The following is a 57,671-nucleotide window of genomic DNA, read 5'->3' as shown; positions in this document are numbered from 1 at the left end:
CTAGGGACTCTTAATGAGATATAGGCCTAAAACATCCTGACCAAAGCCAAATAACCGTTAAAAGCAGTATGTTTGTCTGTTACGATTACTCCAACACATGGCCTCAACGAAGAGGATAGAAAATGGCCTGGAGTGGATCGGCTGTGCAGAAAGAAGAGAAGAAAACAGTTGTAATCGCTATCGCCAACCACAAAGGCGGAGTTGGCAAGACGACAACCTGTATCAATTTGGCAGATAACCTGGCACAAATGGGAAAACTGGTTTGTGTCGTAGACATGGATCCCCAGGCTAACGCAAGTCAACATATCGGGATGTCTCACCCTGCTGAGATAAATTATACAACAGCCGAATTACTTACGAATCCTGAACTACCACTCACCTACTTTGTTCATGACGAAACCAGGATCGATGGCGTTGCACTTATCTATGGAAGCATGGCTCTGGATAATGCAGACGATGCACTTCGCATGGAGCCTCGCCCTAATGAAGTATTACGGGACCGGCTTCAGCCTCTACTGGGTAAAGCGGATTACATCATCATTGACTGCCCGCCTAGCCTTAGGCTTCTGACTTCCAATGCATTGGCCGCGGCGACCCATTTATTGATTCCCGTAGAGTCAGGATCGCCTTATGGCTTGTACGGCCTCGCTGATCTGACCAAACGAGTTCAGCAGATCACGCGGATCAACCCGACATTGATCAACTTAGGCGCATTGCTGATTCGTCATGATGATCGTCAGCTGGTCTGTCAAAACATTGAACAAAAAGCGATGGGCCTATTTGGAAAGCTTGTTCCAGTAAAGATAGGAACAACAACGAAGATCAACCAGTCATCAACCGTTCAAACCTCCCTGCGGATGTTCGACTCAACGAACAAGGTGGCCAAGCAGTACAAGGAATTGGCCAAGTACATCGACAAAGAGACCGCAGCGTAAGAGCATATTATGGAAAAGAAATCGACCTCCTCACAAAACGCACCCAAGCAAAAGTTGGGCTCCATTCTTGCTCAAGGCTTGGTCAGCCAGATATCTCGCCATTCGGCTGTTCAGCAGGTAGAGAATTTAAAGTCCCATCGAGTACCGCGCTCGATTCCTGTCGATCTGGTTGACGCTAACCCCTATCAACCTCGCCTGGTTTTTGACGAGGAATATATTGAAGAACTGGCACTATCGATTGAAGAGGAAGGGCTGTTAAGTCCAATCAACGTTCGAATCGCTGGTGAGCGCTATGAGCTAATTGCCGGAGAGTGCCGACTACGTGCTCACAAAAAGCTTGGCAAGAAATATATCGATGCCCTGGTAGAAGTCGTCGATGATTTCGAAAGCGCACTGCGCAGTCTGTTCGAAAATATACACCGCAAGGACCTCTCGGACTTTGAGAAGTACCATGCTATTACCCGAATGCGCACCTCGTTCACTCAAGTCAATGATTTGCAGCGCAAACTGGATATCAGCAAATCTCAGCTCTACCGCATCATGGCTTTTGGCGCTCTGCCAGAGTCGAGCCTTAATATGCTCAAAGCCAACCCCAAAATGCTGGGCGCGAACGCAGTAGATGCGTTGAAACCTGTTATCAAGGAAGTTCAGGCAGCAGGTCTTGATTATGAGTCTGCCTTGAACAAGGCCCTTAGAGATCTGGCCAACGGAAAACTGGCACAAGCTGGGCTGGCCAAACGTATTCGTGAAGACTTGCTTACCAAATCAGTCTCTGCACCCAAGGCTTCGACGCCCAGTGAAGATATCGTTATTGGTGAGCGAAAGGTCGCACGCGTTTCCACCAAGAAGGACAGGGTGATATTTGAGCTGGACCGCAAAACATTTAGCGATGACCAACTCAAAGAGCTAAGAGCTCTGATCAGTAATCTGGCTGAACAGGGAGCAGAACCTCGTGAGTGATGAGAAAGAGCCAGCCGCTCCTGAAAAAACGGAGCGTAAAGGCAGGCCCCCCCGAGAGACAGCACTTACTCGCATACAACAGCGCGCTGAAAAGGTAATCGAGGAAAAGGTCAATCAACTGCCATTATGGGCAGATGATTTACGCAGTGCGCCCAACGAAATGCTGCGTAGTGCGCTGTTTACGGTTGGTAACCGAAACCAGGCCCGCGAGTTCATCAATGGGCGTGAATTGCACTGTTACGGTAACGCAAGAATCTACTACACCGGCCAGGAACTTCGTCAGGAAGACGATATGGATGTCTGGCTGCAGGTTGTCCATATGGCTCGTACAGAGAAGCTTGGCAACCGAGTGAGTTTCCGCCCTTCGGAAATGAAGAAGGAATTGCGCTGGCCGAGAGGGAAAGACTACACCCAAAAGCTCCTGAATGTATTGGAGCGCCTCAAAGCGACGTCTGTTCGTATCGAATCGACCCGCCTGGGTAAAGGGGTGGGCGTCTCTCTATTGCGGCGTTTTGAGTACACAACAGAAGAAGGTGATTTGAGCGATACGTGGCATGTCGAAATTGAGCCAGAAATGGCTATTCTCTTTGCAGCCGATGTGTATACAACACGTCTCGATTGGCAGTCACGCCTGGAACTACGTCCGCTGGCTAAGTGGTTACATGGCTTCTATGGTACCCATCGCGAGCCCTATGGCATTAAGGTAGAAACCATCCGGGAATCATGTGGATCTAAAGCCAAGACAGAGGCAAAGTTCAAACAGATGTTGCGGGACGCACTCGATGAGTTAAAGAACATCGATTTTCTCAAGGAATGGGATATAGGCAAAGACAATATTGTAAGGGTAGTCCGAAACAACAGGCCCTTACTAAAGAGCGAATAACGTAAAACTCTCGAAAAACGGAGCCTAGTGGCTCCGTTTTTTATTAAGTGTTTTATTCTGCATGCCTATTAACACCGATTCATGCCGCTAAATCATCTAATTCAGGGGTTTTATAGCGGTCGAGAACCCATTTTAGGATCTTGTAAGAGTAAAAGACGGCGAAAATGTCAGGATGAGGTAGTTTTTCTGCTGAAAACGAAGGTTTTCCAAGCTGCATGTCAGGATGAGGTAGCTTTTAAGCAGCGAAAGGGCATGGCTTGACAAGTATGAGTTGGAGATAATGGCGACATTTTAAGCAAATGACTACTTACTCTACGTCAATTCTATAAAAATTTCTTAAAAATCAATGACTTACGCAAAAATACCTCATTTTGACATTGCCTTTGTATTAGCTAAGTAAACGGAGCGAAGGTGCTGCAAGCCTAGGGAAAAGTTAAAAACCGCTTAAAAATTAGGGGGTTATCACCAAAAAAGGAGGGCTCACCCTTGTTTGATGGCCTCAAAATGGTCTGTCAGACCGATTGGGTAATGGAACAAAGTACTTAAATATCAGTAACTTATGGAAAACCATACCTCATAATGACATATGATACGTCATAATGACGTATCTATACCTCATAATGACTTAGGTATTGAATATTAAAAAAGTATTTAAAAATCAATGAGTTACATTGTTAAGAAGGGCTTTAGGGTACGCTATACGTCAACATGACGCATCTATACGTCATGTTGACAGGCGCATACCTCATGTTGACGTATATAAACGTCATGTTGACGTTTCCGCATACCCAATAAAACCCTTATATATCAATAAGTTAGTAGATATATCCACAGCCCTTAACCGTTCTTTAACCTTAAATAACCGTCTTTTAACCCATTAAAGTGTATTTTTATGGGTAAAGCGATTTGTTTACGGTGCTGAGCGAAGCTCATGAGTCTGTATAGAAGACAGAACGTGGGTGAAATGAGAGGGTAGAGCCTCCTATAGAGGTCGCGTTCTACTTCAAGCTGACAATATTAATAAACGGTACTGGGATTATTGATTACACAGGCCCATGTTTCGGCCTGCACAGTCGAGACAATCCATACTGTTTGAAAGAGCCGTGACTTCAGCACGTTTGTCTATCAGGAAGGGAATCACTTGCACCTATTACACTCGTAATAATACCACTCCATACAGAAATTTATACGATTAAGCTTGCAGATACCTCATATTGACTTTAAAAGCTTTTATTTTGGGGCATAGGTAAAGTAACCACGATAAACAGATGTTAATATGAGGTATATATGAGGAGTGGTATTAAAAGAAATGCCTGAAAGTATCGAAACTGCTTATATGCACCTTAAGCAGGCTGTCGCCGATTTGAATTCGCGATGGTCTACCTGTGTGGTTTCAGGTGAGGTGTGGTCATTGCCGACACTCACTGAGCAAGCTGCACCGAAAGCGATTACTCCCGTGTCCGTGCGAGGTAGGCAGGCCATTGAACTCAGCCAAGCAGTACTTCAACAGTTCGAACGGGAAGCCGATCAGGCTCCGGGAACAGTCAGGCGTTTGCCAGGCTGGTTTCTGCTGAGCGAATCAATGCTGGGGCCGATACGACAGGTCAATCAAATGAAAGGGGCTGTAGAGGCTGCTATTGAGCGTGTAAGGCTGAAGCAGGGACTGGCTGAGACGGCGCGTACCCGTTTGGTAAGAGAGGCCCTGGGAGCGAGTATCAGCCTTAAACAACTGACACGTCATATACAGGCCTTTGATGCGACACCGCGGCTGTTGAGCTTTACCTGGGCAGGCCATACCGGCAAGACCAAGCGAGTACCCGTGGGGGAGGTGAGACGTCGGCTGGAGAAGCTGGCTCAGCTACAGGCACAGCGTGAGGGGAGCGATATTGAAGGGACACCAGCAGGCGCGGCCTTGAGGGTGATCTTCAATCTGGCCGATCATGCCCGGCTGGTAAAGGTCGAGAAGGTAGCGCCTCACCCAAGAGTCAATGTGTTTTTCAGTCATCGCTCTCGCTACGACGCCATGTTGCACGCCAACCTACCCCTGTTCTTTTTGGCGGGTGAGCAGCCTACAGAGGTGGTGGGGTTAAAGAATTTCAATATCGAAAACCGCATTGCACTACGGCGCAGCAACAAGAGCAGCCAGCGAATTCCTGTACTTCCCGAATACGGTCTGTATATGGATGAGGACGAATTGTGGGGGAGGTCGCGTCCTGGCCTGGAGGTCAGTCCATTATTCGTTGAAAGCACCTACCGGGCCCGGACAGGGTGTAAGCCCTGAGAAATGAAAAAGGCCTGCTTCAAGCAGGCCTTTTGTTACCGCGTCGGACGTCTGTCAGTTCACAGCGTCTTTCAGGCCTTTGCCAGGCTTGAAGCCAGGCACTTTGGCAGCTGCGATTTTAATGGTCTTGCCAGTCTGAGGATTGCGGCCTTCACGGGCGGCGCGCTCTTTGACGGTAAAGGTACCAAAACCAACCAGAGCAACATCGTTACCCTTGGCCAATTCCTGGCTGATAGTGTCGGTGATGGCGGTCACAGTTGCTTGAGCTTGAGCCTTGGTTAGGCCTGCTGCTGCAGCCACTTGATCGATCAATTCCCCTTTATTCATGCAAATACTCCAGAGTAGTCAGTTGTCTTGATGGAATCGCGGCCTTGCTTTCCATTATGCGTTATCTCTCATCCCGGATGGTATAGGAAGCCTGCCAAAGAGATAAGGCTCTTCAACAGACAACCTGATGCCCAATAAGGTCTTTTTCTCATCCAACAGCGTGAACTCCTTTTCATTCTGTTCAATGGAACTGTCAGGATGAAGTGTATCCCGCTCAGCATACCGTATTCCGGCCTTATGGCTGGAGTTTCTCTGAGACAACGGGATAACGGTCCCACACACGCTGATCACTGAGCGAACGCACCAATTTGACATACTCGGCATGGGACCATGCCAGGGGCGTTGCGCTGTCAGTCCCCTTGCCCTTGGTATATTGATGACGTTCATTATTACCCACGCCGTCCCATACCTGTTCGGGAAGCATGAACCCCTGGTTGGCAAAAAGCTCCATGGCCTTGACGTAGGTGTCACGGATTCCCTTTAACTGATCCTCGGATAAGATTTTTTCTCCACCCGGCTGCTGCGCTTTTGCAAGTGCCAGAGCGTAATGGCCGCGCTCGCCTGTGAAAATAGGCCAGACACGGCCACGCAACTCTGAATTCATGACCGGCTCTTCAGTCGCGGGATAATTGATACCCGTGGTCTCACTTTCACCGTAGCCATCGTTTCCGTAGCGTCTCCAGCCGGGAAATTCCCCTGAAACGCCCGGGTAGGTAAAGGTGTACTTGACCCTGAGGTTTTCCGGAATGGCTTGATTGTCCAGTACGTTCAGGCTATTGACGATGTGGGTGTCTGTGGCTGGACGAACACCGTAACGGACAAGCTCCAGAAAGCCCGCGTCCAGTATCTGGTTTTCTGGAAGGCCTGGCCGGCTGTTGTTGTCCAGCAGCATCCCGCCGTCGTCAGGGTTATCGTTTTGTGTGATCCGCAGGTAATAGCGCTTGTCTCCAAAAACACCTTTTTGTGTAAACATGCTGGATTCGATACGACTGGAGTAGCGCCTGGCAGTATCCAGGTAGGATTTGGCTCCTTCCTGGTCACCTGCCTGGGTGGCCAGTTCCGATGCGGCTACAAGACCTGCAATGACGGCCGCGGTGGTAGAGGGGGAGTAGCCCCATTGTTCCTCCCAGCGATCCTGCTGTGTTTGTGGAGGTTTTACGGTCCAGTCATTCCAGCCCAGCCTGACCTGCCCACCTTGAGCCAGGAAGTCCGCGGCCGGTTTGAGCATCTCCCGATACCACCGGGTGATGTCGTTGTCAGAAAGCACGCCATTTTTCCAGAGCTTGTAGCCCAGCATGATCGGCATGGCGGTTTGATCGAGCTGAACACCTACCCATTCAATCGTGCCGTCGACATGGGTCTTCTGAAGAAACCAGCCGGTTGCTCCAGACTCAGCGCTTTTCTGGGCACTCTCTTGCTTTTGCTCATGGATATAGGCAGAGCCATCTGCCTGCAGGGGAGGTGTGTCTTTTGTGACCTGGACCTTTTTCAGGTATTCAAACGCTACCCTGGAGGTCTGTGTATCGCCCAGAGCCAGCAGAGCCATGGCACATTGGTAAAAGTCCCGTGGCCAGACGGCCTTGTAGCCGGTAGTGCCTTTGGTAGCGGGTACCGTTTCACCCCAGGGGTTGGACAGCGAGGCGATTAGAGCGCCTGCATGAGTCTTGTCTTCCTGGGCTTTCAGCACCATCGCACTGACATTGAGCAGCTTGCCGTTATCTGTCGTCTGTTGCCGCATCGTTGGCAGACTGGTCAGCGAGGCCAGATAGTCCTGCCAACCTATAGCATCTCCCTCACCGTTATAGTGCGCAAGCACATGTTCGTAGCCACGCTGCAAGGTGCTATCGGCTGCCTGGTCTGCAGCCTGTCGAGTACGACCGAATCCGACCACAACATCGATGGTGCTCAAGTCCCCCGTACGGGGTATCCGGGTCATCATGGCTACATTGCCGGGTATGCTGCCGGTAGTGGTATAGCGTGACTCAAGCGATCCTTTCTTGCGCAACTCCTCAAGCCCATCCGAGACTCCGGCAAAGCCCACGGTTGGTAGCTCCAGATCACGACTAGCCTTGACCACCAGAGTGGTTTCCTGTTCCTGGGCATACAGTGCGTTTCGCTCTGTAAAGGCATGATCACCGCTTCCGCTGTTATTTATGGCAGGGTCAATATGGAGATAAGCCTCGAGTGCAGGGTTGGCACTGCGAAAGATGACTCGCATGATCAATGCGTCGGAGTCTGGATCGGTAAATATATGCTTTTCGATTTCATACTGGCCGTTTTTGGCGCGATTGATCAGCCGGTAGGCCAGGGACGTAGGTCTGCCCTCGCTGTCGGTAGAGAGATAGTGCGTTTCGCTGGTCGTATCGGCTTCTTCAAGATCGACAAAGTCAGGTCCTTTTACCACTACCTGCATTGCACGCAGCTGTGCCTCATGAATCAGGCCGAACATGGTTTCTGTCACGATGCCGTTGGCTAAGGAAAACCACACCCTGGACACCTGTCCTGTCGCGGCATCGCTGGAATAAGCCCCGTTATGGTATTGCTCATAGGACGTTCCGATGCCGGTCTTGCCTGAATACGACCAAAAGGGCGGTTCACCCGGTGCCCCAGGTGCGACAGCCGAATCGGCAGCGACGGCAGTGGAAAGGCTTACGCACAGGGTAAGCAGGCTGTTTCGAAGCAACATGATGCGCATAGGACCTTCTTGCTTTTCTTATGAGGTAGGGGAGCACGCTGCGGCTATAGAGCGACGCCCCTGCTAGGATGTCGAACAAGCGCAGCGCCAGTCCTAGGCAACTATAGACAAGGATTATATGACTGCCCAGTCATCTTGAGAGTAAGGGGGAAAAGAGCAGCCAGCAGGCGTTTGCCTTGCAGGCCGTTTTTTATTTAACGTACGCGTCTTTAATGCGACCGCTACGGACGTAACGCCATGACTATCGAACCGGCTAGCCTTGCTCACTACATCGACCACACGTTACTGGCTGCCAATGCCTCGCGCGAACAGCTTCGGCAGTTGTGCCAAGAGGCGCAGCAGTATGGGTTTTATTCCATATGCGTAAATTCGGCGCATGTGCCCTATGTGGCTCAATGCCTGAAAGAAGCTCCGTCGCGTGTGTGCGCTGTAGTGGGGTTTCCGCTTGGAGCAGGGTTAAGCGAAACCAAGGCGTTCGAGGCCGAACGTGCCATTGCAAACGGTGCTCAGGAGATCGATATGGTGCTGAATATCGGTTGGTTGAAGGATGGTTTACTGGAAGAGGTCCGCAGCGACATTGCACAGGTACTTGCTGCCTGCGGTTCCGTTCCGCTCAAGGTCATTCTGGAAACCTGCCTGCTGGATGATCTGCAGAAGGAGCAGGCTTGTGTGATCTGTCGGGAGCTGGGCGTTGCGTTTGTAAAGACGTCTACCGGCTTCAGTCATCAGGGCGCAACCCTTGAAGATGTTCGCCTGATGCGCCGGGTCGTTGGGCCTGATATGGGAGTCAAGGCTTCGGGCGGTGTTCGGGATTACGCCACCGCCGTTGCCATGATTGAGGCGGGTGCTACCCGCCTTGGTACCAGCTCTGGTGTGGCGATCGTACAAGGGGCGGGATCAGACAAGCCCTACTAACCGCTGCGTATGAGCATGCATTCCAACAGATGGCCCTATATCACCCAGCCTAGCTGCTTTCCCGCACAACCAGCTCAAATCCCAGGTCGATCTGGGTTGGTCCGGTACGTTCTGCCATCAGGTCCAGAAGTAACGTGGCGGCTTGATGACCTACGGCTTCCCGGGGTGTCCGGATGGACGTAAGGCGTGGCACCATGTGGGCCGAGGCCGGCAGATCATTGAAGCCGACCAGGGCGACCTGATGGGGAATGGAAATACCCTGGCGCTGGGCCTGAAAGATCGCTCCGTGTGCCAGGTCATCGTTACAAAAGAAGATCCCATCCACGTCAGGATGCCGGTGCATGAGATCGGTGAACAAGGTAGCTCCCAATTCGATCGAGGAGGGCCGGACATCAAGTATCTCCAAAGCAGGATCATACATGCCGGCTTGCTGTAGGGTTTCCCGGAATCCATCGCCACGCCTTAGCGCGCGTGGATCGAGCTGGGCCGCAATATAGGCAATGCGTTGGCGGCCACGCTCAATCAGGTGCCGGGCCGCCGCTGCCCCCGCAGCATATTGAGAGAAACCAGCGCTGCACGTAGCCGTATCCGCATCCAGTTCCATCATATATACGCAAGGAACACGACTGCCAGCCAATAGCTGACGTGAATGCTCCGTTCTGTCAAAGCCTGTCAGTAGAATTCCCCTGGGCTGATACGCCAGATAATTGCGAATCAGGTTTTCTTCTTCTTCAGGCGAGTAGTGATAATTACCAATCAGTACCTCCAGCCCGTGAGGTCTTAAAACCTGATGGATAGCTTCCAGACTCTCAATGAATAGCTGGTTTGACAGCGAAGGGATCAGCACCACAACGGATTGACTTTGTGCGGAGGCCAGGGTGCGGGCGGCAGGGTTGGCAACGTAACCCAGGGCACGGGCGGCCTCGCGGACTTTTTCGACCAGCTCGGGCGCAACCGTGGCAACCCCTCGCAGGGCTCGTGATGCAGTAATGGGCGAAACAGCGGCCAGTCTGGCTACTTCGGCCAGCGTAGGGCGGCCAGTGGTACGGGAACCTGTTCTGGGCATAGGTTAATCAGTGCGTTGTTGTTATGAGTCGTACATCCGGGATATAGCCGTCTAAGGTAGCGCTGTCCAAGAGGGGCTTACAAGCAAATGATTCTATCTGGACGGATAAGGCGGCTCGGGAATGCAGAAGACGAGGCAATTCTTAGCACACCTATGGTTTTGCACTACCATCAAAGCTGAAAGGATTGCGTCTCGCTGAGACAACACTCTCCCTAGGAGCTGGCAGCAGGCTTCTGAATTTTAGATCGGGCCTACACTCCTTTATTAATAATACGTCATAACGTAACTGATTCAGTTGACTTACTGGATTGCTAATCCTCTCAATTTATACCGTGGACGTGTCCCATGAAGCGTGCTGCATGACATGGCAACGTTATCTTTTTATTTTTCAGTTATGGCTGCCGAGACACCGCCAACATTACTAGACGCGACGGGAGGCGCCTGGTTTTGGGTGCAACTCGGCGACAGGCTTAAAACCGAAAATGTAACAGCCCCTTGAGTAGTCTTACGCCTCCGGAGAGGCCTGCCAGCCTTTCGGTAATAGACGGGGAGGAAGCTCATCGGATGTAAATCTATCTATTAAGACGCTGTTTCACGGTCGCCCTTTTATTAGTCATATGGGGCGGTACGGCACTGCATGAACGTCGTAGTTTTATAGAGTAACATTTGGTCATTCAGCTCCATGACGGAGCGAGCCTTTATATCGATTACGGGACGGCTACGTTTCCAACGGACCTGTAATCAGCTGGGCTGATTGAGCTGCTATGGGGAGTCGCCTCTCTATTTCATGGCAAAGTCGCGGCTGGTGTAGTGGACAACGTCCTGTCAAAACAGTCCCTGCAAAAGCTGATCCAAAATCATCTACGTTTGGGCTACGGCAGCTATGACCTGTGGCAGATGGCCTTTGATGGCGAAGGATAGATGAAAGAGCAGTTCAGTTATCAGCTCAACCTTACTCAGTAAGCCAGTAATACCTGAGTAAACCAGGGTTCCCTTGCTAGCCTATATCTGTGCCTCTTTGCTTTCAGGCGTCATGGTGGTGGTTAGCAGCGCCATTGTATTTGTCAGACTGATGCTCCCACATCTGGCGAGGCGGTTTATCGTGGCCCAACAACGGCAACCTTTACTAGTGGCAGCACTACTAGGCGGGCTGTTTCTGCTATGGATTGACATGGCCGCGCATACCTTATTCACATCCGACGATCTTCCTATTGGTATCGCAACGGCTGTTCTGGGCGGCGGTTCTTTCTTATATTGAGGCAGAAACGGTGAATCCAGAAAACATGAAGCCTTTGCTCGAAAGGGAATACATGACACCTACATGTTACTCGATGAAACAGGACGTTTTTCCCGACTAGGGACAGTGAATTAGCTAATCAACCCCATCAAGCGCATATAGACGCTAGCTATTTGATTGGTTACGTCATCTCATAACATTTATGAGTGGGTGCTTTATGTCAGATCTACGCGTCCCTGTCACGGTGCTGACCGGCTTTCTGGGTTCAGGTAAAACGACGTTGCTCAATCACATCCTTAGCAAGCAGCATGGTATGCGTATTGCTGTGATTGAAAATGAGTTTGGCGAGATCGGCATTGATGACGCCTTGGTGGTGAATGCCGACGAAGAAGTCTTTGAGATGAATAACGGTTGTATCTGCTGCACGGTACGGGGTGACCTCATCCGGATCCTGGGCAACCTGATGAACCGGCGTGACAAGTTCGATCATATTCTGGTGGAGACCACGGGCATGGCCGATCCCGGCCCGGTGGCACAAACGTTCTTTGTCGATGACGAAATCCGAGCGCAGCTCCAGCTGGACGGCATTATTACCGTGGTCGATGCTCACCATGTCTGGTTGCACCTGGAGGACAGCAGTGAGGTACGAGAGCAGATTGCCTTTGCCGATGTCATCCTGCTGAACAAGACGGATCTGGTCGAGCCCGCCAGGCTGGACGAGCTGGAAACACGAATCCGCAAGATGAATTCGTTGGCTCGTATCCATCGGACCGTCAATGCCGAAGTCGACATTCCTACTGTCATGAACGTGGGCGGCTTTGATCTGGAACGGGTGTTGGACCAACGGCCAGACTTTCTACAGAAGGAATATCCGTTTGAGTGGGCTGGAATCTGGCATTTGCCGGCAGGCATTACCGAGCTCCGTTATGGGGCAGGCCCCGATCCGTTTATTGGCGCGCTGCTGATGCCTGTCAATGGCGACAGTGAGGGTGATCTGGACAGGGCTGTTGTTATCGCCGAAGGAGCCTTTGATCGAGAGGCCAAAAAGATCCGTGCAGGTACCAAGCTGATGCCTGGTCGTCAGGCCGTCAATTTGAAAGTGCCGGAAGACGATGCAGAGCAGACGGTTAATCTGCTGATTCCGGCGGCGGGATACTATGCTCTGGTAACTGAGCATGGGCCCGAAGAGTTTGGGCTGCGACTGGAGCAGTCAGGCGTTCGCCTTGAGCCGAGCAGTCAACGCGAGTTTGCCGCGTCCCATAGCCATGATGAAGAAATCAGCTCTGTTGGCATTACCTTGGAAGGGGCGCTGTTGGAGGCAAAGGTCAATCAATGGCTAGGTCCGCTACTGGCTCGGAAGGGGCAGGACATCCTGCGAACCAAAGGCATTCTAAACATTGCACAGGAGAATCGCCGATTCGTCTTCCAAGCCGTTCATATGTTGCTTGATGGCGGCCCGGATCGGTTGTGGCAGCCCAATGAGAAACGCCAGAGCGAAATCGTATTCATTGGCCGTAATCTGGACCGCGAAGAGCTGATAGCAGGACTGAAAGGTTGCCTGGCATGAGCGACTCCACAGCGGTACAACGCCTGCAGAGCCTCTGGCAAGTGGAGGGTGGCGAGCACATCAACACGCTGGTCTGGTCGCCAGACAATACCCGGCTGGCGACGGCCTATGCAGACGGTTCGGTTGCGGTGTATGACACGGCTAATGGTCGCGAAGTATGGCGTCATGCGGTGCATGGGCTGGCGACCAGTGCATTAGCGTGGTCACCTGACGGTAACCTTTTGGCCAGTGGTGGGCAGCAGGGCGGTATTATCCTGTGGGAACCCGATACGGGCAGTAAAGTACATCAGCTGGATAGCGGACGTAGTTGGGTTGAATTCTTATGCTGGTCAGCCGAGGGCGGATTGGCTTCAGCAGCTGGCCGGCAGATCCAGCTCTGGACCGCCGAAGGCCAGCTGAAGCAAAGCTTTGGACAGACCGCCAGTACGGTCACAGGGTTGTTATGGCTGGCTGATGCTACCCTGCTCAGCAGCTGCTATGGGCTGGTCAACCAATGGTCTGCGGAGCGTGAGCAGCCCCTGCGGCACTTCCCCTGGAAAGACTCTCTGCTGAGTCTCTCGGTCAGTCCAGATCAGCGGTTCATTGCCGCCGGATGCCAGGACAATGCTATTCACCTGTGGTATCTGAAAAGCGGCGAAGATTTTCGCATGAGTGGGTACCCATCCAAGGTCAGGCATTTTGATTGGAGTGCTGACAGCCGCTACTTCGCAACAGGCGGTGCAGCTTCTCTGATTATCTGGGATTGTTCAGGTAAAGGGCCACAAAGCAGCAAGCCGGTAGTACTGCCCGTACATACCAAACCCATCAGCTCTATTGTGTTCAGCCATGCAGACAGCCGCCTAGCCTCCGGTGGAGACGATGGTCTCACAGTTATTTTTGATCTGGCCCGTGGTCAACCATTGGCAGGCTTGCTGGATGAGGCGGGTGTAAGCTCCATGGCCTGGAGCGAAGATGATCAGGTCCTGGCGATTGGCTACAGTTCCGGCCGCTTGCGGTTGTGTCCGGTGCCTGTGAAGCCTTGAACTTAGCAGTGCGGTACGCCAGGGCGTGCCGCACTGCGTCGGCGGAATTACAGAATTGTCGGGTTCGGTATGTCTCCGTACACCTTTTGGGGATCAAACGTCTTAGTCGACTCGGTAAAGCCCAATGTATGAAGCAGTTATTTGTGAGAGTGGATAGGCAGAGTTGACCGTTATACCCAGAAAAGACAAAGCCGCCCCCTGGGTCAGGGGCGGCTTTGTTTGATCATCGAGCCGCTGTGTTTTCAGACTGAGCGTCTTGTCACGAGATGGAGATAAAAACAACCGGCGGGCTCTTCAGACAGGGGAGGCGTCCCCTGTAGTCAAGCAAGGCGTATCAGGCGACTACCGTCGTGCTTTCCCGCTTGTCCCACTCTTCTTCAACTTCACAGAAACAGACATCGGCTGCAGCATGCAGACGGTCCAGTTGGGCTTCGGTCAGATTATGCAGGGGAAGCGTTTCAAGCAGCTGGATAAGCGTATCAAATTGGGTAACGTCCATCATGTCCTCGTGGGATAATCAGATCGATATGGCGTATTACCTCCTGTCAGTACGCGCGAGGCCTTCTCACAGGAGATCTGTCAATTTCAATGAGTAATTCGACTTCACAGGGCCAAGACATATCGTGTGGACTGCCGGCCGCCGTGCGCACATGGACTGCCTGATAACGACTTTAGCCGCTACCGGTTCGAGTTCCATGGGTTAGGGGCGCGCATTCTAATGATGACCGCTCGTTCCCTCTAGGGGGTTCTGCCCAATGGCACGCAAATATTTCCGTAATATTGCATTGACGTGTAAAAAAATCTTTTGCTGGCATGGACTTAGCTGACCCAAAAAAAATTAAATTTTTTTGGGTTGCTTTTTACGTTATTGGACGAACTGTATACATTCAGCTCCAGACCAAGCTCCATAGAGCCTGGTACGGCCCAACACGCAGTCTGCAAACAGTCACCCGCAGAGCCCTTTTATGCGAGAAAACGCTGTGTGGCTTATGTTGTCAGCTGGTTGAACTGGCCCACTGCATCAACTACACGCTGGGCACCGTCCTGGATATCAACGATGACCACACCGGCTTCAGAGGCCAGCGCCAGACCCTGTTCTGCTTGGTTCTTGCCTTCAGACATGCGGGAGACGGCTTCCTGAGCCAGTGCCTGGTTCTCTTGGACGACGCCAACGATTTCTTCGGTTGCTTTGCTCGTTCGGGCTGCCAGCTGACGCACTTCATCGGCCACTACCGCGAATCCACGGCCCTGCTCACCTGCGCGGGCGGCTTCAATAGCCGCGTTGAGTGCCAGCAGGTTGGTCTGCTCGGCAATGCCACTGATGGTCTTGACGATTGAGCCGATTACGAGCGACTGCTTATCCAATGCCTCAATGCCTTCAGCAGCATGTTCCATCTGCCTGGACAGCTGCTGCATGATACCGATGGTCTGGTTGACTACGCCTGCGCCCTTCTTGGCTGCAGCATCGGTTTGTTGCGACGTACCGTAGGCGATACCGGCTGCCTCGATGACAGCGTTTTCACGATTGACCTGATCTGTGACGACCGTTGCGAACTTCACGATCTTGCACAACTTGTCTTCGGCATTGAGGATGGGGTTGTAGGAGGCCTCAAGCCAGACGACATGACCATATCGGTCCACGCGCTTGAAGCGACCGTTGACGAACTCGCTGCGATTGAGCTTGGCCCAGAAATCCTGATACTCAGACGAATTGTATTCGGCAGGCTCGCAGAACAGGCGGTGATGCTTGCCCTTGACCTGATCCAGCGTATAACCCATGGCACTGAGGAAGCGGTCGTTGGCGGTAATCACTTCGCCGTTCAGGTTGAACTCGATGACGGCGGTAGAGCGTAACAGTGCTTTTATCAGGCTTTCATGCTCGCGGGAGGTCTCGATCGTACGGGTCAGGTTGTTGGCATAGATGTAAAAGTGATCAACCTGACCCGAGGCGTTGCGTATCGGTTGCCATAGGCAGCGTAGCCAGGCCTCCTTACCGTCTGCCCTGAGCAGACGAACAACGCCACTGAAATGCTCACCTTTCTGTAGCGCAACCTTCATCCGGCGATAGATATCGGTTTGCTTGATATGCACCGGAACCAGCTCATCAATATTGCGGCCGACGATCTCATGGCTCTTGTAGAGCATTTCAAGCATGAATTGATCGTTGACCTGTTCAATCACGCCTCGTGAATTCAGGGTGAAGCCGATCATCGATGTGTCGAGGCTTTGTTTAACCTGTTGTACAACCGAGAGGCTTTCCCGCAGGGCGGCCAGTTCCTGTTTGAGGCGTTTGAAGAACATGATTGATCCTTGGATGAGTGGCCAGAAGTGGAGGCTTAGTTCATTTATCGGCGCCCACAGGATTTAATGAAAGGCAGACGATCATTAAATATTTATGGCAGACCAGCGGCAGGATTTGACTGCTGGTCTGCCACACCTGGCAATCACTCCCTTCAGGTGCTGGCCAGCTCCGCCGCACGGACTACGTCTCGAGCCGGCAAGGGTTTAGCGAACAGATAGCCCTGATAGGTGGTGCAACCATTTTCGGCCAGCAGCTGGCGCTGTGCTTCACTTTCCACACCCTCTGCTACGATATCGAGGCCAAAGGTCGTAGCCAGACCGGAAATGGCCTGGATGATGGCAACACTCTCCGACCCTGGCAGCCGTTGCACAAAGCTCTGGTCGATCTTGACCTGATCGATGGGCAGCTTCTGCAGATAGTTGAGTGATGAGTACCCGGTACCGAAGTCATCCAGGGCGAAGCGAACACCTTGTCCTCTGAGTGTTTCGATATGCGAACAGGCCTGGTCGAGGTCCAGTATCAGAGTTGCCTCAGTCAGCTCGATTTTGATCAGGGCAGGGTCGATATGCTTGTGTTTCAAGACGTCCATGACCTCAGTGGCAAAACTGGATTGCCGTAGATGGGACGCGCAGACATTGACCGAAACCGGTAGGTGGGCGAGAGAAGGCTCTTTTGACCAGGCAAGCAACTGCGAGCACACCTCATCGAGCAGCCAACGGTCCAGTTCGGTAAGTAATCCTGTGTTGCTTGCGACTTCCAGAAAGGCGGCAGGGCCTACCAGGCCCCAATCCGGATGCTGCCAGCGCAGAAGCGCTTCAAGGCCGATAAGCCCTTTCTGATCGCTCCACTGAAGCTGATAGTAAACGCGGAATTCATTGTCGAGCAGCCCTTGCCGGATCTGTTGCTCCAGTTGCAGGCGGGCAGCAATGCTGCTTTGCATGCTCGGATCATAAAAGCGAATGGCATTCTTGCCGTGGCTCTTGGCTGAATACATGGAGATGTCGGCCTGCTGAAGCAAGTCGTGGCTTGCACTTCTGCTGTCAAACAACACAATGCCTACGCTACCGCTAATGGTCTGATTACCTTGTTCGAATTCGAAAGGACGCTCTAGGGCCGCCAGCACCTGCTGGCCGATGTGACTTGCCTGGTGCGCGGCAGCTTGTTCGTCTTCCGACAAGCCTTCCAGCAGGATGACAAATTCGTCTCCTCCCAGACGAGCCACGGTATCGGTTGCCCGCACGATCTGTTTCAGACGGTGTGCTGCTTCCTTGAGGACGGTATCGCCGGCATCGTGGCCATACAGATCATTGATGTTTTTGAAGTTATCCAGATCGATGAATAGCAGGGCGCCGCTATGTCCGTGTCGCTGGCAGGCAAGTTGGGCCGTTTTGAGCCGCTCCAGGAAAAAGCGCCGATTGGGAAGTTCGGTCAGGGTGTCGTAAAACGCCAGCCGACGGATTTGCTCTTCGTACTCATGCCTGGCCGTGACATCACGAGTTACTATGACGATCGCCTGCTTATGTTCTGCATCCGAAGCGATCGCCTGGGCCTTGCCCTCGAAATAGCGCTCCCCCGCAGGAGAGCTGAGCTGGTATTCCACGGTGAGAGGTGTCGGGCTTTTCAGGACCTTTCTGACCCAGGTGGTCAGGTAGTTCGCCTGGGTATAAGGCAGCACATCCTGCAATCGCTGGCCCACCTTCGCCAAGTGCTCATTGATCTTCTTGGCATCATGGGAGGACGAGACGACCTCCTGAAAGCGACCGTCCTGATCGATAACCAGCAGGATGTCAGGAATCGCCTGGGTAATGGCGCTCAGCCGGGCTTCGCTTCGCGCCAGAGCCTGTTCAGCCTGGTTACGTTTCTCCTGGTCACGAAACAGAAGCCAGACGAGCAGGCCTGTAGGGGGCATCGTCAGCATCATGGCCAGCATGGTACGTTGAGCCGCTTGGCCGAAAGGGCCATATACGAGGGTAAGCGCGAGCAGGGCGAGGGCATGTACCGCACCGCCCAGCAACAGTACCTGAAGAGGGCCTTGTCTGATCCAGCCTCGGTGGTAGGCCATGCGATAAGCGAGACCTAACGCCACCGCCATGAAGGCATTCAATACGCCGGGGTAGGCCCCTACGCCGCCTAGCCAGAACCGATACAGTGCCGTCATTGCTGCTGCAATACTGGCAACCAGGGGGCCTGCCATCAGGGCGGTCACCGACAGTATGGCCAGCCGCGCATCTACAAAGATCCCGAGGCCAATCGGTACGGGATGTATCATGACGGCAATACAGATCAGGCCCGTTGCACATCCAACAATCAGTTCCGATGACAGTACCTTGTGTGGCCAGGTACGCCAGAGGTAGTCCCGTAGCCAGCAGAGCGCCAGAAGTAGAGCAGCATTAGAAAGAAAATCCACAAACATGGCGACCTTGGTCTCCTTCGCCTAGGCGCAATTCCGTACTGGCATTCAGATAGACGTCTGAGTCAAAATTGCTAGATAAATGCGGCCCAATCGTCGGATAACAGCGATCTGAGCCCGTTATTCGGGACGTTTGTCAATGGCAAGCGCTGAAATAGAACAGCGCAGCGGTTTGAGTACAGGTTTAACAGGAATGTTCATTGCAGCAGGGATGTTGATCGTAGCGCTTGTGCTAGGGCACATGGGGCGCAGCTATAAGGCGACACGTACTGTTCGCCTTGATCGGCCTCTGGCCTATATCGGACTGTTTGCCTTCGTTCTTGCAGGCGCTGTCGTGTTCTTTGGCTAATGTCCGCCAATTTCCTACCGACACCATCAGGCTCGACATGCCTATCGTCAAGCGGCTGGCAATGTCCCTTATTTGAGCAGCCTCGCATCTATCGTTTTGCCATGTCATGCCCAGGGCAAGTTGGTCCTGGCCGAGGATGTCGACACGGAGGAAAAGCTCAACGCTGTCATTCAGGGTTAACTTGTGTCACCGCCATTACTGTTAAATGAACTCGCCGCCTGGCATTACAGGCGCGATGTACTGCTCTATTACGTATAGGGCTCTTCCGTAGCGCCCTGTATCTGCTGGGCGCAGTATCTTCTCGCTTCCTCTCAGCCCTAAGTGTTAGCGACTTCTCCCTTTATGCATCGCCTTGATGGCTTTCATTGCGCCCTATTGAACTCTTTTAGATCCTGGAGTCCGACTGTTGGCGTAAAAAACCTGTCAAGTCAATTTAAGTTTTTTGTATGTACAAATGTAACCATTTGATGCTGTAAGTTGATCGGTTGCGTTCGCGCTTTTGAGCAGTGACTTCAGTAGCAAGTGTGTCCACACGGCGTGAGCGCGGCAGGTTATTGGTGTTTCAGAGTGGTGCAATCAAGGATTGCGTATTGGTTGTGTAGCCGCATCAGGCGGCACGTCATGTCCAGGTAATAGGACGGGTAGTCAATGAAGAAAGTAAGTACAAATACGTTGTACTGTGGTTTATTGGGGTTGGCGTTTGTGCTGCATTTCGGGCTGCTTGAGCAGAATCCCCAGAACCCTATTGGTATCAAATACCTGACAGAGCTTTATCTGGCCGCCTGTTTGGGTTTCAGCGCCATGTTTCTAGTAGGAACCGTTGGAGCTGAACGAAAAGATTACAGTGTTGCGTTCCTGTTCTGTCTGTTTTCGGCTTTTACCTTTACCTTCCTCCCGGCGTTGTTTGCCGAGCTCTTTTATGGTCAGCCGCTAGTCTATGGGGTAATCGAAGAACGCAGGGTGCTGCTCTGCTTTAGTGTCATTCCCTTGTTGTACCTGGCCAAACATGTATCGGCGGCACAGTTTGAAAATTGCATTCTGATCGTGGCGCTAGGGGCTGTTGTCCTGTCCTGGCTGTGCTATTTCGAGGTATTGCCAGATCTGCGAGATGGGATGGACCTGGACCTCAGCCGACCGGGCCGCGCCTCGACCGGGGCATTTGCCCTGATCATTGGCTACTGCCTGAGCATCTACTTCTGGGGCAAAGGAAAATCACCTATCGACGGCAGCCCTCGCTCCAGTCTTCGCTATGGACTGTTGGCGCTCGTTTACCTTGCGACACTGGTGTTCGTCACACAGACCCGGCAGGTCATTCTCTTGTGCATCATCTTTACGTTCCTGTGCCTGCGGGTTAAGTCTGTGAAGCTGGCGGTGATTGGCGGCTTGCTCGTTTCCCCCTTCGTTATCGATCCTGACCTGCTCGAGCTTTTCGGGGTTAATATCGATTTCTACATGCAATCTGCCCAGAACGGCGCTACGGATAATGTGCGCGAGGCTACCATCGCCCAGATTATGGATCATCTGCATGAGTACAACTGGGTACCCAGCGGTAGTCTGAGCCTGATGTGGAATGATGGTTTCAAGCACTACTTCAGTTACTACTTCTTCCTTTCGGATGTAGGTGTGATCGGTACGCTGTTCCGCTTTGGTTTTCTAACCATCGCGATCATTCCGGTCAGCTTCCTGGTGTATTTCAAAGTGGCCAAGCGGCTGAATCCCAGTCTGGATTTTACCTTGGCTGTATTCCTGGCCCATCTTTCTATCTGGCCTTTGCAAGGTATCTTCGAATATCAGGAGGGTATGACTGCCTTGTTATTTGTTTTCCAGGCACTTAAAACGTTTCATAGCCAGATGCCCAACGAATCGCTGTCCAATCATCCCGAGCGGGAGCCTTATCAGTTAGCCTGAACCGCATCTGACATTAAAACGGCCCGTGGAGGGCCGTTTTTTTACCTACCAGCCTGCGTGTCCCGAGCTGGAAACATCAGGCAATGCGTGCATGAATGCATGAAAAAGATAAACCTAAAGGTACTAGCCGTTCAGTCTATTGTTGTCATGCCGTCACCTCTGCTGCTCCATTTATCCAGTAGCGCTCACTGCTGATTACGATGGTGGCTGCGCGCCATTATACTTGTTGCAATACATCAGGTAGTGCAAGCAGAGCGGCAGTGTTCAGTTATATCGAGTGGAAACGTTTTCGTTCCTTGTAGTCGAAGTGTCATCTAGACATCAGCTGGCAGTTCGACTGGGTAGGGGCAGACATCCATGATCTTGACCGAATTCGATTGCTATCAACTGCAAAACCGGCTGGACAATATTTGCGGTGCCCGACTGCCGGCCGCCAATATCGATAGCTTCTACTTCTTTCTGGACGCTTTGCGTACCGCCCGGAATGTATCTGAGCTGGAGCTGGCCGCTGCCAAGATTGACGGTTTCATGATTGCGCTGGAAGGGGCCGGGCTTGTCAGTGGAACATCCGCCATGTTGATCGGCGGTTTTGTTTCTCGGGTACAGGCACACCGTTTGGAAAGGTTGGGTGTTGAATGAGCCGCCGTTAAGTAGCTGGCTGGTAACCGGCTCATTATGGAGCCAGATAGTGACAAGCCACTCGTAGGGCTGACGATCTGCTTTATTCTTGATGATGTATGACAGGTTCTTCGATGGGCGCTTTGCTTTTTGTATTACACGCTTGCCTTCGAAGGCTGTCCTGTTCAGCAGGTATTACGTCGCTCGCCGTGGTGCTGATCGCTTGCTCCACGTTGGCAGCAGAAGCACCTGCTGCACCAGGACGCGTATTGGTTCTGGATAACCAGGATAACTATCCTGCAGGCTACCAGACGGACTATCTGTTGCACCCCTTCGCCGAGACATTCGAGGCTATTCGCTACGCTGTACCTGATAGCGCGTGGCAGCCGAACGCAAAGGCATTAATCAGCCTTGGGTATCAGCAGGACGGTAGCTGGATCCGATTAAGGCTGGAAAACCCCTCGTCCGAGGTTCGCCGATGGTTACTGGTGGCCGAAACCCCTCTGATTGATCAGCTTGAGCTGCGCCTGTTCGATCCTGTTCTGGAGCGGTGGTCTTCAGTCGAATCGCTTGGTAATCGCATACCCTTGAGTAGGCAAGCCACCCGCGGCCCTTATCCGGTCGCTACGCTTGACTTGCCGCCCAATCAGGCCATGGTTCTGTACGGTCGCATGCGTGCGAGCCAGCCGCTGACTATTCCGATGGAGATCATGTCTCCTGCCGCGTATGAACGCATCTACACGCAAACAGCCCTGAGCCTGAGCGCCTTTCTGGGCGCAGCAGTAATCATGCTGGCTTACAACCTATCACTCTATGTCTTCATACGGGACCGGGCCTATCTCTGGTATAGCGGTTATCTGGCCGGTGCCATCTTCTATATGGTCTGTGCGACCGGCTTTGGACGGTTGTATCTGTGGCCTGAATGGACCGAACTGGCAGTGCGTGCCACCGTTCTGTCCATTTCGCTTTGCATGGCCGGTGCCGCCCAGTTCATCAAGCACTTTCTTCAGTTATCCAGCCACAGCCGCTTCTTTTCAGTCTTGTGTAAAAGCTTCCTGATCTATTGGCTTGGCGCCTCGCTGATTATCGCGATCGACCCTGCGCTCATTCCGTTTCTCGGTATCGATGTCATGGTCTTTCTCAGCTGCCTCACGGGGCTATGGGTTGGCCTTGTCTTGTGGTGGCGAGGCCATGTATCGGCCCGTTATTTCACCATCGCCTGGGTAGTGCTCAATCTAGCCACCTTATATATGACGCTGGTCATGTCCGGCTTGAGCAAAGGGTGGGTCAATCCGTTGTATGTCCAGATGCTTGGGTTCGCGCTTGAGTTCCTGTTGCTGTCGATGGCCTTGGCCGAGCGGATAAACCGTGAGCGTGCAGCACGAATACAGGCAAAGCAGGAGGCCATAAGAACCAGCGAGCATCTGGCACGAGAGCGGTTGGCAACCTTGCAGGCACAAGAGAAACTATTGATTTTTCAGCAGGAAACCAACGAAGCACTCGAGCGGCGAGTGAAGGAGCGGACTCTGGCCCTGGAGGAGGCAAACCTTCAGCTGTCACGCCTGAGCCGACTGGATGCCCTGACCCAGTTACAGAACCGAAGTGCTTTTGAAGAAAACTTTACCGCCTCGCTTGCACAGGCCCTGGCAACTGGGCAAATGCTGAGTGTTGTCATGATCGATATCGATCACTTCAAGCAAATTAACGATACCTATGGTCATTCGACAGGTGACGAGTGTCTGGTCAAGGTTGGGCAGGTATTGCTGAATCATACCCAGGAGGCAGGCGATCATGCAGCGCGTTTTGGTGGAGAAGAGTTCATTCTACTCTTCATGAATCGCACCCCGACTGAAATGGCGACGCTTGTTGAACGTATTCGACTCGACATGGCCTCCCTCGGCATCAAAACGGACAGCGGAACGCTGCGTTTTACAGTAAGTATTGGCGTTGAATGCCGCTCTCCTCGACCAGACTATACGCGTGTCGACTATTCCAGAGCGGCTGACACAGCGCTTTACCAGGCCAAGGCCGCAGGACGTAACCAGTCCTGTTTTGCCATTACTGTCCATTAGTCAGTACAGCTCTCCTGTAACAGGCCAGCCTGCAAGAGACTGGCCTGCGGTATGCGCGATCAGTAGATGACCAAGCGCTTACCAGCCGCGTACATCGGGAGCCAGCTTACCGACGGCCTGGTGAGCCGCCTGGTGCAGCTCCGGTGCGGATGTCTTATCCGACGCGAGGATATTGGCCTCTTCTGCGCTGGGCTGAAGAGGCTTCTGACGGAATAGCAAGGTGTAGAAGGAGGCGGCGCAGGCATACCCGCCTGAGAAAGAGGCATGGCGCCCGTCAGCAATGTACAGCTTGGCCACTGAATCGCTTGCAAACGTACCCTTCCAGGACTCACCGCAAGGGGAGAGCTGGGCGCCCATCTTGCGCGCCAGGCTCACGTACTCTTTATAGATTTGTGGTTGCTTACCCTGTTGATTCTCGTTGGCCCAGGTTTCGAACAGAATCGGCTTGGCATGATGGGCACGGATCAGATCGTTGAATTTCAGCGCATATTCTTCCAGCCGTTCTGGCTGAAGCAATGGCCGAGCGGCGTGCTCCTGCAGGACAACATAGTCATAGGTGTTGTTTGCCAGCTTGCTTTGTACCGCTCCACTGTTCCAGTGCTGCTCAAGGGTATATGAGGGTTTGGCAATCGAGTCCGCCTCGATGGTGCAAGACGATGATGCGCTGTCGTGGGCGCGTGACGCCATTCCCATCAGGGTGGTCGTTAAACTGTTCGCATAGGTGTAGCTGTTACCAACGAACAACATGCGAATGGTGCACGAAGAAGCCTCAGAACTCTGAGCAGCAGCGGCGTAATGTGCGCTGGCGATGCATCCAGCAAAGAGTGTGGCAAGCTTCAGGGAACGGGTGAACAAGACCCTATCCTCCATATATTTATGAGAGTTAAACAACAGGTGTGGGCTGCAAACGGCATCCTGGTGCGTTTGCGGGGGCGCATTGTGCGAGGAGGAGGCGGTATTTATAAGGAGTGACTGTGCGGGGAGTCACGTACTGCTATTTGGAACAAGCGAAACGGCGAACGTGTGCAAAGTTCAGGGAAATAAAATCTCCCAAGATTTCGATGATGATGGCTATTTAATAGCTAAATAATAGCTAAAATCAAGAATAAATAGTCTTATTTGCCTGATAAGAGCAATTTTTTAAGAGCGAGGCTTAGCTCGCTTGTGAGCCCTGCTGAGGCTCAACGACATCCTCATCGATATACCGGCCAGCTTTTTCCTGTTCCAGAAATGCCGCGTACTGATCCTCCGTGATCAGGTTTTCCAGCAGCAGTTGCCAGGCATAGGATTCAGCCGCCTTCTTGTTCCAGCGAATCTCTCCCAAGCTGTCCGGGTTTTTGATGCAGCGGATATAACGCTTCCAGTACGCGTCCATGGTAACTCCTGCTTCCTGCTCATGAGTAAGGGCGCGCGTGGTATATCACAACTGATGGATTTGTGAAGCGGTACGTATAAGAAGTGTCCAACTTTCTGCTTGACAGAGGCGGCCATGCTCGCCTCAGGCCAGCAAACGAGCGGGTCAGGAATCAAGGTTCAGCTGGCGACCACTGTGTCCGGGTTTTTCAAGTACATCGGCGACCTCGGCGGCGAGATGGAGAAGCTCATAATCTTCTTCGAGACTGGTCGAGTCGTCGGCTTCCCGTTCATCCAGAATGGGACAGTTGACCAGCGTCCAGTGAAGCGGGCTGGTATCGAGCCGCTCGTGAATCTTCTGGCAGACACGTCGCCAGCGAGGGTCAACATCTTCATCTTCCAGCGCAGCGAAATCACCTACTAGCATGAGCTGGGATACCTTGCCTTTGCGTAGGCCGCTGATGAGTGCAGCCACAGCATCGATCAGGTAGTTGGGATCTTCGACCTCAATTACTACGCGAGGCGGTTCCAGTACCGCGACGACTGCCTTCATTCCCGCCACCCCCTGGCTGACCTTATAGGCGCTGAACATATGGCCAGGAGTCGATTGGGGATAGGGGCGGGGCGGTAATGCCTTGAGATCCGCCTGTAGCGGCACGGCTTCATGTTCGCGATTAAGCAACTCGTTGATCAACGCCTGGCCCAGCGGGCTCTGCGCGCCGTAGACCGCGACCTTGAGCGCTCGTGCTGCTGCATACGTCATGAGAACCTCGCCTCTGTCAATCCTAGATGACTGACCGGACGGAGCGCCCAAGGTTCTGCCGCGACCGTACCGGCCATCCCACTGCTTAGGCTACATCGGCCGAATTGTCATAGGCTTTATGAAAACAGTAGGACAATCCTCGTCGCTCTGTAGAAAAATATTATCGCGCCGCTGAAGACCGCACGTGACTGGCCGATAGCCTCTATAGCCAAACAGAAATCTGTTAGCCAGACCTTATATATCCCCACCTTCAGTAGGGCCGAGTCGTATGCTCAGTAGAATAAAGTTCAGCCACAAGGTCCTGGCAACGGCCTCGGTAGTGCTGATTGCTGCCTTCTCGTTGTTCATGACGTACAACGATTATCTGCAACGTACGGCAATCACCCGGGACCTGACCGTTCGCCTCAATGAACTGGGCACCAGTGCCTCCAGCAATATTGCTAACTGGGTAAGTGGGCGTATCACGCTGCTTGAAGGAGAGGCGCAGGCGGTACAGCGTGATCTTGCCCCTCAGGCATTCACTGCAGTGCTGGAGCAGAAAGCATATACCTCAAGCTTTGACTTGACCTATCTGGGGCAGGCGGACGGTACGTTTACGGTTCGACCCTCTATCAGTATGCCTGCCGGCTATGACCCGAGAACACGCCCCTGGTATCAGGGCGCCCAAACCAAAGCTGGTTCGATTCTGACCGAGCCTTATGTAGATGCCGCTTCGGGCGGATTGATCATGAGCCTTGCCACACCCGTCATGCACGAGGGGCAACTGGCGGGTGTTCTGGGAGGCGATCTGAGTCTGCAGACGATGGTGGGTATCGTCAATTCGCTCGACCTGGGCGGTATCGGTCATGCGATTCTGGTGAATAGCGAAGGCAAGGTACTGGTCAGTCCCAGAAAAGAGGAGGTGATGAAAAGCCTCGCTGAGCTGTTTCCCGCCGGTGCGCCTGTACTGGATGGTGCGCTCAAGCGGGTCGAGCTGGACGGCAAGTCTCAGCTTATGGTCTTCAAGCCGGTCACCGGTCTGCCATCGGTCAACTGGTATCTGGGCCTGATGGTTGACGAAGAGAAAGCCTACGCCCCGCTCAAGGAGTTCAGAACCTCGGCCGTGCTGGCCATGGTGATTGGCGTTGTGCTGATCATGCTGCTCCTGGGTGTGCTGATCCGTGTGCTGATGCGTCCGCTCACGACCATGAGCCAGGCAATGCAGGACATCGCACAAGGAGAGGGCGACCTGACCCGGCGTCTGGCCATCAATAGCCAGGACGAGTTTGGTGTGCTGGCCGCTGCCTTCAACCGCTTTGTCGAGCGTATCCATGGCTCGATCAGCGAAGTATCGGCCAGTACCCGCCAGCTCAACGAGGTCTCCCGTCAGGTGCTGGCGGCCTCCAACTCCTCGCTACACAACTCGGACAATCAGGCCGGACGTACCGGAAGCGTGGCGGCAGCCATCAACCAGCTGGGCGCTGCTACACAGGAGATCGCCCGCAACGCTGCCGATGCGTCCGTACAGGCTACCAGTGCCCGGCAGCAGGCCGAGGAGGGTCGCCGCGTACTGGGCCAGACCCTGACGGCAATGGAAACCCTGTCCACCAACATCAGCGCCTCCTGCGGCCGTATCGATGAGCTGAACCAGAAGACCACCCGCATCGGACATATCCTGGAAGTGATCCAGGGCATTTCCGAGCAGACCAACCTGCTGGCGCTCAACGCTGCGATCGAAGCTGCACGGGCAGGCGATGCCGGGCGTGGTTTTGCGGTGGTAGCGGACGAGGTGCGTGGTCTGGCATATCGTACCCAGAGTTCGGCCCGAGAGATCCAGAGCATGATTCAGGAGCTGCAAACCGGGGCGAGCGAAGCGGTTTCCACCATGACCGAAAGTCAGCGCTTCAGCGAGGACAGCATGACCATCGCGCAAAAGGCCAACGAGCGGTTGGGCTCGGTAGCCGAGCGCATTACCGATATCGATGGCATGACCCAGTCGGTGGCGGCCGCTACGGAAGAGCAGAGCGCGGTGGTGGAGTCGCTTAATGTCGACATTACCGAGATCAACTCGCTCAACCAGCAGGGCGTGGAAAACCTGAACGCAACCCTGGACGCTTGCCATGCCCTGGAACAACAGGCCAATCGCCTCGATCAGCTCGTTTCAAGTTTCAGAATCTAACTTAGGAAAAGTCTCGTCATTAAAGCGAGGCTTTCTTTAGTTGTCTTGCAAAGGTGCAACCGGGTTGCTACCAATCTATGCACCTTTTTGATGCGGGTTGCACACGTTGTTACCGTTATAAGCACAATTAAAGTGCAAGCTATTTACATAGGTGAAACCATTCAGCAAGCCTATAGCAAGGAGTAAGCTTAAAAATCGTGCACATTGATGGAAGTTCGCTTCAATTTATGGCGTTTAGCAAAGGTGTTTGGTAGCTGGCTCATATATTGCTGCTGAAAGGTTTTTCCGCTTTAGGTAGCACCTATGAGCCAAGTACATAATGAAAAAAGCCTTTCACCCGCTCTAAAACCCCGCCATGTCACTATGCTTTCAATCGCTGGGGTAATCGGTGCCGGTTTATTTGTAGGATCCGGCCACGCCATTGCCGCTGCAGGTCCCGCTGTTCTGCTGGCCTATGCACTGGCAGGCACGCTTGTCGTACTGGTTATGCGCATGTTGGGCGAGATGGCAGTGGCCTCGCCGGACACGGGTTCTTTTTCTTCTTACGCGCAACGCGGCATTGGACGTTGGGCAGGGTTCACAATCGGTTGGTTGTACTGGTGGTTCTGGGTATTGGTTATCCCCCTCGAAGCCGTTGCGGCAGCATCCATTCTGAACTCCTGGTTCCCTGTAGTGGCTACGTGGCAATTTGCACTGGCTATCACTGCGCTTCTTACTGTTACCAATCTCTTTAGTGTTGCCAAATACGGTGAGTTCGAGTTCTGGTTCGCGCTGCTCAAGGTTATGGCTATTGTTGCGTTCATTGCGCTGGGTGCATTTGCCTTGGCCGGTGGACTGCCAGGACGGGAAGTCAGCGGCCTGGGACGCCTGATGGAAATGACCGGTGGGTTTATGCCTCATGGCTTTGGCGCAGTGCTAGGTGCCTTGCTTACGACAATGTTCAGCTTCATGGGCACCGAGATCGTGACCATTGCTGCGGCCGAGTCCAAGAATCCTTCCAAACAAATCAGCAAGGCGACTAACTCGGTTATCTGGCGTATTGCACTGTTCTATCTGGTGTCGATTTTCCTGGTTGTTTCCATGGTTCCGTGGAATGACCCCCAACTGCCTATCGTGGGTTCGTATCAGCGTGCGCTTGAGGTGATGTCCATCCCGCACGCCAAGCTGATCGTGGATGTTGTGGTGCTGGTGGCAGTAGCCAGTTGTCTGAACTCGGCCCTGTATACCGCCTCACGCATGCTGTTCTCGCTGAGCCGTCGTGGCGATGCGCCTGCAATGACAGGACGTGTTTCGGCAAACGGCGTCCCCCGCTCGGCTGTATTGGCCAGTACGGCCGTAGGCTTTATGAGTACCATTGCAAACTATACTATGCCTGAAGCCGTCTTTGGCTTCCTGCTGGCAACCTCCGGCGCTGTTGCCTTGCTGGTTTATCTGGTCATCGCCATTTCCCAGCTACGTCTGCGTCACAAGTTGGAAGCTCATGGCGAGGCGATCGAGTTTCGCATGTGGCTGTTCCCCTACCTGACCTGGGCAGTTATTGTTTTCATCGTTGGCGCATTGACCGTCATGCTGTTCAGCGAGGCGCACCGTATGGAAATCATGGCAACCGGCCTGCTGGCCCTGATCGTGGTCGCCATCGGTAATCTGGTGGGCAAGCGTCATGCGGCGGCCAACCGGGTACCTGCCGCTGCCGTTCAGGGGCGCTGAAGGACGATTAGAAAAAATACTTGATACAAAAAAGCCAGGATCGGAGACGGTCCTGGCTTTTTTGTATGCAGCCTGGCGTATTACCTGGCCGCTGCTCGCCGTAAGGCTAGAAGATACCGCCTCCCTGGCCTGTAAGTACATCGAAGAGCAGCTTGATGTTCAACGCAACGATCAGCAGGGCGATAAACCATGCCAGTGCCGCCACGCTACGACTAATGGCAAAACTGCCCATTAGTGTGCGATTTGATACGAACCGTACCAGCGGTATCACTGCAAATGGCAACTGCATGGATAAAACAACTTGACTCAGGACCAGCAGTTTTGCCGTGCCGCTTTCCCCGTACAGGATGGTAACCGCCACGACTGGAATGATGGCCAGCCCGCGAGTGATCAGGCGACGTGCCCAGTCTGGCAGACGCAGGTTGAGAAAGCCTTCCATGACAATCTGGCCCGCCAGGGTGGCCGTCACAGTGGAGTTGATCCCTGAAGCCAATAGCGCTACCGCAAACAGTATCGAGGCGATACCTACGCCCAGCATCGGTGATAACAGGTGGTACGCCTGATCGATTTCTTCGACGTCTGTACGACCTGCCTGATGAAAGACAGCCGCTGCTGTAATCAGAATGGCCGCATTGACGAACAGGGCCAGCATAAGGGCGATGGTACTGTCCGTTACCGCCCAACGAATACCCTGACGGCGACCTTCTTCCGTACGGGGGTAGGCACGCGTCTGCACGATGGAGGAGTGCAGATACAGATTGTGCGGCATCACGGTCGCACCGATGATACCGATGGCCAGGTAAAGGGCTTCTGGATTCATCACCACTTCTGCCTGGGGCAAAAAGCCTTGGAGAATCTCGCCCACGGCGGGTTGTGCGAGCATCATCTGAACGCCAAAGCAGGCAAAGATAATGGTCAAAAGGGCGATGACAAAGGCTTCCAGCCAGCGGAAACCACGGCGCATCAAAAGCAGAATGATGAAGACATCGGCGGCGGTAATGATGGCGCCCCAGACCAAAGGAATGCCAAACAATAGATTCAAGGCAATGGCGGTGCCAATTACCTCAGCCAGATCGCAGGCAATGATTGCTACCTCGCAGGCGATCCAGAGAAGGAAATTGACTGGCCTGGAGTATTGATGGCGGCAGGCCTGCGCAAGATCCAACCCCGATGCGATACCCAGCCGCGCTGCCAGCGACTGGAGCAGAATAGCCATGAGGTTGGACAGCAGGATTACTGACAGCAGCATATAGCCAAACTTGGAGCCGCCCGCGAGGTCGGTTGCCCAGTTGCCCGGATCCATATAGCCCACGGCTACCATGTAGCCAGGGCCGATAAAAGCCATGAGACGACGCAGCCAGTGCCCGGTTGCAGGAACAGGCACGCTGGCGTTCATTCCTCCCAGGCTGGGACGCGGTTCTTCCCTGTCACCCCAGGAAAGTGCTGCATAAGTGGCCGACTCTTTCATGTAATGAACGCTCGCAAGGATTGTACAACGTAATACATATGAAACTTAGCCTAGGCTAAGTTTCCAAGCACGGGCAATAAAACTTATCTATTTCAAGGATTGACGGTTAAACATTTTGGCGTTGCAGAGGGGATCGGTCAGAATAGGGCGGCCCTACTAGTGTGTATTGGGCGCTTGATTCATTCTGGAGAATGTGTGGTGAGCAAAGTTCGAGGAGAAGCGGTATCGATGAAACCCCTGGTAGAGGCTTCCGTACACATGGAAGGCTTTCAGCAGGTGCGTGAAGCGCATCGGCAGGAACTCATTGAGGATTACGTCGAACTGATTTCAGACCTGATCCATGCCCACGGCGAGGCGCGCCAGATTGATATCGCCACCCGGATTGGCGTCGCCCAGCCTACGGTCGCGAAAATGCTCAAGCGTCTTGCCACCTGTGGCTATGTCGTCCAAAAGCCGTACCGGGGCATCTTCCTGACGCCGGAAGGGGAAGCGCTCGCCCAAGCCAGCCGTGAACGGCACCACATTGTCGAGTCCTTCCTCCTGGCCCTGGGAGTGGATCCAAGCGTTGCCCGACGTGACGCGGAAGGTATCGAACACCATGTCAGCAGCGAAACGTTGGACGTCTTTCGCCGCTTCGTGGAAGCCAAGCACGGCTGACCTTTTATAAGGGCGTTCAACTCAAATCATGCAACGGCTTGTCCAGTGCAGGCCCAACGGTAAAGTCCGAGAATACGATTTCCAGGCCAGCGCGTTCGGGCGTGCAGCAGAACGGTCCGACTTCAACGGCGCTGGAGCCTGGAAAATAGGCCAGCCTTAGCAATGGCCACTCTTTCCCATCCAGCGAATACTGAATTCTCAAGGCGTTGTCCTTGAGGGTCGCCCTGAGCCAGAAGGTATCAGGCTCGCCCGGCAGTGCACCTACAGCCCAGTCCGAGTGGCCCAGCGTCAACACGCTGCCGATGAGGCGTTGGCCATCGCTGACCTCTACGCCCGCTTTACACCATGTGGTGTTGTTCAGACGGATCATGAGTCCTGCCTGATCATAGAGTTCGCTGAACCGACCCTCTATCTTCACCATTGCCGTAAAGTCAGCTCCCGCGGCGACATGAAACCAATGCCCGGTGTCTCGAATAAAGCCATAGTAGGTCTCGCGCCAGAAGTCGGTACGCGCATCCGTTATCACGCGCAGGTGATCATTCTCAAATGCCCAGCGGCTGGGCTCGTTCAACCATTTGCAGTGATTCCACATGATCTGGGCTCCAGGGGTCAGTGTGAAGGAGGGCTGGTACGATCGGCGTTGTCTATTGTTCTCAGCACCCGGCAGGGATTACCTACCGCCACCACATGGGCCGGGATATCTTTCGTTACGACGCTACCTGCGCCGATGACAGCGCCTTCGCCAATCGTCACACCTGGCAACACCGTAACGCCGCCGCCAATCCAGACGTTGTCGCCGATGGTAATGGGATGCGCATATTCCAGACCCTGATTTCGTCGTTCTGCATCCAGCGGATGGCCAGCCGTGTAGAGACCTACGTTGGGCGCTATGAATACGTTGCGGCCAATGCTGACCTTGGCGCAATCCAGAATTACCAGATTGACATTGGAATAGAAGTTTTCTCCCAGCTCGATGTTATAGCCGTAATCGCAATGAAAGGGCGCTTCGATGAGGACGTGCTCCCCTGTCTTGCCCAACAGCGTTTTCAAAATACGCTTTTTGCCCTCAAGGTCCCGAGGATCAAGATGGTTATAAGCATGAACCTGAACCTTGGCCTCTAGGCGCTGCTGGATAAGTTCGGCATCATTGTTGGCGTCATAGAGCAGGCCGGCAGCCGCTTTTTCGCGTTCATTCATGGCAGGCTTCCTTGATTCGACGTTCCGGATGCAATCGACTCTCCCGTACGGCAGGTGCCAGCAGGACCGTGGCCGCCACCAATACCAGCACGACCACCATGGCCATGCGTAACCCGTAAGCTTGTCCAATGAAGCCCAGCGAGGGCGGGCCAATCAGAAAGGCGAGATAGCCCACAGTTGCAACGGCCGCTACCCGCTTGGCCGACTGTTCGCCGGAGTCGCCGGCAGCAGAGATCCCTACCGGAAAACCCAGCGATGCGCCAAGCCCCCAGAAGAGTACAGAGGCCGCCGCCAAGATGGGGTTGTCAGAGAACGACACGAGGGCAATACCCAACGCACCGGACAGGGCACTGGCCCGTATGACGGCCTCTCGGCTGAATCGCTGGAGGATATAGGTTCCTGAAAAGCGCCCTATCGTCATGGCCGTGGTAAAGCCGGCATACACGAGTGCGCTGGACGCCGGATCGAAACCGTGTCCATCGACCATCAACAGCGGCAGCCAGTCAGTGGCGGAGCCTTCCGCCAGGGCAAGCGCCAGTACAATCAGACCAATCATGATCAGCGTCTTGTCTTTCCAGGGTCTGAAAGGCATGGCCGGCGGCTGCTCTGCCTTGCTTGCGGTATGTGTCTGTCCGGTACCCGGGGGGATGGCGAGGCACGCCCAGACGCAGGGAAGCAGGGTCGCCGCGCCCATGAGAATAAGGTGCCAGAAGACCGGCAGCGAAAGATGAGTCAGTCCCAGGCTGATCAGCGAGCCTGCCAATGTGCCAAGGCTGAAACAGCCATGAAGCGCGGGCAGAAGCGGTTTGCGTGTGGTGGTTTCAAGTTCGGCGCCCTCGATATTGATGGCAATGTCCGAAAGGCCCAGGCCTAGGCCGAACAGAAAAAGCCCGGCAAACACGCCCATGGCCAGCGAGGCAGTGGAGGCTCCAGCAATGGCCAGAAACCCGAAGTAGACCAATACCAGCCCGCCACCGATGACAGGTCGGGTACCCACCCGGCTTACCAGGCGGCCCGAGGCAAGCACGCCGAGCATGGCGCCCAATGACAGGCCGAACAGGATCATGCCCATCTCACTGGTCGAGGCACTCAGCAAGTCCCGGATATCGGGTGTCCGGGTTACCCATGACGCCAACAGGAGTCCGGGGATCAAAAACAGTACAAACAGAGCGGTACGTCTGCGCCGAATCGCGGGAGTCACGGATTTACTCCATCCTAGATAAAACAAAATCAGGGCTTATGTGTACGTTCGTACACATGATAGCCTGTTCGTTCCATCCGTCCACCCGACCTATACGGTTACGTTGCATTGTTTTCGGAGACTGACACGGCATGCCCTCTGAACGACGTCTGGATCCTGAGCGAAGGAGTCGCATCATTGATGCCACTCTGGAGGTCATCGCGCGTGATGGCGTGTCAGGCGCTACCCACCGCCGCATTGCAGCCGTGGCTGATGTGCCACTGGGCTCCATGACCTACCACTTTGACGGCATCGAGCACTTGCTCAAGGAAGCGTTCACCCGTTTTGCCTGGTCCATTTCTGCCCGCTTCGATGCTCTCCTGGGCGCAGCCAAGACACCCGAGCAAGCCCTCGACGCCGTGGCGGATGTGATCTGTGGCGATTTCTGGCAGGAAGACAATGGCCGCGTGATGACGCTTTCCTACGAACTCTACGCCTACGCGAGTCGCAACCCCGCAATGAAGTCGATCATGCAGGACTGGATGTTTCGCAGTCAGCGGGCACTGGCGCAGCATTTCGATGCACGCACTGCCAGAACGCTAGATGCTCTGATCGAAGGGCTGACCATCCATCGCTCCGTTGAGCAAGAGCCGACGACCCGTGAAGATGTTCTGCGGGTGATCAGGTTGATCGTCAATGGCTGAATGCATTTGTCTACGCGGATTCGCTTGCGCCTAATAGTTAATTATATTAACTATTAGGCAGAGGTAACCGCTGCTGTCATCCGGTGTCGCCTCTGTGATTGCTCTTTGACTGCTCCGACAATAAACACAAGAAGGACGCACCATGAAGCGAACCATTACCCACAAGGCGCTGGCCGTTGCCGGCTGCGTGAGTGCTTTAGCTTTTGTTATTCCCCTCGCCAGCGCTGACTCCACCCTCTCGTTGCAAGGTAGTTGCACCTCGCTGGCAAGCAAGCTTGCCAGGCTTGATAACACTCTGATTGACACAGCCACGCGGATTGATGCCGGTGAGCTCAAGGTCGGCGGGCATGATATTGCGGCCCACTGTTTGATTCAGGGGCGCATGAATCCTCGAACTGGTATCGATGGCGCCCATTATGCCGTTGGCTTTGAGATGCGCTTGCCCCTGGCCTGGAACGGACGGTTCTTCTATCAGGCCAATGGCGGGCTGGATGGCAGTGTAGTTACCGCTACAGGCGGGCTGGGCGGAGGGCCGGTCACCAATGCCCTCGATAAAGGCTTTGCCGTTCTGAGCTCCGATGCCGGTCATACGGCGCAACAGAACATGACATTTGGCATCGACCCGCAGGCCCGTCTCGACTATGGCTATCAGGCGGCCCTGAGATTGACGCCGATGGCCAAGCAGGCATTACAGATAGCCTATGGCAGGCGGCCTGAACACTCCTACTTCGGTGGATGCTCCAATGGCGGTCGGCATACCTTTGTAGCCATGAACCGGCTGGCGAACGACTACGATGGCTTCCTGGCCGGCGCACCGGGCTATCGGCTTCCCCTGGCAGCGGTAGCCAGTATCTTTGGGGCGCAGCAGTATGCCAAAGTCGCCACGGATCCCAATGACCTGTCCACTGCATTCACTGCCCAGGAGCGTGCCTTGGTTGCAAAACGCGTTTTGGCACGTTGCGATGCCTTGGATGGTGCTACCGATGGGCTTGTGCAGGATTACCCGCGCTGCCAGCGTACGTTCAGCCTGTGGCGAGATGTTCCCACCTGTCGGGGTGAGCGCAACGGTCAGTGCCTGAGCATTGCGCAGAAGCGTGCCATAGACCCTATTTTCAAGGGAGCTACAACGCGGGTGGGCAAGCGATTCTATTCGAGTTTCCCCTATGACAGCGGTCTTGCGACCAAGGATGTGGCCTCCTGGGAGTTCGAGTCGCCTATCAGCCGTGACTCATTGGCCGTGGGTATTGTATTTGGCGTACCGCCGGTAAGCCCGGTGACGTTCGATGGCAAGTCGCTGGCCCTCAACAGCTCCATTGATGATCTGCTCGCACGAATCACACGTTCCAGTGCGATCTACACCGAATCCGCCATGCGATTCATGACACCCTCGAATCCTACCCATCTTGAGTTACTCAGGCAGCGGGGAGCCAAGGTCATGGTGTATCACGGTGTCAGCGATCCTATTTTTTCGGTCGACGATACCGTGGCTTGGTATGAAGGACTCCAGAAAAGCAATCGCGGTCAAGCAGAGCGCTTTGCCCGCTTGTATACCGTACCGGGCATGGGACATTGCCAAGGCGGACCGTCCACCGATCAATTCGACATGCTGACGCCTCTGGTCAATTGGGTTGAAAAGGGCAAGGCGCCAGAGCAGGTCATCGCCACCGCACGCGGCGTAGGTAATGCAGGCGGAGTGAATGCTGACGTTCCGGCGGACTGGTCACCTGCACGGACACGCCCACTGTGTCCTTACCCGCGTATTGCCCTGTACAACGGCACCGGCGATATCGAGTCGGCAGCAAGTTTCAGCTGCCGTGAACGGCCCCGTGGCTCGTCTGGAAACACGGAGCTGTAAGTCTGGTAGAGGCGCTCCGAGGAATGCTTCGGAGCGCTTCTGGTTTACTGGCCGTTTCTGGCCATTTTCAAAGGCAGACCGCACCGTGCATTACTGGTGCGTTGTAACAGGTGTGGCGGCCACATGCCTGGAATAGGCTGGGCCAGACGGATTTTAAGAAACTCGGTCGCGTCTGCTGCCCGCTCGCGACCACCACCGCCCGGAAAGTTGTTATCGTTGACCACCAGCAGGGTGCGCTCGTCCAGCGGCAGCACGTCTTCGATGGTGACATAGGGGAAGGTGAATACATTTGAGCCATCGCCGTTCAGGTCGTCTGGATCATCCAGGCGCATCAGATCGACCAGTTCGGTCTTGCGTACCACACCGCCATTAGGCACGGCACGGGTGTCGATCAGGTAGATCCGCTTGAACGGGACGCCATTGGTGGCTGTGCCGCCGTTACGCTCGATGACCAGAAAGCGATTATCGTCGATGGCTGTCATGTCCCCAATAGCATTGCCAGCAGCTTGGGTACGATAAAAATAGGTAACGCCCGTGAAGCGCTCATGATCGATGTCGAATTCGTTGATACGCAACTGGTTAGCCGGATCACCTGTCACCGGTTTTTCCAGTAGGGCATACAATTTGTCACCACGGGGGTTGATAGCCATACCCTCAAACCCACCCGAGCCGCCCAGGTTGGCCGTGGCCTTTCCTGCCACAACGTCCTTGTTTTCCGGCGCGTAAACGCCTGGGAGTGGGATTTCGCTCCGCAATACGGTTCCTGAGCCGTCTGTCTTGACCAGATAAGGTCCGAACTCATCGCCAAACCACAATGCACAGTTCTTGTCACGGCGCACGGACTCGACGTCCAGATCAGCACCCGTGATCAGGCGAGAGAACTGAATGGCGGGATCCACTTCGGGATTGGTGCTCTTGTTGTAGTAGTGAGCGTAATCCGCCTGGATAGGCATGGTCAGTTTACGGTTGACATCGTTGAGCGTGATTCGCGACGGCTCGGTAAAGCGAGCCAGAGGCATGCCGGTCAGAGCATTGCTTGCGGTAACCGTACCGGTACCGCCGCGGCGGGTCTTGAAATCAACCCGTGCGCTATACAGACGCAGCAGGGCATCGGCAGAGTTGGCCTGAGTGCCGAAGCCATTGTCTGTCAGGAACAGAAAACTGTTTTCATCAGCGCCTGGCAACACCGCGGAAAGCCCCTGTACGGGCTGGCGGCCCTGATAAGGCGGCACAAAGGTGCCATACGGATTTGGACTGATGAACTGGCCAGAAGTAGGCCCATCGGAAAACGTATCAGGTGGCATGACAGCCCAGCCTACCAGCGTGTTATTGGGAGACGCTAGCGCATGGGTGGACAGCGCAGCCGCCAGCGCGACCCAGAGAGGCCGTACTTTTTTCATTGTTATCTTCTCCGTCCAGGAAGTGAGTGTACCGGTCGCAAGCCCATGGCATCTGCTCCAGTGGTGCTGAGCACAATACGGCGCAAGTGTGTCAGGCATATGGCACCGAGCCGCACGGCTGGCGGTACGTTGACGCCTGTGTCAGTGGGAGAGGTATACGCTGAGGTTATACAGGCTCAAGGTGCCTGAGGCCCTTTCGAGCCTATAAAGTGGCGGCAAAACATAGCCATGGCTAAAAAGATTAGCTCTATCTATCTGATAGACTTGATAAATTTCTTTGTGTATTGTGGCGGCTTCTTTGGGGAGTAGCCTGCTTTCGAATGCTTCGAAAGTGTTTATGTCAACATTCTCGGCATGCATGCCGTGGCATAAACGACCACCCGGTTGGCGAGACCATTGATATATCCGCGTTCAGGATCGGGCGCGTGGATATGTCATTGGACGTTAGCCCGATCGGTACGGAAATCGTGAATCCAGCTGCTCTCGTCTTACTTGCCTTAGCCATGTCCACGGATGCGTTCGCCGCTGCGGTGGGCAAAGGTGCCAGCCTGCATAAGCCTTGTCTGCGAGAAGCGCTACGCACCGGTGCGATCTTTGGCACCATTGAGGCCATCACACCCGTCATTGGCTGGGCTGCCGGCCTTGCAGCTGCTCAGTTTGTACAAGAGTGGGATCACTGGATTGCCTTTACGCTCCTGTTGGGTCTGGGTCTGCGCATGATCTGGTCTGGCGTGAGAGAAGCAGAAGAGGTCGAGGAAAAGCCCACTCAGCACTCGTTCTGGTTGCTCGCCATTACGGCGGTAGCCACCAGTATCGATGCCCTGGCGGTCGGCGTGGGGCTTGCTTTCATCAACGTCAATATCATCGGCGCGGCGCTGGCTATCGGCTTAGCGACCATGATCATGGTGACTATTGGCGTCATGTTGGGGCGCGTGATGGGGGCTGTCATTGGCAAGCGGGCCGAGATCATTGGTGGGGTAGTGCTAATCGGTATCGGCTCGGTCATTCTGCATGAGCATTTGACCGCAGTAACCGGCTGATCCGGCTGGGTGCCGTCGGTAATCGTTGATCAATTACGTCCTGTTTCATGTTTTAAAACCAGAGCGCCTGCAGGATGTCTGCAGGCGCTCTGGTGTTTTGGGGAAGCGTTCCTGAGAAGGACTGGCGCTTCCAGGCTGCTTCGTTAACGCTGAACGTTAGGGAAGCGCTGCTTCAGGTAAGTATCCACTTCATTAAAGTCATAGCCCTGCTCTTTGGCCTTAAGGGCAAGGTCTGATACGCATTTCGGACTTGGCGCATCTGCTGCCTCATCTTTACAGACGTCCGGCTGGGCCTGGGTAATGTATTCGCTGACTGAAGGTCTGGGTTTGACGGCATCGCCATCAAAGGTCTCGGACTTGGGCAGAATGAACTTGTTGACCACGATGGCAAACAGGATTCCCAGGATCGCAAGCGTTATGACATACGTAGCCGTAATGCGTTTACGCTTCGGGACATTCTCTAACTGGCTCAAATCAGCACTCCTTTCTAGAGGGATCGATAACATTGTCCTTCGGTTACGATTTAGTAACCCGCTTGTGACCAGAAGTTCAGCATTTTGCCGTGCAGGACGTTGATCCGAATCAATAAGGCGTCGATGTGGGAGTGAGCTAACAGGCCGGGCTGCGGATTTTCAGTGTTTCAGCCTGATAGGTTTTCCACTTATAAAGTGAATATGCTTGTGGATAATTACGGCTAGCCCATATACGGCAAGGGCTGGACAGAGTTGATCATTTTTTGATCAGTTTGAGATTGGGCAGCGACCAGCAGTAACCGGATCGCTTTGATTCATAAGGCGCCGGCGCGATAGGGTGAAAAGGTGGGGCCATACCCATCCTTCCAGACTCTCAAACCAAACGCCCCCGTTAGTACGGGGGCGTTTGGTTTCATCGGGTACAGTGCTATTTAGACCTGAGCGCTGCGCTCCTTGATTTCCTGGTGCAGAATGCGGTCGTTTTCGGAGTAATCGACCGGGCAATCGATTACATGTACGCCTGGTGTGTTCACGCAGCGCTCAACCAATGAGGCGAATTCCGCAGCGCTTTCCACCCGATGGCCCTGAGCGCCATAGCTTTCGGCATAACGGACAAAGTCCGGGTTACCGTAGTCCAGACCATAATCTTCAAAGCCCATCTGTGCCTGCTTCCAGCGGATCATGCCGTATCCGTCATCACGCAGAATGATGACCACAAGGTTCATCTTCAGGCGTACAGCGGTTTCCAGCTCTTGACTATTCATCATGAAGCCGCCGTCACCGCATACGGCAACGATAGGCGTCTGTGGATGAACCAGGCGTGCCGCCATGGCAGAAGGAAGACCAGCACCCATGGTAGCCAATGCGTTGTCCAGCAACACCGTGTTAGGCATGTAGGCCTTGTAGTTACGGGCAAACCAGATCTTGTAGATACCGTTATCCAGCGCCACGATACCATCCGACGGCAGCACCTTGCGCAGGTCTGCAACCATACGCTGCGGGTACATCGGGAAGCGGTCATCTGTGGAGCCTTCGGAGACATGAGCCTCGTTGGCTTCACGAATGGTCAACAGGCGGTCGAAGTCCCAGGTTGGTTGAACTTCAATGGCTTCCTTGATTTGCCAGATGGCATTGGCGATATCGCCTACCACTTCTACCTGAGGGAAATACACCGGATCGACTTCGGCCGAGCGGAAGTTGATGTGGATGACCTCCGTACCTCCACGCACCATGAAGAACGGTGGCTTTTCGATGACGTCGTGGCCAATGTTGACGATCAGATCAGCCGACTCCAGCGCACGGTGCACGAAGTCACCGGCCGACAGCGCCGCGTTACCCAGGAAACGGGGATGACGCTCATCCACCACCCCTTTACCCATCTGGGTGGTAATGAACGGAATACCCGTCTTTTCAATTAACTGACGCAGCACGCGCGCCGTCATCTTGCGATTGGCCCCCGCACCGATGACCAGGACTGGGCTGCGTGCGCCTTCCAGCTTGGATATGGCCGCCTGGATGGACTTGTATTCAGCGATGGGTCGGCGGGTCAGGCTGGGTGGAATCGGGGTGCTTTCAGTCTGCTCAGCCGCGATGTCTTCTGGAAGTTCCAGGTGAACCGAACCGGGCTTTTCTTCTTCAGCCAGACGGATCGCTTCACGGATACGCGAAGGGATATTGTCGGCAGAAGCCAGCTGGTGGGTGTACTTGGTAATCGGGTCCATCATGCCGCAGACATCGATAATCTGGAAACGGCCCTGCTTGGACTTCTTGATCGGCTTCTGCCCGGTGATCATCATCATTGGCATGCCGCCCAGGTAGGCATAGGCGCCTGCAGTCACAAGGTTTGTGGCGCCTGGGCCTAACGTCGACAGACACACGCCGGTCTTACCGGTCAGACGACCATAGGTCGCCGCCATGAATCCGGCGGATTGTTCGTGACGTGTCAGGATCAGTTTGATCTGGCTGGAACGGGAGAGCGAGTCCAGCAGGTCCAGGTTTTCTTCCCCAGGAATACCAAAGATGTATTCCACACCTTCGTTTTCCAGACAACGTACGATCAAATCAGAGGCCTTGGCCATCACTTTTTCCTTCAGGTAGGGCGGTTAGAGAAGCTCCGACCCAAGGGTGCAATGCTGATAGTGATTTGTCCATGCCGCATGGGCCGTAGAAGAACAAATTCAGTAAAAAAATTCATTTTTTTGCAAAAAAAGCGGGGCGGAACAGACGAAATGTAGTGGTTTAGATCAATAGCTACATGCTGACGCCTTAGCCTGACCGGATGCTAGTGAAGTGAGGCAATTTATAGCCAGCCTTAGGTTGTCTTTAAGGGTGCAAGGGGCTCTTTCAAGTTCGTACGGTAGATCTGCATGGATACGGAAGAGATAACGTTAAGCCTGGGCCGTGACTGGAACCCTTCAGCAACATCAGTAATCAAGCGCTTTTAAGAAGTTGCCCAAGTCTGCTGGCCAGCGGAGCAAACAGTTCCGTCGCCGTATTGCCATATCCAATTACCAAGCCGTTGTCCTCGCGCAGCGGTGACAAGGTATAACGTGACAGAGCCGCTGGAGCCATATTGTAGCGACTGGCCGCTTCAACTACCTTCTGATCACAACAATGTGCGGGTAGACGTAACGTCAGATGCATTCCCGCATTTCCACCCATGAGTTCATAGGGCATAGGGATGAACTGCTGGAGCGCGGTGCGCAAGATCTGTTGGCGCTCACGGTACAGACGCCTCATACGGCCTAGATGACGGCTGAAATGTCCCTTCTCGATAAAGGATGCCATCGCCAATTGCTCATGACGATGTCCTCCACGCAGCATTTCTGTCAGGGAGGCGCGGGTCGCTACCATCAGTGAGTGAGGCAGTACCATGAAACCCAGGCGAAGCGCTGGAAACATGGTTTTGCTGAAGCTGCCGATATACACCACCGGCGCATTCAGGACGAGGCCTTGCATGGCTTTTACAGGCTCACCGAAATGGCGAAACTCGCTGTCATAATCATCTTCAATGATCCAGGCGCCATGCGCCCGTGCGTGCTCAATCAATGCCAGACGCCGGCTTACGCTAAGCACTGACCCCATGGGATATTGATGAGAGGGAGTGGTGTAGATCAGGCGAGGTGGAGCAGTAACCCAGTCAGCGGCTGCTACTGCCAACCCTTCTGTATCGACCCGTTTGGGAACGATATGTAGATCACCTGCACGCATTGCAGTCTTTATACCCCGGTAGCCAGGATCTTCAATCCAGGCCGTATCGCCTGGATTGGTCAGCAGGCGAACAGATAGCGCCAGGGCTTCCTGGGTTCCTTCGGTAATGATGATCTGCTCTGCCGTGCAGTTAACCCCGCGTGAAAGCGAGAGATAACGTGCTAGCGAGGCGCGCAAACGTGGCTCACCCAACGGATCTCCATAGCCCAGACTCGAAGAGCCCGCATGGCTGATCTCCTGATCCAACACCCGTCGCCAGGTAGAGAGCGGAAAGTAGGAAAGCGCCGGGATACCAGGCCGGAGTGCACCGCTGGATTCGGCGAGCGCTGAGCCATTCCCTATCTGCTCAATGCGTCGGGCCAGTCCGGCCGTACATGGCATATCATCTGCAGCGGATACAGGCCTCTCGGACAACCTCGCGACTCGGGTACCGGTAGGGCTCGCATGAACATACCCTTCGGTGGAAAGTTGCTCATATACGGCAATAACCGTGTTGCGTGAAATTGATAACGCACTGGCCAATTCACGTGAGCCGGGCAGCCGAGTGTCTGCCGCCAACTGTCCCTTCAAAATAGCTGATTGGAGTCGTTCATAGAGCTGTGCCTGCAACGACGCCGCTGATGGGGCTCGAGAGAGTGGTGTGCCAAACAGCAACAGGGTTTCACGTATCGTATTCATCAGCTAAGTGTCTGGCTCTATAAAAAAGCTCAAATGTGGCTCTTTTGGCAGAGCCATATCCTGAATACCGTTATAGCTCATTCAACTGTTGGTCAGGTAGATGATGAATCGGGAAGGAATACGGAACGCGTACCAACAACCCATAGGGCAGCCTCTGGCAGAGTGGACAGAGCGTTCACGGCCGTCTCGTACGGTAAAGGAGGGTCGCTATTGTCGCCTTGAGCCACTCAATGCTGAGATCCACGCATCCGACCTGTACGAGGCGTATGGTCAGGCAGAAGACGGCCGAGACTGGACCTATATGCTGTCCGGCCCTTTCATTCATGAAGCGGACTATCATCGGTTTGCCGAGCAGGCTGCTGCGAGTGAGGACCCGATGCACTTCGTGGTGGTCGATCTACGAAGCGGTCGCGCGGTTGGGACGTTGTCCCTGATGCGGATAGATCCTGCCAATGGCGTTATGGAGGTTGGGCATGTTGCTTTCTCTACACTCATGAAGCGCTCGATACTTTCAACCGAAGCACATTATCTGCTTATGTATCATGCCTTCGAGGACCTGGGCTATCGGCGTTACGAGTGGAAATGCGATAGCCTGAACGAGCCCTCGCGCCAGGCTGCGCTTCGCTTGGGGTTTCAGTTTGAAGGGGTATTCCGGCAGGCTCTGGTCTACAAGGGGCGGAGCCGGGATACGGCCTGGTTTTCGATCATTGACACTGAATGGCCGGTACTGCGTAACGCATTTACGGGATGGTTAGACCCGGCCAACTTTAACGAGGACGGCCAACAGCTCCGTTCCCTTCAGGCATTCCAAAGGAGCGCTCGGGTAAACGATCCACTCGGTTGAGCCGACTTGGTTGATTCAGAGAAAAGCCGTAGCAACTTTTATCCAGCCTTTCTGTGCGTCATACATGCTGGCCGCCGTTGACATGGATTTCAGAGCCATTGATGTACGACGCGCCTCCTGTACATAAAAAGTAGATCAAGGAGGCCACTTCCTCGGGCTTACCCAGGCGGTGAAGTGGAATATCGCGTTGAACGATTTCTTCCGTTCCGGGTGAAAGAATCGAGGTATCGATTTCACCTGGAGCAATGGCATTTACCCTGATGCCGTGCGGGCCGAAGTCGTAGGCCATTTCCCGGGTCAGCGCCGAAAGGGCCGCTTTGGACGTTGCATAGGCTACGCCGGCGAATGGATGAACTCGCGACCCAGCAATGGAGGTAACGTTGATGACGCAGCCTTTAGCGACCTTGAGCTCGTTGAACAACCCTTTTGCCAGCAGGGCGGTAGAAAATAAGTTGACGTTGAATACCTTGATCCAATCGGCGTAGCCCATTTCTAACACACCCAGCCGTGAGCCGGTCTCGCTTTTGGGTGAGATGCCAGCATTATTTACTAGCGCGTCAAGACGACCACCCAGTTTGTCGTGAATCAGCGCCAAGTTCTGCTCAACGCTATCGATGTCTTCGAGGTCGAGATGGATATGGTTCATCAATCCTTCGGACCAGGGGCAGTCTGCCGCCCAATTCTGGCGTGAAGCGGTAAATACGCGCCAGCCCGCTGCATTGAAGTGCTTGACCGTGGCATGGCCGATGCCACGGCTCGCGCCCGTCAATAATAATGTCTTTTGCGTCATGGCCGTCTTCCTGAAAAGGGACACCTATCATAAGCATATCTGCCTATTTGTGGGGTACAGGCAGCCTAGCGGTTAAACCACTGTTCAAGTTCGGAAGAAAGGGCAGAGGCGTACACGTCACAGAAGCACGGTGTGAAGTGTGTGCCTACCGGCGTAGGTAGGCACACGAGTAGGCGTTAATGGTCCATTTCGTCTTTAGTGATCTTGCCACTGTGCGGGTCTACATGAAATTCATACTTCATGCCGTCCTGCTTGGTGCCTTCTCCTTCCCAATGCCCATCGTCCGCTTCGATCTTGGTGATCTCTGTATAGCCGGCAGCCTTGAGCGCAGCCTCCGCCTGATCTTTGCTGATCCAGTCAGCACCCGGCTGATCAGCCCAGGCTACACTGGCAGTCAGTAGTGAGGCTGTTAGAAAAGCAGTTATCTTTCTCATGGCGAGTCCTCATGATGGGTACGAGATAATTGAGTGCTCCTGAAGCGTGGAGTTCGCGTGCCTAACGTGTCGCGATACCCTTGAGAACCGACTCAGAACAATCACCGTGAATGTATGGAGCGGTTGCCTGTTCTATCGCCGTAATGGCGGTAAAGGCGTTTACTGAGATTTCCACTGTTCTAGGCCTGAAAAGGTTCAGGCAAAATAATATTACATGTAATGGTCAAAAATACTTACATGTAAGTATTGCACTGCCCTGGATTCAGGAGTAGATTTTCTTACATGTAATGAGTCTGGGAGGTCAGATGCCTCGCAAGAAACCACTGGATGATGCTACGGCCAAGGCAGGCTCCGGCAAGGGTAAAACCACCGCTGATTATGTCCGCGAGATGCGGACGCGATTACGTGAGGCAGGTCTGGTAAAGCGTGAGTTCTGGATTCTTCCTGAAAACGTTAACGCCCTTCGGGGTATCGAGAAAGCGCTACGGCAGCCCTTTTTGGGCGAGAAAGTCAAACTGGAGGACTTTATGACCGAGAACACCAACTGGAGTATCAGCTCGCTGCACAAGGCCCTGGCCGAGCTGGAGGTGGTTGAGAAGGGCGAGATTGTTCTGACCGTTGCTGAAGGTGCGGTGCCCAGCATCAAACTTACCATGACAGAGTATGGCGACCTGCCGATTTACCTGGCGGTCTCCGGTGATCAGGTGTTAGTCGATGCCACGCTGTTCGAGGCGGGCAAAGTCAAGGATACCGTTGAGTTCAACAGCCTGCTGCTGCGTAGCCGGGACATGTTTCCCCTGTCCTCGGTAGGTATCGAATCGGTAGACGGTACAGAGATTTATTGCATGTTTGGCGCCTTGAGTGCGGCTTCTTCCCTGACGGTTATCGTCCAGGAGATCTACACCTTGGCGGAAAACGTGATTCGCGCCGCTGAAGCATTCGAAGACCATATCAAGGCCTGACCCTTTATTCGCATTGGAGTACACAGATGAGCATTTGGAAAAAAGTAGTAACCGCGCTTCGCGGTGGCGCCTCTGAAGTGGGCGAAGCAATTGTCGATCAGCAGGCAATCCGTATTCTTGACCAGGAAATCCGTGATGCCGAAGCCGCCTTGCTGCGGGCTCGTAACGGCCTGGTCGATATCAAGGCCAAGCACAAGCTCTCGCTGCAACGTCTGGATGCCTTCAAGGGGGACATTCAGAACTGGGAAGGCAAGGCGATGGCTGCGCTGGAGAAAGGCGAGGAAGGTCTGGCGACTGAGTGTGCAAACAAGGTAGCCGAGATCGAGGCCCAGCGTGATCAGGAGCAGGTGCTGGCGGATCAGTTCGGCAAGCAGACAGAAGCCCTGCATGCTCAGGTCATCAAGGCCGAAGCGCAGATCAAGGGGCTCAAGCAGCAAGTCGAGATGGCCAAGGCGCGGGAAACCGTTCAGAAGGCACGAGTGGCAACAGCTGCCGCTACAGGTGGTGCTAATGGTTCCCTGGAAACGGCTGTAGATTCGCTGGCCCGGATCAAGGCCCGTCAGGACGAGCAGGATGCTCGCCTGCAGGCAGCTGAAGAGCTCGCCAGCGCTTCCAACGGCGGTGATCTGGAGCGCCGTCTACAAGAAGCCGGGATTGGCTCCAAGTCGGGCGGCGGTGCTGATGTCCTGGCTCGCCTGAAGGCCAAGCAGTCCTCGGGCTCTGCACAATAAGCGTTACAGAAGGGCAGCCGAATCCTTCCGGCTGCCCTTCTGTGTCATGAGAGATGTCGATGCGTACAGGAAAATGCCTGCCGGTTATCCTCATGTTGGCCGGGATCATGGTGCTGGTTCAACTGGTGAACACCTTGACGGCGAACAGCCTGGTACACCACGGAATCATCCCTCGTACAACCAGCGGCTTGCAGGGGCTCCTGTTTGCCCCTTTTCTACACGGCTCCATCCGGCATCTGCTCAGTAACCTTGCGCCCTTTGTAGTGCTCAGCTGGCTTATTTCCAACGAAGGCCTCGAGCGCTATGTTCGGGTGCTCGTGCTGATTGCCATGTTGGGCGGACTGCTGGTCTGGCTGCTGGGTCGGCCTAGTATTCATGTAGGAGCCAGTGGGCTGATCTTCGGTCTGTGGTCCTATGTCCTGGCCCGCGCATGGTTTCAGCGGAGCCTTTTAAGTCTGTTGATTGCTGCAGCCGCCTTGCTGGGTTATGGCGGGCTGGTCTTTGGTTTTCTACCCGTGCCGGGTATTTCGTTCGAGTCCCACATCGCCGGTGCCGTTGCAGGCATAGTGGTCGGGTGGATCATGCATTCGAAGACATTACTGGCTAATGCCAGATAATCTCTACAATAAAGAAACAGGAGGTGCTTTATGAGTTGGATCAAGAGGGCGCTAGGCATGGAGGCGCCGCTCCCTAAGGAAAGGGCAGGTTCTGCACCTATCACCAACGCCAGCCCGCTGGGGCTGACCCGGGAGCGGATGATATGCCTGGACAAATCCCTGAAGCTGCTGCTCGACGGGCACTCGCACGTTACCCTGCCAGGGGATGAAAAGGTCTGGGCGGTGGGTAATATCGACCTTGGCCAGTCCATGCGACTGCTGCGTTTCTATCTGGACGATGAGGACTATTTCCTCCAGATAGTCATGAACGGCCCTAGCAATGATGACATCCAGGACATCATTCTTTTTGGCTATCACAGCGTCACCACGATCAACAGCAAGGCCGAATTGCTAAGCCTTTCGGGGCCGGGCGCAAAGCTGGGTATGCCACTCTATGAGCTCGACGGCGAGGAGTATGAACGCCAATGGGGGACGGAAGACGGCCAGACGGAGCTGACGCCGCTCCTTGAGTACGTCAAAAGTCCAGAGCAGTCTTATCGAATCCGGCATAATTGCATGCTCTACGCACGTGAAATCGGCCTGGTGAATCGTCGGGAGTTTCTGCTCCTGTCGGTCGAGGAAGATGATGAGGGTGTCATCTCGCTGTCGACGGCCGTTGGCGTAACGCTACAACCTACAGACCTTCAGGTCCTCTGATAAGGAAATCTACATGCTTGAAGCACTTCGTCTATCCCTGAACGCTGGCGCGGTAATGGGCTTCATCATCTATATTGTTGTTGCGGCTATCCTGTTCGCCTTGTTCCAGCTGGTTTATACCCGTCTCACACCACACAAGGAATTTGCGCTCATTCGCGAGGGCAATACCGCGGCTGCCATTGCTTTGGGTGGCTCGCTGATCGGCTTTGCCCTGCCGGCGAGCAACATCATTGCTTATAGCGTAAGCGTTCTGGACTTCGTGGTTTGGGTCGTCATCGCCGCGGTCGTTCAGCTGTTGACCTTCCTTGGCACCAGCCTGGTGGTGAAGGACCTTTCTGCTCGTATCGGGCGAGGTGAAACGGCTGCGGCAGTGTATTCAGCCTCTGTCGCAATCAGTATCGGTTTTATCAATTCCGCCTGCATGACGCCGTCGGTCTGAGCCAGGAGGAATAACCGATGAGAAAACGCAGTTCCGTCAAGCTGGTATTGGCCAGTACCCTGCCGCTGGCGCTGGTCGCCTGTGGCAAGTCACAGAATACCGCCACCTACAGCGCCAGCCAGAACTTCAGCTCCGTGCAGCAGTGCGTTGAGGCCAAGGTTCCGGTCGATATCTGTTCGGATGCCTACATGCAGGCGATGGCTGATCACAAGCGCATCGCGCCGACCTACGACGATCAGGCGTCATGCGATGCCGACTTCGTACCCGGTTATTGCCAGGCGACATCCGATGGCAAGTACATGCCCAAGCTGGGGGGCTTTGAACTGGCCATGTCCGGAGACCTGCCCAAGCAGGCTGTCGAGCAGGCGAACAATCAAAGCGGCGGCGGAGGTGGTGGGGGCAGTCACCTTAACGGCCTGCTCATGGGACTCCTGATCGGCAACATGCTTAGTGGCTCGGGTAACAACCACTACTACTCGCAGCCGATTTACCAGGCGCGGGACAACCGCGGCAACTATTACAACTCGACGCTTTCGCGCCAGATTGAGCAGGGTAAAACATTCAGCCGTTCGACGCAGGCCAGGACCAGTCCTACCAACAGCTATACCTCATCTACTCTGGGCAGAAGCCTGAGTCGAAATTCGGGAACATCCGGATCAGCCGTATCTTCCACCATCTCTCGCGGAGGCTTTGGCAGTCAGGCCAGCGCCCGTAGCGGCTGGGGTGGCAAGAGCAGCGGTGGGTACAGCAGTAGCTAAGGACATTCGAGCATGAAAAAGATCAGCATCGAAGAGCGCCCGGATTGGCGCGAGACCCTGGAGCGTGAAGGCTTCAATTTTCACACGATCGATGGCGAGCGCTACTGGGATGAACGGGGTTACTACCAGTTCACCGAGGCTCAGATCACCCGCGATCTGGAGCAGCCGACCCGGGAACTGCATGAGATGTGCCTGGATGTCGTCGACCGGGTTGTCGACAGCGAAGAGCTGCTCGAAGGTCTCGCCATTCCCCCGGCCTTTTTTGATCTGGTCCGCAGCTCATGGAAGGAAGGCCACCCGCATTTGTATGGGCGATTCGATATTGCCTACGACGGAAGCGGGCCGGCCAAACTGCTGGAAGCCAACATGGATACACCTACCTCGTTGCTTGAAGCAGGATCCGTGCAGCTGTTATGGCTTGAAGATCAGATCGCCCGTGGCGTGTTGCCGCCTGAGGCAAATCAGTTCAATACCATCGCCGAAGACCTGGTACGTGCCTTTGCTGCATTTCCTGTCGGTGGGGCTTTCTATTTTTCGGCCATGTCGGGCTCGGTCGAGGACCGCGGTACGACAGATTTCTTGCGTCGAATGGCGGCACACGCCGGAATCGATGCGCGGCATATCAATGTGGAGGATATCGGGCTGACGGCTGAGGGGCGATTCGTGGACCTTGAAGGACGTTGGATCGAGCGGCTCTTCAAGCTCCATGCCTGGGAGCATATCTTCAGCGAAGAGTTTGGCAAAGCTGTACCACGATGTGATACGCAGTTCGTGGAGCCCGCCTGGAAGTCTTTGATCAGCAACAAGGGTATTCTGCCGCTGTTGTGGCGATTCAACGAGGGACACCCCAATCTGCTGCCGTGTATGGTCGATGCTGATCCAGCAAAGCCGGTTCCCAAAGGTTGGGTGCGCAAACCCTTCTTTTCGCGGGAGGGTGCCAACATTGAAATCCGCACCGATGAGGATCAGGTTGTCAGGGAGGATGGTCCTTATACGGACGCGCCGTACATACTCCAGGCTTTTTCACCGCTCCCACGCTTTGGTGACAGTTACACCCTGATCGGCTCCTGGGTGATTGCCGATGTAGCTTCGGGTATCGGCATCAGAGAAGATGACAGCCTTATTACCAAGGACTCCAGCCGGTTTTTACCGCACGTGGTATTGGGTTGATAGCGGCTATAACCCACCCGGCGTGGCACTGACTGCGCCGCTTGCTGGTATCGCACTGAACCTTCTTTATGGCTCCATCCAGATGTTACGCAGGATAAGCCTGTTAGTACCCGGCCATCATTTGCTTGTTACATCTCTGTCTGCGGCGCTCAGCCTGCAGGCCTGCTTCTAAAAATCTTCTCTAAGCGACGGAACTTAGCCGTTATCTGCGGTATTGCCTGTGCTTGGCAATCAGCAGTGTCATTGTATTTTCATCGTGAAGGTTTCTGATAGGCAAGGTTTGTCGGAGTCGGCATCTGGCTCGGGGTGCTTCGTTATGTATTGACGATAGCATCCTGGTGAGAGGCCGAACCCTATAGCCATACCTCATCCATGCCCAGTCTAACCAGTAGGGAGTTTTGCGGCCTGTTTACGTAAGCTCATGTAGTCACTGACTTGTCTGGTCCACCACAAGAAGGAATAGGCAATGACCGTCAAGGCTGTAAGTAATAACGATGCCAACTCGCCGGCAGGCTCGGAGTCAGACAAAGCCTGGAATCAGGCAGTGGAAGATGCCAAGGAGGTCGGCATCCGTTGGGAACGCCCTAAGGACGATACGCGTTCGGCGCAGGAAATCATCGACGACAGTCCGCTACTCAAACATCTGGGCAACCAGAGCGGGGTGAAGGACAAACTCAAGGAGCGGGTGGGCGATTTCGAGAAGGACGCTGACGCCGCATACCGGGCTGTCCAGGTGCTTGAGCACGTAGTGAAGATCGATGAAAACGGCAATCGCATCATCGGTGACAGCAATGTCGATAATGATCGAATCGATGGATTCACCAAAGGGGGCGATGCAAAGCACGGTACTGAAGCTGGCCGCCTACAAGACTTTGGCAAGTATGGGTTCTCTTTTTTGAAGGGCGAGCTCCATCAGGTCTCTTTAGCTGGTAATAACGATAAGGCTCGCGAGCAGGCAGAAGCGCTGGGTATCCGCTGGGAGCGGCCGGAAGGTGATGATCGCTCCGCGCAAGACATTATTGATTCCAATCCCTTGCTCAAGAACCTGGGCAACCAGAGCAACGTGAAAGATATGCTCAAGGAGCAGGTAGGTGATTTTGAAAAGGACGCCGATGCGGCTTACCGGGCTGCACAAGTGTTGGAGCATGTAGAAACGTTGGACGCCTCTGGTGAGAAGATTGCCGGAAAAGACGTGGGCAATGGCAGTATCAACGGCTTTACCAAGAGTGGTGAGGCGAAGCACGGCACTGAAGCCGGTCGGCTGCAGGATTTTGGTAAGTACGGCTTTTCTAGCCTGAAAGGTGAGCTCAAGGACCCTGCAGCGGTAGCGGGTGACAAGCAGGCCCGTGAGCAGGCTGAGAAGCTGGGCATCGTATGGGAGCTGCCTCCGAACGATAAGCGCTCGGCCCAGGATATTATCGACAGCGATCCGCTACTCAAGAACCTGGGAAACCAGAGTGGCATCAAGGATATGCTCAAGGAGCGAGTCGGCGATTTTGAAAAAGATGCCGATGCAGCCTACCGGGCTTCACAGGTGCTCGAACACATCGAGCGCTACGACGGTGAAGGCAAGGTTCTTTCTGGTAGTGATATTGGCGATGGCAAGATCAATGGCATCACCAAGGACGGCGAAGCAGAAAATGGCACTGAAGCCGGCCGACTTCAGGATTTTGGCAAGTACGGTTTCTCCAATCTCAAGGGGCCAGAGCTTACCGAAGAGGGGAAAATCGATTTTGCACGCGAAAGTGCAGGCCTGCCACCGGATACCGAAACGGATGTCGCCAACCTGGAAACCACCACAACTGATCCAGCGGACAAGAACCGCAAACTTACCGTGAGCGAACTGACGTGGCAGAACCTGCTCGCCGATTGGAAAAAGGGAATCGACAACGGCAGCATTGCCAAGGACGATGACCGCGCCAAGCTCTATAACGCCTTGCGTGCTCAGAGCGCCAGCGAGAACGGGTTGGACATGGTCGTGCTGGACATGTCGATGGGGCAGGGTACAGCCAAGGTGAGCGGTAAAGACCTGTCTTCCATCATTGATAAGGCCAAGGTGGACGAACAGGTCGGCAAGCTCTTCGGCTCGGAAAGCGTACAGAAGGATTTCCAGGCTCAACAAAGTAAGGCCCTGGACGCACTGCCGAACAAGGACGCGGTGCGCGAAAAACTCGAGACCATGGCCTTCTCCGAGGAGTACTCGCGTTATATTGCCGAACTCAAGAAGAATGGCAAGGATGAACTGGCGGAGGCTGACATCGGCAAGACCTATGCTTCGCTGGCGGCCTTCGACCCGGACAAGGCTGCGCAGTTTTCCCAGCACATGATGATCGACGCCACGACAATTGATCTCGACAAGCTGCTGGCCGATCCCTCGGGAATCAACGACGAAAACACAGTTCTAGCTACCCAGGACACCATCAAGACGCTCCTGACCGCACTGAAAAAAGGCGGTATCGACATCTCGCGGCGCACTGTGGAAACCGAGCGCTTCGTACAGGAGTTCCTGGGTAACAAGCAGACTGCAAAAGCATTTGGCGAAGCACTCAAGGAATTGGGGGCGACCTTTAGCAAGAACGGGGTCGTGACGGCGGATGACATCAACAAGGTTATGAGCAAAGACGTCTACAAGACCTTGGGTGAGGGCGCCCATGGCAGCATGCTCAAGACCATTACCGAGCTCAACAGCAACGGTGCGTTGGGGTCTGCAGGTGGTCTGATTTCCCTGGCTTCCGGGATCTACCAGATTGCAGGCAAGGGCGGCACGCTGGCGGATACTCCAGAGGAGCGCCTGGCGATTGCAAAAGACTTTGTCAGTGTCTTGGGCGCAGGGCAGCACTTCGTGAACCTGGGCAGTAATATCGTCGATAGCATCTGGGGGACCAAGATCAACCAGATGATGGGGTTGGACAAGTCCTTGCCGCAGATCTTTGGTAAGGATGTACCGGAAGGTTCTGGCAGAAACCTGAGCCTTGTGGAAGGTGATTTGAAAAAGATCTATGAAGGCTTCAACGCAGCGATTGATGCGGCCCCTGTTCCCGATCAGCAAAAGCTGGCAGCAAAAATGGATCTGACGCCGGAGCAATGGACAACGCTGAACGAAGGCTTCCGTGACGGCTTTGCCAAAAATCCGGGGCTCAAGGGCAGCACCCCTACCAGCCGTGGCGTTTCGGCATTCCTGCGGGTCATGGATGCAGGCGCTAATACCTTCACCGGGGTCGCTGACATTGTGCTGGGTGGCTTGAAGATCAAGTCAGGTCTTAACAGCAACGACAAGGTCGCTGTGGCGCAGGGTGCTATTACTGTTGCTGCGGGCGCCTTCAACTTTGCCGGTGGCGGCGCACAAATGGCCGCGGTCATGGGAGCCAACGCCGTTCGTGCCCTGGCGGGGCCGCTGCTATGGGTTGGCGCAGCATTGACGGTGGCGCTGACGCCCTTCCTGATCGTCGAGGACATCAAGCACAACAACCGCATGGATGCTCATCGCGAAGATTTGCAAAGCCTGATCAACGATCTGAATGATCAGAACCTGCTCACCGCCGATGGCAAACAGCGCTTCGAGTTTCTGGATGAGTACATGTATAACTACGGCCAGCGTGACGCACCGGAAGATCTCAGTATCTTCGAGTACCGTGAAGAGGAATATGAGTTCTTTGCAGACGGAGGGCATTTGCCGTCGCCCGGTTTCGACGACGTCGAGCATGAAGATTACAAGGGGGATGGTGCCAACCTCGATACACAACTGGCGTAAGCGAATAGCGATGAATCGAATCAAGGACTGAGCTGCGACTCATAGCAAAACAGCAAGGCGGGCCAGGGAAAGGCCCGTCTTGCTGCCTGTCTTACTTGACGCCCGCCTGTAGCGGCGTTATGCCCTGCGGCCTAATCATCTACCCCTATATAAGTGGTACCGACCAGTCCGGACAAGCTGCTAGTCAAGAGCATGACAGGGACACCTGCATTGATCTGGATTTTCAAGCGCCTTACGGATATCCGGCGTATCGTGAGACGGTCTTGCACATCGCCTGGAGAAGGCATGCAAGACCGCAATGTTGAACGATTGGCGCAAGCCGATCAGCCCTTGTGGTAGCTTGGCGCAAGTTTGTAGACCGAGGTATTCAGCCCCTCGAAGCGTGCCTTGAGTTGGAGAGCCAAATACAGAGAATAATGTCGGGACTGATGGAGATTGCCCCCATGGAACCAGAGGTTGTCTTGCTGGGTAGGCTTCCACATATTACGCAGCTCTCCCTCGTATGGGCCTGGGTCCTTGGTGGTACCTGACCCAAGCCCCCAGCATCGGCCTACTTTGTCAGCCACTTCCTGTGAGATCAGCTTGGCGGCCCATCCATTCATCGAGCCGTAGCCGGTGGCATAGACGATAAGATCAGCCGGTAATCGGCTACCATCGGTCAGGACTACGGCGTCTGGCTCGATATGATCGACGCCCAGTCCTTTCCCGCTCTTGAGCTTGATAGTGCCATTGGCGATGAGCTCCGACGCCCCAACATCAATGTAATAGCCTGAGCCGCGGCGAACATATTTGAGGAAGAGGCCGGACTCATCGTCCCCGAAGTCCAACATGAAACCGGCTGCGCTTAACCGCTCATAGAAGTCCCTGTCTCGTTCCTTAACACGGTCGAAGGCCTTGCGATGAAATTCAGGCAGCACACGGTAGGGCAGGGAAGCGAACAGCATGTCGGCCTTGTCTGCCGTAATTCCCTGCTCAAGAGCATCTTCGGAGTAGAGGGGGCCGAAGACGATTTCCATCAACGAATCGGAGCGTACGATATGGGTGCTGGAGCGCTGCACCATGGTGACGTCCGCACCGTTTTCCACAAGATCGGCGCAAATGTCGTGGGCCGAGTTGTTGGCTCCGATAACGACTGCCCGTTTGCCACGCCAGGCATCGCCTCCTGGGTGTTGGCTAGAATGATACTGCTGCCCGGCAAACGTCTCAGCGCCGGGGTAAACGGGAACATTGGGTACACCCGACATACCGGTTGCGAGAATCAGCTGGGTAGGTTTAAGCGTAATCGGTTTGCCGTCACGTACCACCTCTACGGTCCATTGCCGCGCAGTCTCGTCATAAGAGGCTTTGACGCATTCGGTCTTTGCCCAGTAATTGAGCTCCATGACTTTGGAATACATCTCCAGCCAGTCGCCGATCTGATCTTTGGGCGTAAAGACGGGCCAGTGATCAGGAAAAGGCAGGTAGGGCATGTGGTCGTACCAGACGGGATCATGCAGGCAAAGCGACTTGTAGCGACCACGCCATTGATCACCCGGTCGTTCAGCCTTGTCAACGATCAAGGTAGGAACGCCAAGGCGCTTGAGCCGTGCGGCAAGCCCCAGACCGCCTTGCCCACCTCCGATGATCAGGCAATAGGGTTGTTCGGTGATACCCAGTGCCGCCTCCTCGTCACGGCGTTTTTCCAGCCAGTTGCGCTTGTCGGTATGACCATGTCCATGCGTTGCACCCATGGGGCGACGCCGCCCGGAAGGCTCCTCGAACCCTTTGAGTTCACGCATGGTGGTGAGGAGTGTCCAGCACAGCCCGTCTTTGAGTCGCACATAACCTTTACCACGGGCAACGTCTGTTTCCAGACGGATCCAGCCTTCGAGTACACCGTCGGTTAGAGTCGCCTCGCCCTCCAGTGTCCAGTGATCAGGTTGGGTCTGTTCGAGGCGCTCCTCAAGCATTTCACGAATCGCGTTTTTGCCCTCCAGCGTAATCAGGTTCCAGCTGAACAGCACCAGATCACGCCAGTGGCAGTCATCGGCAAACAGCTCAAGTGTGCCATCGATGTCTCGTGCAGCAAGGCGGTTGCCGAAGCGCTCTACCCAATTGGAGAGCTGGGCTGTCGGGGATTGCGCTTGAGATGCGGCTGTAGGATCAACATGAATATTCATAGGTGTCTCCTCCCGGACTAATTGTTGTTGTGCGCAGCCCGCCCCGGGTCGGCAAGTCCGCGTCGGCTCAAACAGGTCTGTCGTGACGGGGTTAGTTAGGCCGTGCAACGGGCAAGAGGGTCAGGGCTTCCCGGTACCAGGCACGCTGGCGTAGGAGGGATTGTTCGGCGGGCGTAGCGTGCTGCTCCCTTGAATCGATAATGGATGGCCTTGGCGTACCGTATGGCAGGGCGCAAACGTTCCTGGTGCAGAAAAAGGCGTAACGCATGAATGGACTCTCCTGATCGTTGTTGTTGTGCAGGGGAATACATAGGAGAGTGGAGCAAGGATAGGGCCAGGTTTGGAAAACGCTTACCTGCTGTGGTGTTGCCGATACGGTTGTAGCTATCCCAGGCCAGCCCGCGTATCGATCATGGCCTAAGGGGGTGACATTTTGTACCGCTTCTGGCCTACCAGCCTTGGAGGCTTGAATGACCTACACTAGACATTGCACCTTGCCGCCTGCATAGGGAGAACAACAAGAATGTCCCAAAGGCCTCATACTTCAATACCTCCTTTTTCAAAAGCACCACCCAGCTTGCCTTCAGGCTCTACAGACCCGGTTGTCGTACGCTCCTGGCAGCGCTGCCTTGAGCACTACCAGCTGGATCCTGCCAGTCCCCAGGCACCTTGCGTCATAGAGCAGCCGCGCCTGGTTGATCACCGAGAGCCGCTGTGTAACCTCCTTGGCTTGGCCCGTGGGCAGATGAACACCCTTTACCAGCAGCTGGGCGGGGCAGGACACACGATCTTGTTGACCGATGCCCAGGGCGTGGTGATTGAAAGCGTCTTCCATGAGGCAGAGCAAGTTCTGCTCGAGCGTGCTGGCCTGTGGCTTGGTGCGGTATGGAACGAAGATATCGAGGGGACCAACGGGGTGGGTACCTGTCT

Annotated in this window: 48 protein-coding genes, 3 pseudogenes and 1 riboswitch (1 of these 52 only partly in view); of the genes and pseudogenes, 29 read left to right on the top strand and 22 right to left on the bottom strand. The window is 54.4% G+C overall.

The features are described from left to right. Positions 1–122 precede the first annotated feature (122 nt). The 4 genes from HMPREF1487_RS21410 (at position 123) to HMPREF1487_RS21395 (ending at position 5,059) form a co-directional block, all read left to right on the top strand. A complete protein-coding gene (locus tag HMPREF1487_RS21410; RefSeq protein WP_010798840.1) occupies positions 123–935 on the top strand; it encodes a ParA family protein in 813 nt (270 codons plus the stop codon). A 9-nt stretch (positions 936–944) separates the two neighbouring features. Then, entirely contained in the window at positions 945–1,895 is a 951-nt protein-coding gene (locus HMPREF1487_RS26410) for a ParB/RepB/Spo0J family partition protein (RefSeq protein ID WP_010798839.1), read from the top strand. Continuing rightward, entirely contained in the window at positions 1,888–2,778 is an 891-nt protein-coding gene (gene trfA / locus HMPREF1487_RS21400) for a plasmid replication initiator TrfA (protein WP_010798838.1), read from the top strand. Before HMPREF1487_RS26410 ends, trfA begins: the two co-directional genes overlap by 8 nt. Before the next feature lie 1,309 nt (positions 2,779–4,087). Then, positions 4,088–5,059, top strand: coding sequence for a DNA replication terminus site-binding protein (locus tag HMPREF1487_RS21395; protein WP_010798837.1), 972 nt, complete (start codon positions 4,088–4,090; stop codon positions 5,057–5,059). A 54-nt stretch (positions 5,060–5,113) separates the two neighbouring features. Here the strand turns inward: HMPREF1487_RS21395 and HMPREF1487_RS21390 are convergent, their stop codons facing one another. Both HMPREF1487_RS21390 and HMPREF1487_RS21385 read right to left on the bottom strand, forming a co-directional pair. After that, positions 5,114–5,386 (bottom strand): HU family DNA-binding protein, encoded by a 273-nt coding sequence (locus tag HMPREF1487_RS21390; protein WP_010798836.1) that lies wholly within the window; start codon positions 5,384–5,386, stop codon positions 5,114–5,116. A gap of 235 nt (positions 5,387–5,621) precedes the next feature. Next, positions 5,622–8,081 (bottom strand): glucan 1,4-alpha-glucosidase, encoded by a 2,460-nt coding sequence (locus HMPREF1487_RS21385; protein ID WP_010798835.1) that lies wholly within the window; start codon positions 8,079–8,081, stop codon positions 5,622–5,624. Positions 8,082–8,318: 237 nt separating this feature from the next. On the opposite strand from HMPREF1487_RS21385, the gene deoC reads away from it, so the two are divergent. Continuing rightward, positions 8,319–8,996 carry a deoxyribose-phosphate aldolase gene (gene deoC / locus HMPREF1487_RS21380; protein ID WP_010798834.1) on the top strand — a complete coding sequence of 226 codons (678 nt, stop codon included), beginning with the start codon at positions 8,319–8,321 and terminating at the stop codon, positions 8,994–8,996. 49 nt (positions 8,997–9,045) lie between these two features. Here deoC and HMPREF1487_RS21375 read toward each other — a convergent pair whose 3' ends face one another. After that, entirely contained in the window at positions 9,046–10,062 is a 1,017-nt protein-coding gene (locus tag HMPREF1487_RS21375) for an HTH-type transcriptional regulator GntR (RefSeq protein ID WP_010798833.1), read from the bottom strand. A 994-nt stretch (positions 10,063–11,056) separates the two neighbouring features. On the opposite strand from HMPREF1487_RS21375, the gene HMPREF1487_RS28560 reads away from it, so the two are divergent. From HMPREF1487_RS28560 to HMPREF1487_RS21360, 3 genes are all read left to right on the top strand, one after another. Then, positions 11,057–11,320: an iron chelate uptake ABC transporter family permease subunit gene (locus tag HMPREF1487_RS28560; RefSeq protein WP_073449493.1), complete on the top strand. Its 264-nt coding sequence runs from the start codon at positions 11,057–11,059 to the stop codon at positions 11,318–11,320. 196 nt (positions 11,321–11,516) lie between these two features. Then, a complete protein-coding gene (locus HMPREF1487_RS21365; RefSeq protein ID WP_010798831.1) occupies positions 11,517–12,866 on the top strand; it encodes a CobW family GTP-binding protein in 1,350 nt (449 codons plus the stop codon). Continuing rightward, positions 12,863–13,888: a WD40 repeat domain-containing protein gene (locus HMPREF1487_RS21360; protein WP_010798830.1), complete on the top strand. Its 1,026-nt coding sequence runs from the start codon at positions 12,863–12,865 to the stop codon at positions 13,886–13,888. The genes HMPREF1487_RS21365 and HMPREF1487_RS21360 overlap by 4 nt, the downstream gene beginning before the upstream one ends. Positions 13,889–14,222: 334 nt before the next feature. Here HMPREF1487_RS21360 and HMPREF1487_RS27450 read toward each other — a convergent pair whose 3' ends face one another. From HMPREF1487_RS27450 to HMPREF1487_RS21350, 4 genes and pseudogenes are all read right to left on the bottom strand, one after another. Continuing rightward, positions 14,223–14,387 (bottom strand): hypothetical protein, encoded by a 165-nt coding sequence (locus tag HMPREF1487_RS27450; protein WP_010798829.1) that lies wholly within the window; start codon positions 14,385–14,387, stop codon positions 14,223–14,225. Positions 14,388–14,875: 488 nt separating this feature from the next. Next, positions 14,876–15,307 (bottom strand): annotated as a pseudogene (locus HMPREF1487_RS28555) (methyl-accepting chemotaxis protein); the annotation flags it as partial. A 108-nt stretch (positions 15,308–15,415) separates the two neighbouring features. Continuing rightward, a pseudogene (locus HMPREF1487_RS28550) lies at positions 15,416–16,099 on the bottom strand (PAS domain-containing protein); the annotation flags it as partial. Positions 16,100–16,341: 242 nt separating this feature from the next. Further along, positions 16,342–18,603, bottom strand: coding sequence for a putative bifunctional diguanylate cyclase/phosphodiesterase (locus tag HMPREF1487_RS21350; protein WP_010798827.1), 2,262 nt, complete (start codon positions 18,601–18,603; stop codon positions 16,342–16,344). A gap of 136 nt (positions 18,604–18,739) precedes the next feature. On the opposite strand from HMPREF1487_RS21350, the gene HMPREF1487_RS27445 reads away from it, so the two are divergent. From HMPREF1487_RS27445 to HMPREF1487_RS21335, 4 genes are all read left to right on the top strand, one after another. After that, entirely contained in the window at positions 18,740–18,949 is a 210-nt protein-coding gene (locus HMPREF1487_RS27445; RefSeq protein ID WP_010798826.1) for a hypothetical protein, read from the top strand. Between the two features lie 648 nt (positions 18,950–19,597). Further along, entirely contained in the window at positions 19,598–20,857 is a 1,260-nt protein-coding gene (locus HMPREF1487_RS21345; protein ID WP_010798825.1) for a hypothetical protein, read from the top strand. A 357-nt stretch (positions 20,858–21,214) separates the two neighbouring features. Next, positions 21,215–21,496, top strand: coding sequence for a hypothetical protein (locus HMPREF1487_RS21340; RefSeq protein WP_010798824.1), 282 nt, complete (start codon positions 21,215–21,217; stop codon positions 21,494–21,496). Positions 21,497–21,684: 188 nt separating this feature from the next. Then, a complete protein-coding gene (locus HMPREF1487_RS21335) occupies positions 21,685–23,547 on the top strand; it encodes a sensor domain-containing diguanylate cyclase (RefSeq protein ID WP_167670386.1) in 1,863 nt (620 codons plus the stop codon). 78 nt (positions 23,548–23,625) lie between these two features. Here HMPREF1487_RS21335 and HMPREF1487_RS21330 read toward each other — a convergent pair whose 3' ends face one another. The 3 genes from HMPREF1487_RS21330 to HMPREF1487_RS21320 all read right to left on the bottom strand — a co-directional run bounded on the left by HMPREF1487_RS21330 (position 23,626) and on the right by HMPREF1487_RS21320 (position 25,663). Then, on the bottom strand, positions 23,626–24,402 hold the full coding sequence (locus HMPREF1487_RS21330) for a hypothetical protein (protein WP_010798822.1): 777 nt from the start codon (positions 24,400–24,402) through the stop codon (positions 23,626–23,628). Between the two features lie 298 nt (positions 24,403–24,700). Then, entirely contained in the window at positions 24,701–24,922 is a 222-nt protein-coding gene (locus tag HMPREF1487_RS21325; protein WP_010798821.1) for a hypothetical protein, read from the bottom strand. A gap of 144 nt (positions 24,923–25,066) precedes the next feature. Further along, complete coding sequence (locus HMPREF1487_RS21320; RefSeq protein WP_010798820.1) at positions 25,067–25,663, bottom strand: NAD(P)H-binding protein; 597 nt, start codon at positions 25,661–25,663, stop codon at positions 25,067–25,069. Positions 25,664–25,931: 268 nt separating this feature from the next. Between HMPREF1487_RS21320 and HMPREF1487_RS28545 the strand changes: the two are divergent. The 3 genes and pseudogenes from HMPREF1487_RS28545 to gabP form a co-directional block, all read left to right on the top strand. Further along, positions 25,932–26,963: pseudogene (locus HMPREF1487_RS28545) on the top strand (cache domain-containing protein); the annotation flags it as partial. A gap of 69 nt (positions 26,964–27,032) precedes the next feature. After that, positions 27,033–27,821, top strand: a complete 789-nt coding sequence (locus HMPREF1487_RS28540) for a methyl-accepting chemotaxis protein (protein WP_371106403.1) — start codon at positions 27,033–27,035, stop codon at positions 27,819–27,821. 303 nt (positions 27,822–28,124) lie between these two features. Further along, on the top strand, positions 28,125–29,528 hold the full coding sequence (gene gabP / locus HMPREF1487_RS21310) for a GABA permease (protein ID WP_010798818.1): 1,404 nt from the start codon (positions 28,125–28,127) through the stop codon (positions 29,526–29,528). A 106-nt stretch (positions 29,529–29,634) separates the two neighbouring features. On the opposite strand, the gene HMPREF1487_RS21305 is transcribed toward gabP, so the two are convergent. Beyond that, positions 29,635–30,996, bottom strand: a complete 1,362-nt coding sequence (locus tag HMPREF1487_RS21305; protein ID WP_010798816.1) for an Nramp family divalent metal transporter — start codon at positions 30,994–30,996, stop codon at positions 29,635–29,637. 198 nt (positions 30,997–31,194) lie between these two features. Between HMPREF1487_RS21305 and mntR the strand changes: the two genes are divergently transcribed. Then, a complete protein-coding gene (mntR, locus tag HMPREF1487_RS21300; RefSeq protein ID WP_244294457.1) occupies positions 31,195–31,653 on the top strand; it encodes a manganese-binding transcriptional regulator MntR in 459 nt (152 codons plus the stop codon). A 16-nt stretch (positions 31,654–31,669) separates the two neighbouring features. Here mntR and HMPREF1487_RS21295 read toward each other — a convergent pair whose 3' ends face one another. From HMPREF1487_RS21295 to HMPREF1487_RS21285, 3 genes are read right to left on the bottom strand one after another with little or no spacing between them, the layout of a single operon-like run. Next, the gene (locus HMPREF1487_RS21295) at positions 31,670–32,245 is read right to left on the bottom strand and encodes a DUF1349 domain-containing protein (RefSeq protein ID WP_010798814.1); all 576 of its coding nucleotides are present in this window, start codon (positions 32,243–32,245) and stop codon (positions 31,670–31,672) included. A 17-nt stretch (positions 32,246–32,262) separates the two neighbouring features. Continuing rightward, a complete protein-coding gene (locus HMPREF1487_RS21290; protein ID WP_010798813.1) occupies positions 32,263–32,850 on the bottom strand; it encodes a sugar O-acetyltransferase in 588 nt (195 codons plus the stop codon). After that, positions 32,843–34,051 (bottom strand): MFS transporter, encoded by a 1,209-nt coding sequence (locus tag HMPREF1487_RS21285; RefSeq protein ID WP_010798812.1) that lies wholly within the window; start codon positions 34,049–34,051, stop codon positions 32,843–32,845. Before HMPREF1487_RS21285 ends, HMPREF1487_RS21290 begins: the two co-directional genes overlap by 8 nt. 131 nt (positions 34,052–34,182) lie before the next feature. On the opposite strand from HMPREF1487_RS21285, the gene HMPREF1487_RS21280 reads away from it, so the two are divergent. Together HMPREF1487_RS21280 and HMPREF1487_RS21275 are read left to right on the top strand one after the other, a co-directional pair. Further along, positions 34,183–34,734: a TetR/AcrR family transcriptional regulator gene (locus tag HMPREF1487_RS21280; RefSeq protein ID WP_010798811.1), complete on the top strand. Its 552-nt coding sequence runs from the start codon at positions 34,183–34,185 to the stop codon at positions 34,732–34,734. A 142-nt stretch (positions 34,735–34,876) separates the two neighbouring features. Next, positions 34,877–36,589 (top strand): tannase/feruloyl esterase family alpha/beta hydrolase, encoded by a 1,713-nt coding sequence (locus HMPREF1487_RS21275; protein WP_010798810.1) that lies wholly within the window; start codon positions 34,877–34,879, stop codon positions 36,587–36,589. 44 nt (positions 36,590–36,633) lie between these two features. Here the strand turns inward: HMPREF1487_RS21275 and HMPREF1487_RS21270 are convergent, their stop codons facing one another. Beyond that, positions 36,634–37,989, bottom strand: coding sequence for an esterase-like activity of phytase family protein (locus HMPREF1487_RS21270; RefSeq protein ID WP_010798809.1), 1,356 nt, complete (start codon positions 37,987–37,989; stop codon positions 36,634–36,636). 293 nt (positions 37,990–38,282) lie between these two features. Further along, a riboswitch (yybP-ykoY riboswitch) is annotated at positions 38,283–38,447 on the top strand. Positions 38,448–38,456: 9 nt separating this feature from the next. Here HMPREF1487_RS21270 and mntP point away from each other — a divergent pair. Further along, complete coding sequence (gene mntP, locus HMPREF1487_RS21265; RefSeq protein ID WP_026003797.1) at positions 38,457–39,029, top strand: manganese efflux pump MntP; 573 nt, start codon at positions 38,457–38,459, stop codon at positions 39,027–39,029. Positions 39,030–39,172: 143 nt separating this feature from the next. Here the strand turns inward: mntP and HMPREF1487_RS21260 are convergent, their stop codons facing one another. From HMPREF1487_RS21260 to HMPREF1487_RS21250, 3 genes are all read right to left on the bottom strand, one after another. Continuing rightward, positions 39,173–39,502, bottom strand: a complete 330-nt coding sequence (locus HMPREF1487_RS21260) for a hypothetical protein (RefSeq protein ID WP_010798807.1) — start codon at positions 39,500–39,502, stop codon at positions 39,173–39,175. A 431-nt stretch (positions 39,503–39,933) separates the two neighbouring features. Beyond that, the gene (locus tag HMPREF1487_RS21255; RefSeq protein WP_010798806.1) at positions 39,934–41,580 is read right to left on the bottom strand and encodes an acetolactate synthase large subunit; all 1,647 of its coding nucleotides are present in this window, start codon (positions 41,578–41,580) and stop codon (positions 39,934–39,936) included. 352 nt (positions 41,581–41,932) lie between these two features. Continuing rightward, on the bottom strand, positions 41,933–43,390 hold the full coding sequence (locus HMPREF1487_RS21250; RefSeq protein WP_010798805.1) for a MocR-like pyridoxine biosynthesis transcription factor PdxR: 1,458 nt from the start codon (positions 43,388–43,390) through the stop codon (positions 41,933–41,935). Between the two features lie 100 nt (positions 43,391–43,490). Between HMPREF1487_RS21250 and HMPREF1487_RS21245 the strand changes: the two genes are divergently transcribed. Then, the gene (locus HMPREF1487_RS21245) at positions 43,491–44,234 is read left to right on the top strand and encodes a GNAT family N-acetyltransferase (RefSeq protein WP_230382333.1); all 744 of its coding nucleotides are present in this window, start codon (positions 43,491–43,493) and stop codon (positions 44,232–44,234) included. 58 nt (positions 44,235–44,292) lie between these two features. Here HMPREF1487_RS21245 and HMPREF1487_RS21240 read toward each other — a convergent pair whose 3' ends face one another. Continuing rightward, entirely contained in the window at positions 44,293–45,024 is a 732-nt protein-coding gene (locus HMPREF1487_RS21240) for an SDR family NAD(P)-dependent oxidoreductase (protein ID WP_010798803.1), read from the bottom strand. Positions 45,025–45,200: 176 nt separating this feature from the next. After that, complete coding sequence (locus HMPREF1487_RS21235) at positions 45,201–45,458, bottom strand: PepSY domain-containing protein (protein ID WP_010798802.1); 258 nt, start codon at positions 45,456–45,458, stop codon at positions 45,201–45,203. 305 nt (positions 45,459–45,763) lie between these two features. Between HMPREF1487_RS21235 and HMPREF1487_RS21230 the strand changes: the two genes are divergently transcribed. The 8 genes from HMPREF1487_RS21230 to HMPREF1487_RS27810 all read left to right on the top strand — a co-directional run bounded on the left by HMPREF1487_RS21230 (position 45,764) and on the right by HMPREF1487_RS27810 (position 54,582). Continuing rightward, positions 45,764–46,420 carry a YjfI family protein gene (locus HMPREF1487_RS21230; protein ID WP_010798801.1) on the top strand — a complete coding sequence of 219 codons (657 nt, stop codon included), beginning with the start codon at positions 45,764–45,766 and terminating at the stop codon, positions 46,418–46,420. Positions 46,421–46,446: 26 nt separating this feature from the next. After that, positions 46,447–47,151, top strand: a complete 705-nt coding sequence (locus HMPREF1487_RS21225) for a PspA/IM30 family protein (RefSeq protein ID WP_010798800.1) — start codon at positions 46,447–46,449, stop codon at positions 47,149–47,151. Positions 47,152–47,210: 59 nt separating this feature from the next. Then, complete coding sequence (locus HMPREF1487_RS21220; protein ID WP_010798799.1) at positions 47,211–47,768, top strand: rhomboid family intramembrane serine protease; 558 nt, start codon at positions 47,211–47,213, stop codon at positions 47,766–47,768. Positions 47,769–47,798: 30 nt separating this feature from the next. Continuing rightward, entirely contained in the window at positions 47,799–48,464 is a 666-nt protein-coding gene (locus HMPREF1487_RS21215; protein ID WP_010798798.1) for a DUF2491 family protein, read from the top strand. 13 nt (positions 48,465–48,477) lie between these two features. Then, positions 48,478–48,903, top strand: a complete 426-nt coding sequence (locus HMPREF1487_RS21210) for a DUF350 domain-containing protein (protein ID WP_010798797.1) — start codon at positions 48,478–48,480, stop codon at positions 48,901–48,903. Positions 48,904–48,920: 17 nt separating this feature from the next. Next, entirely contained in the window at positions 48,921–49,661 is a 741-nt protein-coding gene (locus HMPREF1487_RS21205; RefSeq protein ID WP_010798796.1) for a DUF1190 domain-containing protein, read from the top strand. Between the two features lie 12 nt (positions 49,662–49,673). Beyond that, positions 49,674–50,831 carry a glutathionylspermidine synthase family protein gene (locus tag HMPREF1487_RS21200; protein ID WP_010798795.1) on the top strand — a complete coding sequence of 386 codons (1,158 nt, stop codon included), beginning with the start codon at positions 49,674–49,676 and terminating at the stop codon, positions 50,829–50,831. A gap of 466 nt (positions 50,832–51,297) precedes the next feature. Continuing rightward, positions 51,298–54,582 (top strand): hypothetical protein, encoded by a 3,285-nt coding sequence (locus HMPREF1487_RS27810; RefSeq protein ID WP_010798794.1) that lies wholly within the window; start codon positions 51,298–51,300, stop codon positions 54,580–54,582. Between the two features lie 323 nt (positions 54,583–54,905). Here HMPREF1487_RS27810 and HMPREF1487_RS21190 read toward each other — a convergent pair whose 3' ends face one another. Then, a complete protein-coding gene (locus HMPREF1487_RS21190) occupies positions 54,906–56,741 on the bottom strand; it encodes an NAD(P)/FAD-dependent oxidoreductase (protein WP_010798793.1) in 1,836 nt (611 codons plus the stop codon). A 91-nt stretch (positions 56,742–56,832) separates the two neighbouring features. After that, the gene (locus tag HMPREF1487_RS27440) at positions 56,833–57,009 is read right to left on the bottom strand and encodes a hypothetical protein (RefSeq protein ID WP_010798792.1); all 177 of its coding nucleotides are present in this window, start codon (positions 57,007–57,009) and stop codon (positions 56,833–56,835) included. A gap of 255 nt (positions 57,010–57,264) precedes the next feature. On the opposite strand from HMPREF1487_RS27440, the gene HMPREF1487_RS21185 reads away from it, so the two are divergent. Next, positions 57,265–57,671 carry the 5' end (the start) of a sigma-54-dependent Fis family transcriptional regulator gene (locus tag HMPREF1487_RS21185; RefSeq protein WP_010798791.1) on the top strand. 1,471 nt of this gene lie beyond the right edge of the window, so only the first 407 of its 1,878 coding nucleotides appear in the window; its start codon is at positions 57,265–57,267; its stop codon lies beyond the right edge, outside the window.

The sequence above is a fragment of the Pseudomonas sp. HPB0071 genome (assembly GCF_000478505.2).
In the GTDB taxonomy this organism is placed as follows: domain Bacteria; phylum Pseudomonadota; class Gammaproteobacteria; order Pseudomonadales; family Pseudomonadaceae; genus Chryseomonas; species Chryseomonas luteola.
Note: the sequence above shows the minus strand (reverse complement) of the source record. Positions and strands in the feature narration are given on the sequence as shown.

Bases quoted from the DNA above. Each gene is read 5' to 3' on its own strand.
- HMPREF1487_RS21410 (WP_010798840.1), top strand. From the start codon at position 123: ATGGCCTGGAGTGGATCGGCTGTGCAGAAAGAAGAGAAGAAAACAGTT.
- HMPREF1487_RS26410 (WP_010798839.1), top strand. From the start codon at position 945: ATGGAAAAGAAATCGACCTCCTCACAAAACGCACCCAAGCAAAAGTTG.
- HMPREF1487_RS21395 (WP_010798837.1), top strand. From the start codon at position 4,088: ATGCCTGAAAGTATCGAAACTGCTTATATGCACCTTAAGCAGGCTGTC.
- HMPREF1487_RS21390 (WP_010798836.1), bottom strand. From the start codon at position 5,386: ATGAATAAAGGGGAATTGATCGATCAAGTGGCTGCAGCAGCAGGCCTA.
- HMPREF1487_RS21385 (WP_010798835.1), bottom strand. From the start codon at position 8,081: ATGCGCATCATGTTGCTTCGAAACAGCCTGCTTACCCTGTGCGTAAGC.
- deoC (WP_010798834.1), top strand. From the start codon at position 8,319: ATGACTATCGAACCGGCTAGCCTTGCTCACTACATCGACCACACGTTA.
- HMPREF1487_RS21375 (WP_010798833.1), bottom strand. From the start codon at position 10,062: ATGCCCAGAACAGGTTCCCGTACCACTGGCCGCCCTACGCTGGCCGAA.
- HMPREF1487_RS21365 (WP_010798831.1), top strand. From the start codon at position 11,517: ATGTCAGATCTACGCGTCCCTGTCACGGTGCTGACCGGCTTTCTGGGT.
- HMPREF1487_RS21360 (WP_010798830.1), top strand. From the start codon at position 12,863: ATGAGCGACTCCACAGCGGTACAACGCCTGCAGAGCCTCTGGCAAGTG.
- HMPREF1487_RS27450 (WP_010798829.1), bottom strand. From the start codon at position 14,387: ATGGACGTTACCCAATTTGATACGCTTATCCAGCTGCTTGAAACGCTT.
- HMPREF1487_RS21350 (WP_010798827.1), bottom strand. From the start codon at position 18,603: ATGTTTGTGGATTTTCTTTCTAATGCTGCTCTACTTCTGGCGCTCTGC.
- HMPREF1487_RS27445 (WP_010798826.1), top strand. From the start codon at position 18,740: ATGGCAAGCGCTGAAATAGAACAGCGCAGCGGTTTGAGTACAGGTTTA.
- HMPREF1487_RS21345 (WP_010798825.1), top strand. From the start codon at position 19,598: ATGAAGAAAGTAAGTACAAATACGTTGTACTGTGGTTTATTGGGGTTG.
- HMPREF1487_RS21340 (WP_010798824.1), top strand. From the start codon at position 21,215: ATGATCTTGACCGAATTCGATTGCTATCAACTGCAAAACCGGCTGGAC.
- HMPREF1487_RS21325 (WP_010798821.1), bottom strand. From the start codon at position 24,922: ATGGACGCGTACTGGAAGCGTTATATCCGCTGCATCAAAAACCCGGAC.
- HMPREF1487_RS21320 (WP_010798820.1), bottom strand. From the start codon at position 25,663: ATGACGTATGCAGCAGCACGAGCGCTCAAGGTCGCGGTCTACGGCGCG.
- gabP (WP_010798818.1), top strand. From the start codon at position 28,125: ATGAGCCAAGTACATAATGAAAAAAGCCTTTCACCCGCTCTAAAACCC.
- HMPREF1487_RS21305 (WP_010798816.1), bottom strand. From the start codon at position 30,996: ATGAAAGAGTCGGCCACTTATGCAGCACTTTCCTGGGGTGACAGGGAA.
- HMPREF1487_RS21295 (WP_010798814.1), bottom strand. From the start codon at position 32,245: ATGTGGAATCACTGCAAATGGTTGAACGAGCCCAGCCGCTGGGCATTT.
- HMPREF1487_RS21290 (WP_010798813.1), bottom strand. From the start codon at position 32,850: ATGAATGAACGCGAAAAAGCGGCTGCCGGCCTGCTCTATGACGCCAAC.
- HMPREF1487_RS21280 (WP_010798811.1), top strand. From the start codon at position 34,183: ATGCCCTCTGAACGACGTCTGGATCCTGAGCGAAGGAGTCGCATCATT.
- HMPREF1487_RS21275 (WP_010798810.1), top strand. From the start codon at position 34,877: ATGAAGCGAACCATTACCCACAAGGCGCTGGCCGTTGCCGGCTGCGTG.
- HMPREF1487_RS21270 (WP_010798809.1), bottom strand. From the start codon at position 37,989: ATGAAAAAAGTACGGCCTCTCTGGGTCGCGCTGGCGGCTGCGCTGTCC.
- HMPREF1487_RS21255 (WP_010798806.1), bottom strand. From the start codon at position 41,580: ATGGCCAAGGCCTCTGATTTGATCGTACGTTGTCTGGAAAACGAAGGT.
- HMPREF1487_RS21250 (WP_010798805.1), bottom strand. From the start codon at position 43,390: ATGAATACGATACGTGAAACCCTGTTGCTGTTTGGCACACCACTCTCT.
- HMPREF1487_RS21245 (WP_230382333.1), top strand. From the start codon at position 43,491: ATGATGAATCGGGAAGGAATACGGAACGCGTACCAACAACCCATAGGG.
- HMPREF1487_RS21240 (WP_010798803.1), bottom strand. From the start codon at position 45,024: ATGACGCAAAAGACATTATTATTGACGGGCGCGAGCCGTGGCATCGGC.
- HMPREF1487_RS21235 (WP_010798802.1), bottom strand. From the start codon at position 45,458: ATGAGAAAGATAACTGCTTTTCTAACAGCCTCACTACTGACTGCCAGT.
- HMPREF1487_RS21230 (WP_010798801.1), top strand. From the start codon at position 45,764: ATGCCTCGCAAGAAACCACTGGATGATGCTACGGCCAAGGCAGGCTCC.
- HMPREF1487_RS21225 (WP_010798800.1), top strand. From the start codon at position 46,447: ATGAGCATTTGGAAAAAAGTAGTAACCGCGCTTCGCGGTGGCGCCTCT.
- HMPREF1487_RS21220 (WP_010798799.1), top strand. From the start codon at position 47,211: ATGCGTACAGGAAAATGCCTGCCGGTTATCCTCATGTTGGCCGGGATC.
- HMPREF1487_RS21215 (WP_010798798.1), top strand. From the start codon at position 47,799: ATGAGTTGGATCAAGAGGGCGCTAGGCATGGAGGCGCCGCTCCCTAAG.
- HMPREF1487_RS21210 (WP_010798797.1), top strand. From the start codon at position 48,478: ATGCTTGAAGCACTTCGTCTATCCCTGAACGCTGGCGCGGTAATGGGC.
- HMPREF1487_RS21205 (WP_010798796.1), top strand. From the start codon at position 48,921: ATGAGAAAACGCAGTTCCGTCAAGCTGGTATTGGCCAGTACCCTGCCG.
- HMPREF1487_RS21200 (WP_010798795.1), top strand. From the start codon at position 49,674: ATGAAAAAGATCAGCATCGAAGAGCGCCCGGATTGGCGCGAGACCCTG.
- HMPREF1487_RS27810 (WP_010798794.1), top strand. From the start codon at position 51,298: ATGACCGTCAAGGCTGTAAGTAATAACGATGCCAACTCGCCGGCAGGC.
- HMPREF1487_RS21190 (WP_010798793.1), bottom strand. From the start codon at position 56,741: ATGAATATTCATGTTGATCCTACAGCCGCATCTCAAGCGCAATCCCCG.
- HMPREF1487_RS27440 (WP_010798792.1), bottom strand. From the start codon at position 57,009: ATGCGTTACGCCTTTTTCTGCACCAGGAACGTTTGCGCCCTGCCATAC.